This is a genomic window from Actinosynnema sp. NPDC049800, from assembly GCF_040656635.1.
In the GTDB taxonomy this organism is placed as follows: Bacteria; Actinomycetota; Actinomycetes; order Mycobacteriales; family Pseudonocardiaceae; genus Actinosynnema.
The window spans coordinates 111,607-169,277 of the sequence record NZ_JBFAMT010000008.1 but is presented as its reverse complement, the minus strand read 5'-3'; the positions used below and the strand labels follow the sequence as shown (position 1 = coordinate 169,277).

Sequence of the window (57,671 nt, the reverse complement as noted above, 5' to 3'; positions counted from 1 at the left end):
TCGTCCTGCCGGCGCAGGTAGCGCGGGTCGAGCACGGTGGTCAGCGTCTCCCGGTCGGTCGCCCGGTAGAACACGACCCGCCCCGGGTAGTGCCGCGGCGTGAACCGCTCGGCCGCCCGCGCGTCCAGGTAGGACGTCCGCTGGTGGCGCAGCGCGCCCGGGCTGATGCCCAGGTCGGCGACGGCGGCCAGCACCGCGTCGATCTGCCCCACGTCGTCCAACGAGGACAACGACTCCCACGGCAGCTCGACCGACGCGCCGTAGACCTCCTCGACGTGCCGGACGTAGCGGGCGAACCGGTGCCGCACCAGGTCGGCGGGCGAGACCTCGGGCGCGGGCAGCGGTCGGACCGTGTCGATCATCACCACCAGCCCGACCTCGGCGCCCTGGTCCCGCAGCAGGCACGCCACCTCGTGCGCCAGGCACCCGCCGAACGACCAGCCGCCCAGCACGTACGGCCCGGACGGCTGCACCGACCGCACCAGCTCCGCGTACCGCGCCGCCTTGGCCGGGATGTCCGGCACCTCGTCGATCCGCTCGTACCCGTAGCACGGCCGGTCCTCCAGCAACCCGACCAACGGCTCGTACACGCTGGTCGGCCCGCCCGCCGGGTGGAACAGGTGCAACGGCCGCCGCGACCCGCCCGCGCGCAGCACCCGCACCGGCCCGCCCGCGTCCTCGAACGCCGCGCGCAGCCGTTCGGCCATCGCCTCCACGGTCGGCGACGCGAACAGCGAGTCGTCGGCGGCGACCCGGCGGCGGACCAGCGCCAGCAGTCGTTCCCGCGAGCCGCCGAGGGCGAGGAAGTCGTCGTGGACGCCGAAGTCCCGCCGCCCCAACACCTCCGCCCACAGCCCGAACACCCACCGCTCGGTCGGGTCGCGCGGCTCGACCCGGCTCGGCGCCTCGGGTTCGAGCCCGGCGATGTGGCGTTCCACGTCACGCAGGCTCGCCCCGCGCAGCAGCAACGGCACCGGCAGCTCCACCCCCAGGTCGTGCTCGACCGCGTTGCGCAACCGCATCGCCATCAACGAGTCCAACCCCAGCGACGTCAACGGCAGCGAGGGGTCCGGCGCACCACCCATCACCCGCGCCACGATCGCGCTCAGCCGGTCCGCCGCGGGCACCTCCGACGGCGGCCGGAGGAACGACGAGAAGAAGGGCCGGTGCGCGAGCCCGGGGAACAGCTCCACCACCCGCCGCCGGTCGAACCTCACCACGCCGGTCGCCACCCGTCCGGACAGCAGCAACGCCTCCACCGCCTGCACGCCCTCGGCCGGCGAGATCGGCCGCAGCAGCGGGTTGTCGTTGTCCCGGGCCAACCCGACCCGGCTCCACGCGCCGAAGTCGATCGTGGTCGCGGGCAGCCCCGACGCCCGCCGCCACCGGGCGAACCCGTCCAACCAGGCGTTGGCCACCGCGTACGCGGCCTGACCTGGCGAGCCGAGCAGGGCCGCCGCAGAGGAGAACACCACGAACCAGTCCAGCGGGTGCCCGGCCGTCGCCTCGTGCAGCCGCAGCGCGCCGTCGACCTTGGGCCGCAGCACGCGCCGCACGTCGGCCGGGTCCAGTCGGTCGACCGGCGCGTCGGCCAGCACACCGGCCGCGTGCACCACTCCGCACAGCCGCAGCCCGCCGTCCACCGCCGCCGTCACCGCCCGCTCGGCCACGCCGGGTGCGGCGACGTCACCGGTCACCACGACGACGTCCGCGCCGAGCGCCCGCAGCTTCGCCACCTCCGCCCGCGCGTCCGGCGACGGCCCACGACGACCGCACAGCACGATCCGCGCGGCGCCCCGTTCGGCCAGCCACCGGGCCATGACCAGCCCCAACGCGCCCAACCCGCCGGTGATCAGGTACGCGCCCGAGTCGACCACCGACCCCGTCGCGGGCACGTCGACCTCCGCGCGCCGCAGCCGTGCCGCGTACCTCGCGCCACCACGCCAGGCGACCTCGTCGTCGGCCCGGTCGGCGAGGAGTTCCCGCGGCAGCACGGTGACGTCGTCGACGTCCACGATCGTGGCCCGCAGCTGCGGCCGTTCGAACGCCAACACCCGCACCGCACCGCGCAACGCGGCCTGCTCCGGCACACCCGCGTCACCGTCCACGACGCACGCCGCGTTCCGCGTGACGATCCACAACCGCCGCGCGTCGTGCGCCAACGACGACAGCCGCGCCAAGTCCTGTTCCAGGTCACCGGGGACGAACACGATCCCGTCGGCCGCGTCCGAGGGATCGGTCGTCACGCGCTGCCCGGCGTCGATCAGGACACCGGCCAGGGTCGGGGAGTCGGAGAGCAGCAGCCACGTGCGCGAGGCGTCCTCGACGGCGGGCAGGTCGTGCCGTTCCCAGGCGGTCTCCAACGCCAGCCCGGACAACGCCACCGACGCCGGCCGCACCCGCACGTCCACGACCTCCACCAGCAGGGTGCCGGCGTCGTCGTAGAGCCACACCGACCCGGTCAGCTCACCCTCGCCGCTCTCGCGGACCACGGCCTCGCACCGGTCCGCGCGGCGCGGGTCGCCGTGCAGCCGCACGGCCCCGATGCCGACCGGCAGGTACGGCCCACCGGCGGCGACGTCGAGCGCTGCGGCGGCGAGCGCGTGCAGGCACGAGTCGAGCAGCGTCGGCGGCAGCCGCAACGCGCGGTCCGGGCCGTCCGGGCGGTCGACCAGGCACCTCGCCGCACCCGCGCCGGCCAGCGCGGACCGGACGCCCCGGAACGCCGGGCCGTAGTTCATCCCGACCTCGGCCAGCCGGTCGTACAGGGCGACAGGTTCGAGTCCACCGCCGACCGGTGGCGGGGCGCCGCGCTCCTCGCCCGGCACGACGGTGGCGGTGGCGTGCCGGACCCACCCGTCGGCGGTCTTCGCGTGCACCTCGACGCGCCCGGCCCGGAACGTGGTGCTCAGCCGGACCTCGTCGGCCAGCGGCAGCAGCGCCTCGAACACCACGTCGCGCACCGCGAGCGGACCGGGCACCACCTGCGCGCCGGCGGCGAGGGCGATCTCCACGTACGCCGCGCCGGGCAGCACGGCGGTGTCCTGCACCCGGTGGTCGCCCAGCCACGGCACCGCCGCCAGGCCCACGTCGGCCTGCCACGCGTGCGTGCCGTCGGGCAGTTCGACGTGGTCGCCGAGCAGCGGGTGGCCGGCCCGGCGGGTCGGGGGAGCGGTCCAGTGCGGGCGGTGCTCCCACGGTGCGGCCGGCACGTCGGTGACGCCTCGGGCGGGCACCAGGCCGTGCAGGTGCAGTGACGCGAGGTTGTCGTGGAAGGTCCGCACGTCGTCGGTGTCGCGGCGCAGCGAGCCGACGAGCGCGAGGGACGGCGCGTGCTCGGCGATCGCGGACAGCGCCACGGGATGCGGCGAGACCTCCAGGAACGCGGTGAAGCCGTCCTCCAGCGCGGCGGTCACGGCCTGGGTGAACCGCACCGGGTGGCGCATGTGCGCGGCCCAGTAGGCGGCGGTGAACGGCGGCGCGTGCCTCGGGTCGGCCAGCACGGTCCCGTACAGCGGCACGTCGCCGCGTCGTCCAGCGACCTCGCGCAGGGCCGACGCGAGCTCGTCCAGCACCGGCTCGACGGCGGGGGAGTGGCCGCTGGTGCGCAGCGGCAGGGCGCGCGCCATCCCGCCGTCCGCCTCGACCCGGGCGACCAGGGCGGCGAGCCGGTCCGCCGGGCCGGACACCGTGCAGCGGCGCGGTGCGGCGTGCACGGCGACCGACAGCGCGGGGTCGTCCACCTCGTCGGCGGGCAGTGCGACGGCCGCCATCCCGCCGTCGCCCGCCGCGTCGACCACGTCCAGCAGCCGGGCCCGCGTGGTGATCACCAGGGCGGCGTCGGCGAGCGACAACGCGCCGCTCACCACGGCCGCGGCGACTTCGCCCGCGGACTGCCCGATCACCGCCGCCGGCCGCAGCCCGCGTGACTCCCACAGCCGCGCCAGGGCGATCTGCACGCCGAACAACGCGATCTGGCCGTCGCCCAAGGTGTCCGACGGCGTCTCCAGCAAGGACCGCACCGAGTGCGGCGCGATCAGCCGGTCCACCTCGTCCACCGCCGCCGCGAACACCGGTTCCGCGTCGAGCAGCCGACGTCCCATCCCGGCCCAGCCCGAGCCGTAGCCGGAGAACACCCACACCGCGTCGCCGTGCCGGTCCGCTGTGCCCACCGGGCGTTCCCCCGAGGCCAACGCGCGCAACTCGGCCACCACGGCGGCCCGGTCGGACCCGGCGACCACCGCGGCGTGCGGCTCACGTCCACGACGTCGGGCCAAGGTCGCGCCCACGTCGTGCAGGTCGGCGTGCGTCGTGGCCAGCCACTCCGCCAACGCCGAGGCGTGCCGCCGCACGCGTCCCTCGGACGTGCCCGAGAGCACCAGGAACGCCGGGCCGTCGGGCCGGTCGGCGGGGTCGGCCGCGGGCGGCTCCTCCAGCACGACGTGCGCGTTCGTGCCGCCGAACCCGAACGACGACACACCCGCCGTGATCCGGCCCGAGTACCGCGGCCACGGCGTCGGCCCGGTCACCACGCGCACGCCGGTGAAGTCGATGTGCGGGTTGGGCACGCGGAAGTGCGGGCTGGGCGGGATCTCGCCGTGCCGCACCGCCAGCACCGCCTTCACCAGCCCGATCACCCCGGCGGCCGACTCGGCGTGCCCGAAGTTCGCCTTCGCCGAGCCGAGCAGCAACGGCCCACCGTCGCGTGCCGCCTCGTCCCGGCCGAGCACCTCGCGCAGCGCGCCCACCTCGATCGGGTCGCCGAGCAGCGTCCCGGTGCCGTGCGCCTCCACGTAGTCCACCCGGGACGGGTCGACGCCCGCGTCCGCGTACACCCGGCGCAGCAGGTCGGCCTGGGCTTCCGGGTTCGGCGCCATCAGCCCGTTCGAGCGCCCGTCGGAGTTCACGCCGCTGCCCCGGATCACCGCGAGCACCCGGTCGCCGTCACGTCTCGCGTCCGACAGGCGCTTGAGCACGACCGCCGCACAGCCCTCGGCCCGCGCGATGCCGTCGGCGGAGGCGTCGAACGGCTTGCAGCGACCGTCCGCCGACAGCAGGCCCGCCCGGTGGAACGTGAGCGTCACGGCCGGCCCGAGCAGCAGGTTCACCCCGGCGACCACGGCGGCGTCCGTCTCACCGGCGCGCAGGCTCTGGCAGGCGTGGTGCACCGCGACCAGCGACGACGAGCACGCCGTGTCCACCGCCAGGCTCGGCCCGCGCAGGTCCAGCAGGTACGACAACCGGTTCGCGGCGATGCTCAACGCGCCGCCGGTCGCCGTCCACGGCTCCACCCGGCTCAGGTCCGCCGCGCTCGTCGTGCCGTACTCGCCGGTCGAGATGCCGACGAACACCCCGGTCCGGCTGCCGCGCAAGGCGTCCGGCGCGATGCCCGCGTGGTGCAGCGCCTCCCACGACACCTCCAGCACCAGCCGTTGCTGCGGGTCCATCAACGCGGCCTCGTGCGGCGCGATGCCGAAGAACTCGGCGTCGAAGCCCTTGATGTCGGCCAGGAAGCCGCCGAACCGGGGCGTGCCGTCGGGCAGGCCGGGCCAGCGGTCCGGCGGCGCGGGCGTGACCGCGTCACCGCCCGAGCGCAGGAAGTCCCACAGCCGGTCCGGGCCGTCGACGCCGCCGGGCAGCCGGCAGCCGACGCCGACCACCGCGATGCCCTCGTCCACGGGGCGGCCGGGCGCGGCGTCCGGCGCGGGCGCGGGCCCGGCGAGGTGGCGGGCGAGGCGGGCGATGGTGGGGTGCTGGTAGAGCAGGGTCGGGGGCAGCGGCACGTCCAGGAACTCGCCCAACGCGCCCGCGAGCACCACGGCGTCACGCGAGGACAGGCCGAGTTCGGCCAGGGGCTGGTCGAGGTCCACCTCGCCCTCCGCCAGGTCGGCGAGTTCCGCGACGCCGCGCACCAACCAAGCGCGGATCTCCGCTTCCGCGGACGTGCCGAAGCCGGTCATGGGTCACCTTTCGTACGATTCCCACAAAAACGCCGTGAAGTATTTGCGAGGCGGCGGATGACACGTCCGCGATCGGGGTGCCTGCGGCGTGCGAACGATCGTGGCCTGGTCGAACGCCTGCGAACAATAGGCCGATCGGGTCAATGACCGGTCGCGTGAAGTAGTCGTTGACAGTTCTTCTACTCGCCGGTAGCTTCTGCGCCCGGCGTGTTGGAAATCACTTCGACAAAAGTTGTGACGACCGCACAAAACCTATTTCCGAATTTTGTCATCGCGCAGAGGAGAGGGTGTTCATGACGGTCACCGCGACCACCACCGGCACGGTCGTGGACGCCGTGCGGCGCTGGGCCCGCGAACGGCCCGGCCGCACCGCCTTCACGTTCCTCGACTACGAGGCGGACGCCCGCGGCGTGCCGGTCCCGATCACCTGGGCCGAGCTGGACGCACGGGCCTGCGGCGTGGCCGCCGAGCTGCGGCGCCGGTGCGCGCCCGGCGACCGCGCGCTGCTGTTGCTGCCCCAAGGGCTGGACTACGTGGTGGCGTTCGTGGCCTGCCTGTACGCCGACGTGCTCGCCGTGCCGCTGTTCCCGATCACCGGCGACGGCCACCGGGAACGCCTCGACGGCATCCTGCGCGACTGCGCGCCGACCGTCGCGCTCACCGACGCGCCGGCCGCGCTCGACCTGGACGTGGTGGTGGTCGGCAGCGTGCCGCCGTCGGACGAACCGCCCGTGCGACGGCTCGGCGGCCCCGTCTACCTGCAGTACACGTCCGGCTCCACGCGCACGCCGGCCGGTGTGGTGGTGACCGACCGGAACTTCCAGGTCAACGTGCGCCAGGCGCTCACCGCCTACGGCCTGGCCGACGCGGTGGCGTCGCCGGTGAGCTGGCTGCCGCTGTTCCACGACATGGGGTTGGTGCTCGGCGTCGGCGTGGCGTTGACGACCGGTGCCGAGGCGGTGCTGATGGACCCGTCGGCGTTCCTCTACCGGCCGTCGCGGTGGCTGCGGGCCATGCACGGGCGGCGCGACGTCCTCAGCGCCGCGCCCGACTTCGCCTACGACCTGTGCGCGCGGCGGGTGTCGGCGGCCGATCGGTCCGGGTTGGACCTGAGCGGCGTGGTGGCGCTGATCAACGGCAGCGAACCGGTGCACGCGGCGACGCTGGCCCGGTTCCAGGAGGCGTTCGGGCCGTGCGGGCTGCGGCCGGACGCCCAGCGCCCCTCGTACGGCCTGGCCGAGGCGACGGTGTTCGTGACCGCCGCCGCCCGGCCCACGACCACCGGGTTCGACCGCGCCGCGCTCGCCCGAGGACGCGCGGTCCGCCAGGACGACCCGGAGCGGGCGAGCGTGCTGGTCGGCTGCGGCGGCGCGGTCGACCAGCACCTCGCGATCGTGGACCCGGTGACGGGGGAGCGGGTCGAGGGCGACCGGGTGGGCGAGATCTGGGTGTGCGGGGAGAACGTCTCGCCGGGCTACTGGTCTGGTGGCGAGGGCTTCGGCGCCCGGCTGCCGGGTTCGCCACCGGGGCCTTGGCTGCGCACCGGTGACCTCGGCGTGCTGCACGACGGCCAGCTGTACGTGGTCGGCCGGATCAAGGACCTGATCGTCATCGACGGCCGCAACCACTACCCGCAGGACGTGGAGGCGGTCGTGGAGGGGGCCGACGACGTGATCCGGCGCGGTCACGTGGCGGCGTTCGCGGTGCCCTCGGTCGACGGCGAGGCGCTGGTCGTGGTCGCCGAACGGTCCTCGAAGGTGCCTCGCGCGGCCGTCGACCAGGCCCGCGTCCGTGCCCGCGTGCGCGCCGCCGTGTCCCGGCACCACGACGTGCGCGTGCGGGACGTGCTGGTGGTCGAACCGGGCTCGGTGCCGAAGACGTCGAGCGGAAAGCTCTCCCGCGCCGCCTGCCGCGACCGCTACCTCGCGGGTCTGCTGCCCACCTCGTGACCGTGGACGGGTCGCGGGTTTCGCCGCCGGCGGGTCCGGCGCCCACCTCGTGATCACCGCCCCGGACGCGTCGCGGAGGTCCCCGCCCAGGGGGACCCCTGTTCTCGATTTTACCGACGGGGTCTGACAATTTCGGGAGAAGTGATGATGCGCGTGCTGCTGTCGGTCCTGTCCGCTGCCGCCCTCGCGGTCGTGCCCGCGCAGGCCACGCCCGTCCCGGCCGACGACGGGGCGGTGGTCGTCGGTGAGAGGTGGCTCGACGCCCGCACCGTCGACCTCACCGTGTCCTCGCCCGCGGTCGGCGGGCACGTGCCCGTCCGCGTGCTCACCCCACCGGGCTGGTCGCCGACCGCGTCCAGGACGTGGCCGGTCCTCTACCTGCTCCAGGGCGTCGGCGACGACTACACCTCGTGGACCAGGGAAACCGACGTCGAGGAGCTCAGCGCGTCGAGCGACGTCCTGGTCGTCATGCCCGACGCCGGACGCGCCGGCTGGTACACCGACTGGTGGAACGGCGGACGCGGCGGCACGCCCAAGTGGGAGACCTTCCACACCGGCGAGCTGCCGCAGCTCGTCGAGCGGAACTACCGGGGCGGCACGGCGCGCGCCGTCGCCGGGTTGTCGGCCGGCGGCACGGGCGCGTTCGGGTACGCGGCCAAGCACCCCGGCATGTTCCGGGCCGCCGCCTCCTACAGCGGTCTGCTGTCGACGCAGTTCGTCGGCGTCCCCCAGTTCATCTACACCACCGTGCTGCGGGAAGGCCTCGACCCGTACGGGCCGTGGGGCCGCGAAACCCTCGTGCCCGCCGTGTGGGCCGCGCACAACCCCCGGCAGCTCGCGGCGAACCTGCGCGGCATGTCCCTCTACATGTCCTACGGCAACGGCTTCAAAGGCGTGCTCGACCCGGACTGGTGGTCCTACGACGCGTTCGAGACGATCGTGGGCACCACGTCGCCGGACTTCGTGGCCCGGATGCGGTCGCTGGGCATCCCGATCACGGTCAACGCCTACGGCGGCGGCACGCACACCTGGAAGTACTGGCAACGCGAGCTGCGGGCGTCGTGGCCGATGCTGACGGCCGCGCTCGCGTGAAGCGCGTCCTGCTGGTGGCCTGCTTCGCGGCCTTCGTCACGGCGCTGGACAACAGCGTCCTGATGGTCGCCCTGCCCACCATCGGCCGCGACCTCGGCCTGTCCACGAACGACCTGCAGTGGGCCGTGGTCAGCTACATGCTGGTGTTCGCGAGCCTCATGCCGGCGGCCGGCGCGGTGGGGGACCGGTTCGGGCACCGGCGGGTGCTGCTGGTCGGGCTGGTCGGCTTCGCCGCCGCGTCACTGGGCTGCGGCACGTCCCACGGCGGCTGGGAACTGGCGCTGTGGCGGGCGGCCCAGGGCGCGGCGGCGGCGGCGATCGTGCCCACCGGGCTGGCCGTGCTGCGGACCCAACTGGACGCCGCCCGACGTCGCACGGGGATCGCGGCGTGGACGGGCGCGCTGGCCGTGGCGCTCGCGGTCGGGCCCGCGCTGGGCGGTCTGCTCAGCGAGGCGGCGCACTGGCGGTGGATCTTCCTCGGCAACGTCCCGGCGTGCGTGGCGGTGGCCGCCTTCGCCTTCCTGGCCCTGCCGTCCCGGCGGATCACCCGGCCGACACCGTTGCCGATCCGGTCGACGGCGGCGTTGACGGCCGCCGTGTTCACGGTGACCGCGACCGTGTTGAGCGTCGGCGGCGAAGGGCCGGTGGCGGCCTTGGCCGCGCTGTCCGGCGCGGCGTGCCTGATGTTCGTGGCGGTGGAGCGGTCGGCCGCGCACCCGTTGCTCCCCGCCGGCCTGGCCCGGTCGGTGTTCGTCGGCGGCACGGTCGCGCAGGCGTTGTGGGGGCTGGCGGTCAGCGGTGTGCTGTTCGTGCTGCCGCTGCACCTGCACCACGCCGAGGGCCTCACCCCGCTGGCCACCGGCCTGTTCTTCGTGCCCGCCGCGTTGGCCGTGATCGCGGGCGCGCCGGTCGTGCCCGTCCTGGTGTCCCGGCTCGGACCGTGGCGGACGGCGGCGTGCGGGCTCGGCGCGGTGACGGCCGGGCTGGTGGCGATGTCCTTCGCGCGGCCACCGGTGGTGCTCGCGTGCCTGGTGGTGATCGGCTTCGGCTCGGCGTTGACGACCCCGTTGACCACCGCGGTGCTGGACGCCGCGGACGAGCGGGTCGCCGGAGTCGCCTCGGCCGCGGTCACCTCGAGCCGTGAGCTGGCGGGCGGTCTCGGCGTGGCGGTCATCGGTCTGGCGTTCACCGCGGCCGGGCTCTTCGCGGCGCTCGTGGTCGCCGCCGGTGTGGTGGCGGTGGGGCTGGGGATCGCGATCGCCCTCGACCCGGCCGCGCGCCCGCGTTCGGCGCGTTCCCGCCACGGGGCGTAGTCGCCGGTGCGAAGATCGGCACATGGGGACCACCGCGCTGGTGCTGCCGCTCGCCGATCCCGCCGCGGACCTGGAGGCGGTCGGCGGGAAGGGCGCCTCGCTGGCCAGGCTCGCCGCCGCGGGCCTGCCCGTGCCGGACGGCTTCCACCTGACCACGCACGCCTACCGCCGGGCCACCGCGGGCCTCGACGCCGAGATCCGGGCCGGCCGGGGAGGCGAGGCCGCGATCGCCGCCGCGTTCGAGCGCCTGGACCTGCCCGACGACATCGCCGACGCCATCCGCGCCGCCCTGCCGCCGGGACCGGTCGCGGTGCGGTCGTCGGCCACCGCCGAGGACCTGCCGGACCTGTCGTTCGCCGGACAGCACGACACCTTCCTCGACGTGTCCGGCGACGAGGTGCTGAACGCGGTCAAGCGGTGCTGGGCGTCGCTGTGGACCGCACGCGCCGTCGCCTACCGCGCCCGCAACGGCATCACCGACGTGGCGATCGCCGTCGTCGTGCAGCAGATGGTGGCCGCCGACGCGGCCGGTGTCCTGTTCACCGCGAACCCCGTGACCGGCGCGCGGACCGAGACCGTGGTCAACGCCGCGCCCGGCCTGGGCGAGGCGCTGGTCGGCGGCACGGTCACCCCCGACGAGTACGTCGTGTCCGCCGACGGCGCGGTGCGCGGGTCCGGTTCGCTGCTCTCCCACGCGCAGGTGCGGGAACTGGCCGCGTTGGGCTCACGCGTCCAGGACCTGTACGGCGTGCCGATGGACGTCGAGTGGGCCGTGGCCGGCGGGCGGATCGCGGTGTTGCAGGCCAGGCCGATCACCGCGCTGGCCGAGGTCTGGAACGACACCCTGCGCGGCGACTACCTGTGGACGTGCGCGAACCTGCGCGAGGCCGTGCCGAGCGTGATGTCGCCCGCCACCTGGTCGTTCGCGAAGGTGCTCGCCCAGCCGCCGATCGCCGGCCACCCGACGTCGGGCAACATCGGCGGCCGGTTCTACCTCAACCTCAGCGCCGCGCTGGCCGTCGGTCGGGCGCTCGGCCTGAGCCGGTTCATGTGGCGGACGGTCGAGCTGTACTTCGGCCGCGTCCCGGCCGGTGTCGAGGTGCCGCCGCTGCCGCTGTCCCGCCTGGCGGTGCTGCGGGCGGCGATCGGGGCGGCGCTGCCGTTCCTGCGGCAGAACCGGGAGTTCCGGGCGAGGATCGACGGCCTGCTGGCCTCCGCGCCGGGTCGGGCCGAACGGCTGCACGCCGCCTTCCGCGCCGCCTCGACGCCCGCCGACCTGCTCGCGCTGTGGCGGTCCGACGTGCACGACGTGCTGCACGTGGACGCCAAGGTGTTCGACGCCGGCGCGCGCAACGGCTCGATGTCGTCGGCCAAGGTGCGCCGCAAGCTCGCCGCGCTCGTGGGCGAGGACGACACCACCGCGTTGCTGACCGGCGCGCACGGCGCGGCGGGGGAGTTGGAGAGCCTCGGCCCGGTGCTCGGCCTCGCGCGGCTCAAGCGCGGCGAGATCACCCGCGAGGCCTACGCCCGGCGGTACGGCCACCGGTTCGCCGACGAGTTCGAGGTGTCCGCGCCGCGCCCGGCCGAGGACCCGGAGTGGCCGCGCCCGGACGACGTCGGCGTCGAGCCCGAAGAGCTGCTGGCCAGGCAGGCGGCCGTGCGCGACGCGGCGTGGGCGCGACTGCGCGCCGCGCACCCCGGCAAGGTCGACCGGCTGCGCCGCGAGGTGGACGGGCTCGCCGCGCTGGCCCGTGAGCGGGAGCGGGCGCGGTCGGAGTTCGCGCGCACGTTCGCCGTGCTGCGGGCGTTCCTGGTGCGGGCGGGCGAGGTCACCGGACACAGCGACGCGGTGTTCTTCCTGCCGATCGAGGAGACCTTGCGCGTCCTCGAAAGCGACGAGACGCCGTTGGCGTCGGTGCCGGCCCGCCGTGCCGCCTACGACCGCTACCGCGCGCTGCCGCCCTACCCGACCGTGATCCGGGGCCGGTTCGACCCCGAGGCGTGGGCCGCCGACCCGAACCGCCGGACCGACGTGCACGACGCCGCCGCGGCGCCCCTCGGCGACGCGGTGTCCGGCTTCCCCGGCGCGGCGGGCGTGGTGGAAGGCGTCGCCAGGGTGATCCACGACGTCGCCGACGGCGCCGCCCTCCAGCCCGGCGAGGTCCTGGTGACCACGGTGACCAACATCGGCTGGACCCCGCTGTTCCCGCGCGCCGCCGCCGTGGTCACCGACGTCGGCGCGCCCCTGTCGCACGCCGCGATCGTCGCCCGCGAGCTGGGCATCCCCGCCGTCGTCGGCTGCGGCAACGCCACCACCCGCATCAGGACCGGCGACCGCGTCCGCGTGGACGGCGGGCGCGGCGCCGTGACCGTGCTGGGGTGATCACTCCCGGCGGGGCAGCTGCCCGGTCGGCCCGCTGGTCACGGTCAACCGGCCGGGACCGAACGTGACCTGCCCGGTCGGACCGGGCGACACCGTCGCGCCGCCCGCCTGGAGGTCGGCCTCGAAACCGGGCAGCTTGAGCCGGATCAGCGCGGGCAGCAGCACGGCCACGGTGAACAGCCCCACCAGCACCGGCGTGGTGGCCGTCAGCATCACCGCGGTCACCTTGCTGGAGAAGAAGAACGCCGTCCACATCGTGCCGAGCAGCAGCAACGAGATCGTCGCCACCGCGTAGCCGCCCCAGATCGCGGGCGCCACCGCCTTCAGCTCCCGTTCCAGGAGCTGGAGGTTCCGCTGCGCCTCGACGTGACCGCGACTGCGCTTGAGGCACTCCCGCAGGTGGTGCATGGCGCGCAGCCGGTAGCCGAACCGGCCGCGCGCGTCGGCGGCCAGCGACCCCATGCGGTGGTGCGCCACACCGGCCACGAAGTGCGGGTCCGCCTCCGCGTCCGGCGCGGTCTCGATCGCCGACTGCGCCTGCGCGTACGCCTCCGCGTGCAGGTCCGGGTTCTGCTGCTTGTCGCCGCGCTGCACCAGCAGCCGCGCCAGCGCCAGGTGCGTGCGCCACTTGCGCGACGCGTCCTGCCGCTGCTCGGCCTGCCGCAGCACGGACTCCGCCTCCGCCTCGTCGCCGGCCCTGGCCAGCGCCTGCGCCAACCCGATCGCCGCCGCGCCCGAGGCCGGGTCGATCGCCGCCGCCTGCCGGAACTCCCGTTCGGCGTCGGACAGCCGCTCCTCGCCCAGCTGCAGGAACAACGCGCCCAGCTCGACGTGCGCGTTCACGTCGTACCAGTCCCGCTCGACGGCCTTGCCCAGCTCGACCTCGGCTTCCTCGTACCGCCCCATCTGGACGTACAGCGCGCCGAGGTCGGCGTGGCTGCCGTGGTGCGGGTCGACCTCCAACGCCTGGCGCAGGTGGTACTCGGCGGAGGCCAGGGCGCCGCGCCGGAAGGCGAGCACGCCGAGGCACACGTGCACGGCCGCGGAGACCCGCCGGTCGAGCAGCCCGCCGGCCAGGCCCTCCGCCTCGCGCCACCGCCGCTCGCCGTCCTGCCGCGCCAGCGCCCACACCAGGGCCAGCACGTAGTCGTAGTCCTCCGGGCGGTCCACCAGTGCCGCCCGGAACTCCTTCTCGGCGGTCACGAGGTCGTCGCCGGTGAACGCCACCCAGCCCAGGGCGTGGTGCGACGCCGCGCGCTCGTAGTCGTCGCGGGCGTCGGCGAGCAGCGCGGCGAACACCCGACGTGCCTCGCCGAGCCGGCGGGCGTCGTGGTGGATCCACCCCAGCTCGAACCTCGGCCCGCGCAGGTGCGGCACCCGGGCGCAGAACTCGGCGACCAGGCGTTCGGCCTCACCGAGGCGGCGCAGGGTGCGCAACGTCGCCGACTGCGCGACCACCAGGTCCTCGTCGAAGGGGTCGACGGCGCGTGCGGCGGCGAACTGCTCCTCGGCGCGGTCGAACGCGCGGACGTGGTCGTGCACCTTGGCCAGCAGCACGTGCAGGTCCACCACGCCCGGCGCGTTCACCAACGCCTGCCGCGCGGTCTCCTCCGCCTCCTCGAACCGGTTGAGGAGGATCAACGCGGCGACCCGCGCCTCGTAGGCGGCGACGTGCCCGCGGTCGAGTTCGAGGGCGCGCCCGGTCACCACCAGCACGCGGTCGAGATCACCCATGTCGCCGTGCAGCCACGCGGCCGTGACCAGGACGTCCGGCTCGTCGCGCCGCACGTCGAGCATCCGGTCCGCGGCGACGAGCGCCTCGGGGTACCGGCGGGCCGCGCGCAGCAGGCTCACCTTGGTGCGCCACGCCCACTCGTGCTCCGGCCGCAGTTCCAGCGCGCGTTCGACCTCGGCGAACGCCGCCTCGCCGCGGCCGAGGTCCGAGTGCAGCCAGGCGATGTCGACGCGCAGGTCGGCGTCGTCGGGGAAGCGCGCCAACGCCTCGTCGGCCGCCCGCCCGGCCTCGTCGAACCGGCGGGCGAGCCGCAGCACGCGGATCCTCCGGCGGTGGGGCAGCGCGGCGGCCGGGTCGACCGCCGACGCCCGGTCCAGGTGGGTCAGCGCCTCGTCGACGAGGTGCCGGGCGGCGGCGAGCTCGGCGGCGGTCACGTGCAGGCTCGACGAGTCGGGGTGCAGCTCCGCCGCCCTGGCCGCCGTCTCCAGCGCCTCGTCCACCCGACCGGCGGTGTGCAGGAGCGCGGTCCGGCTGCGCAACGCCCACTCGTGCTCCGGGTCGAGCGCCAGCGCGGCGTCCACCGACGTCAGGGCGTCCGGCACCCGGTGGCGGTCGGCGTGCAGCCAGGCGACGGTGACGTGCAGGTCGGGGTCGTCGGTGATCCGGGCCAGCGCCTCCTCCGCCGCGCGGCCGGCCTCGTCGAACCGGCGGGCTTCGCGCAGGTGGCCGATCAGGTTCCGCACGGCGTCCCGGTCCTCGGGTTCGATCGCCAGCGCGCGTTCGGTCGCGGTCACGGCGTCGTCGTGCCGTCCGGCCTGGCTGTAGGCGTCGGCCAGGCGCAGGAGCGTGGACACGTCCTCGGGTTGCTGCTCGGCGGCGGCTTCCGCCGCGAGCAGGGCCTCCGGCACCCGGCCCAGGGCGTCGAGCGCGACGATCCGCGCGCTGTGCGCCCCGGAGTGCCGCGGTTCGAGCGCCAGGGCCCGCTCGGCCGACGCCACCGCCTCGTCCAGCCGGCCGCGGGCGATGTGCAGGCGGGCGATCGTGACGTGCAGCTCGGCGTCGTCGGGCTGCCGGCGCACGGCGTCCGCCGCCGCGGAGGCAGCCTCGTCGAACCGCTTCGCGTAGGTCAGGAACCTGACCCGGCTGCGCAGCGCCCAGGCGTGGTCGGGGGACAGGCGCAGCGCGCCGGTGACCGCCTCGACGGCCTCGTCCTCAAGGTCGAGCGCGCTCAACGCCCACGCGTGCTCCACGCCCAGGTCGGGATCGTCCGGGCGCAGCGCCACGGCGTCCCGCCCCGCCTGCGCGGCCTCCTCGCGCCGGCCGAGGTGGCCGAGGCAGTCGATCCGCGCCTGCAACGCGTTGGTGTCGCGAGGGGTGACCACCAAGGCGCGCTCGACGTGGTCGAGGGCTTCCCCGTGCCGGCCCTCGTCGGCGTGCAGGCGCGCCAGCGCGAGGTGGATCGCGGGGTCGCGGGGGTGCCACGCCAGCGCCCGCTCGCCGGTCTCCAGCGCCTCCTCGGACCGACCGGCGTCGCGGAGGACCATGATCTTGCGGCGCAACGCGGGCGCGTGCCGCGGCACACCGGCCAACGCCCGGTCGCAGCACGCGACGGCGAGGTCGGTCTCGCCGCGGCCCAGGTGCACGCCGGCCAGGGTGAACTGGAGGTCCGGGTCGTCCGGGTAGTGCGCCAGGCCCACGCCCGCCGCCGCTTCGGCCTCGTCGTACCGGTCCGCCGAGACCAGGATCGAGATCCGGCTCCGCACCACCGACTCGTGCGTCGGCGTGATCGCCGCGGCGCGGTCCAGGTGCTCCATCGCCCGGTCGTGCTCGTCGCGCGCGGCGTGCAGCCAGGCCGTGGAGACGAGGAACATCACGTCGGACGGGTGCCGGTCCGCCGCGTCGGCCGCCTGCTCCAGCGCGTCGTCGGTGCGACCGAGCGACTGGAGCAGGTCGATGCGGCTCTCCAACGCCCAGCGGTGCGCGGGGTCGAGCGCGAGCGCCCGGTCGACGACGGCCAGGGCTTCGTCGTGGCGGTGCTGGTCGCTGAGCACCCACGCGTGCTCGACGTGCAGCCGCGGCACGGAGGGCACCGCCGCCACCGCGGCTCCGGCCACCCGTTCGGCCTCGTCGTAGCGGTGCTGGAGGCGCAGCGCGGTGATCTTCCACTCGAACGCGTCCGGGTAGCGCGGGTCGAGGTCCAGTGCCGCGTCGTAGCACGCCACCGCCTCGGCGAACTCGTAGGAGGCCGAGTGGACGCGACCGAGGACGTAGTGGGCCTTCGGCGTGCCGGGGTGGCTCCGGACCGCCTCCGCGGCGGTCGCCTTCGCCTCGTCAAGGCGGGTCAGGTTGGCCAGGGCGACGGCGAGCCAGCCGGTGGTGCGCCAGTCGTCCGGCGCGAGGCGGCGGGCCTCGGTGAAGGCCGCGAGCGCCTCGCGCGGCCGCCACGCGTCCAGGTGCGCCCGGCCGAGGGCCAGGCGCAGCGGCACGCTGTCCGGGTACCGGGTGATCGCCTCGGCGGCCACGGCGAACGCCTCGTCGTCGCGATACGTGCGGGACAGGGTCGCGACGCGCCACGCGAGCAGGCGGTCGTCGTCGTCCGCGAACAGCGCCAGCGCCTCGTCGTACCGGTGCCGGGCCAGCGATAACCGGCCACGCACGATCCGCAGGTCGGTGTCGTCGGCGGAGTGGTCGTGCCCGGCCAGGGCCTCGGCCCGGTCCAGTTCACCCTGGCGGCGCAGCCGGTCGATCTCGGCGGCGGTGGGCATTGGTCCCCCTCGGTGGCCCGGTCCGTTGTGGATCACAGTGCACGGTAGTCCGCGACGCCGGACGCCTTCGCCGGAATCGCCGTTGCGGCAGCCGGAGTATTCCATCGGGGTGACGGAATCGTTACAGTCAGTTTCTGGGAACGCTCCCAGATACGACAACGAAGGGGTTGTTGTGCGAAATCTGCTGGCGGCGGTGGCCGCTGTGGTGTCGATAGCCGGGTTGGTGGTGATCGGCGGGACCAGCACGGCGGGTGCTGCTCCCGTCTGCGCCGTGGACTACAAGCTCAACCAGTGGGCCACCGGGTTCACCGCCAACGTGACCGTGACCAACCAGTCCGCTCCGGTCACCTCGTGGAAGCTCACCTGGACCTTCACCGGCAACCAAGTGGTCAGCTCCGGCTGGAGCGCCGACGTGAAGCAGTCCGGCGCCGTGGTGACGGCGTCCAACATGCCGTGGAACGGCTCGCTGGCCACGGGCGCGAGCGCCCAGTTCGGCTTCCAGGCCACCTACAGCGGCTCGAACGCGACGCCGACCGACTTCGCGTTCAACGGCGTCTCGTGCAGCGGCGACCCGACCACGACCACGACCACGACGACGTCGACCACCACGTCCACGAGCACCACGACGTCGACCACGACGACGACCACCACGACCGACGTGCCCCCGGGCGACTGCGGCACGGCGACGCTGTGCGACGGCTTCGAGCAGCAGACCGGGTCCGCGCCGAGCGGCCGGTGGACCGTCGGCGCGGCCAACTGCACCGGCCAGGGCACGGTCAGCATCGACAACTCGGTCGCGCGCAGCGGCTCGAAGTCGGTGCGGGTCAACGGCGCGTCGGGCTACTGCAACCACATCTTCTTCGGCACCCCGCTCACCGGCACGAGCGTGGTGCACGGCCGCTTCTACGTCCGCCACACCACGGCCCTGCCGATGGCGCACGTGACGTTCATGGCCATGAAGGACTCCGCCGACGGCGGCAAGGACCTGCGCATGGGCGGCCAGAACTCGGCGCTGCAGTGGAACCGCGAGTCCGACGACGCGACCCTGCCCGAGCAGAGCCCGGTCGGCGTGTCGAAGAGCAAGCCGCTGCCCACCGGCCAGTGGAACTGCGTGCAGTTCACCGTGGACCCGGCGGGCCGGATCTCCACCTCGTTGAACGGCGCGGTGGTCGAGGGCCTGGTGGCCGACGGCGTGTCCACCCCCGACGTCGACGGCCAGTGGCTGCGCAAGACCAACTGGCGTCCGGCGGTCACCGACCTGCGGCTGGGTTGGGAGAGCTACGGCGACGGCGCGAACACCCTCTGGTACGACGACGTGGCGATCGGCTCCTCGCCCATCGGCTGCTGAGGTGAGGACGTGGGGAGGGCCGGTGCGCCGGCCCTCCCCACGTTCGGCTCAGGCCGCGTTCACCGAGACGTCGTCCACCACGAACGAGGTCTGGTAGGACCAGTCCTCCACGCCGGAGAAGCTCAGCGTGACGGTCTGGCCCGCGTACGCGCCCAGGCTGAAGGTGCGCACCTCGTAGCCGGACGGGTTGAGGTTGGTGTAGGTCGCCAGGGTGGTGCCGGCCACCGCGACGGTGAAGGTGTCGAACACCTCCGGCTCGTACTCGTCGGTGCTGATCTTCAGCCACAGCGACAGCGTGGTGTTCGTGCAGCCCGCCGGGACGGTGACGGTCTGGGTCAGCGTCTCGGTGTTGCTGTAGCCGTAGCCGCTGATCCACGAGGAGCGGGTGCCGGAGCGGGGCGAGCCCTCGCCGGTCCACGCGGCGATGGTGTGGGTGGCGTTCGCCCAGCCGGTGGTGCCGCTCTCGAAGCCGCCGTTGACCGCCTTCTCACCCGGCGCGGCGCACGTGCCGCCCGTCGGGTTGACGGTCCAGGTGAACGTGGTGCTCGCGGACTTGCCCGCGCTGTCGGTCGCCGTCGCGGTCACGGTGTGGGAGCCCGCGGCGGTGGGCGTGCCGGAGATCAGGCCGGTGGACGCCGCGATCGCGAGGCCGGGCGGCAGGCCGGTGGCCGACCAGGTGTACGGCGGCGCGCCGCCGGAGGCCTTGAGCTGCAGGCTGGTGGCCGTGCCGACGCTGCCGGTCTGGTTGCCCGGCGGGGTGACCGACGGGTTGCCGGGCCCGGGGTCGCCGGTGTTGACGAACAGCAGCTGGTTCGGCGAGCCGGTGCCCGGGCTGGTGATCTTGTCCGGGGTGGCGTTGCCGATCATCGCGCTCGCGACCTGCGCGGGCGTCAACGACGGCGTGGCGCCGAGCAGGACCGCGGCGCCGCCGGCGACGTGCGGCGCGGCCATGGACGTGCCGCTGATGGTGTTGGTGGCGGTGTCGTTGGTCATCCACGCCGAGGTGATGTTCTGGCCGGGCGCGAAGATGTCCGTGCACGTGCCCCAGTTGGAGAACGAGGCGCGGGCGTCGGTGTTGGTCGACGCGTTGACCGTGATCGCCTCGGCGACGCGGGCCGGGGTGAAGTTGCACGCGTTGGCGTTGGAGTTGCCCGACGCGATCGCGTAGGTCACGCCGTCGGCGATGGAGTTGCGGACCGCGGTCTCGCCGGTCACGTCGCTGCCCTGGCCGCCCAGGCTCATGTTGGCCACGGCCGGGCCGGAGGTGTGGTGGCCGGTGACCCAGTCGATGCCCGCGGCGACACCGGCGAACGAGCCGGAGCCCGAGCAGTTGAGCACCTTGACCGCGATCAGCCGCACGCCCTTGGCGACGCCGTGGGCCGTGCCGCCGACCGTGCCCGCCACGTGCGTGCCGTGGCCGTTGCAGTCGGTGTTGTTGGTGTCGACGGTGTTGGTGCCCCAGGTGGCCCGGCCGCCGAAGTCGGAGTGCGTGGTCCGGATGCCGGTGTCGATGATGTAGGCGGTGACGCCGGTGCCGTCGTTCGGGTAGGTGTAGGACGAGTCGAGCGGCAGGTTGCGCTGGTCGATGCGGTCCAGGCCCCACGACGGCGGGTTCGGCTGGGTCGCGGTCGCCTTGACCTCGCCGTTCTGCTGGACGTAGGCCACGCCGGGCTCGGCGGCCAGGCGGCGCGCGTCCCGTTCGGACAGCGTGCCCGCGAAGCCCTTCAGCGCGTTGCGGTAGGTGTAGTCGACCTTGGCGTCGTACTTGGCGCTGAGGTCGGCGGTGAGCGCGTCGACGCTCTGGGTGGACAGCTCGTTGTACACGACGATGTAGCTGTCCGCGATGGCGGTCGGGTTGTCGGCGCCGAGGATGTCGGCTTCGGCCACGGCGGGTGTGGCGCCGGTGGCCAGTGCCGCGGTGGTCATCGCCACCGCGGCTAACGCGAGCAGGGCTCGTCTGGATCCGCGAACGTCTCCCATTGCAGGGTTCTCCCTCGTGCAGGGGTTCCGGCAGACCCATAGCGGCGCGGGTCGGCCGGGGAGTGGAGGTTCTGCGATCACGTTCGCGCGGACGTGATCGGCAACGTTAGAGGACCGCTCGGTACCGGACAATCGGCCGGCAGTGGGAACGACCTGCGGTATTCCGAACGACGACCACGATCGGGCACCCACGCCCCATTGGCCAATAATCTTAATAACTTCAGTGTCAGCTGAACCGAGCCTTCTCCCGGCGCCGGACGTGGCACCGGGAGAAGGCTCGGTGAAAAGCAGCCGGGACGGTCAGCGGCCGACGTAGGCGCCGAGGTGCCGGGCGGTCAGGGTGGAGCCGTTCTCGACCAGGTCGGCGGGGGTGCCGGTGAAGACGACCCGGCCGCCGTCGTGCCCGGCGCCGGGACCGAGGTCGATGATCCAGTCCGCGTGCGCCATGACGGCCTGGTGGTGCTCGATCACGATGACGGTGTTGCCGTCGTCCACGAGCCGGTCGAGCAGGGCGAGCAGCTGGTCGACGTCGGCGAGGTGCAGGCCGGTGGTCGGCTCGTCGAGGACGTAGGTGGACGACTTCTCGGCCATGTGGATGGCGAGCTTGAGCCGTTGCCGCTCGCCGCCGGACAGCGTGGTGAGGGGTTGGCCGAGGGAGAGGTACCCGAGGCCGACGTCGACGAGCCGGTCGAGGACGGCCTTGGCCTGCTTCTCGGTGAAGAAGTCGCGGGCCTCGGTGACGGACATGCCGAGCACCTCGCTGATGTTGCGGCCGCGCAGGGTGTGGGTGAGGACCTCGGCGGTGAACCGCTTGCCCTCGCACTCCTCGCAGACGGAGGCGACGCCGGCCATCATCGCGAGGTCGGTGTAGACGAGGCCGATGCCCTTGCACTTGGGGCAGGCGCCTTCGGAGTTGGCGCTGAAGAGGGCGGGTTTGACGCCGTTGGCCTTGGCGAAGGCGGTGCGGATGGGGTCGAGCAGCCCGGTGTAGGTGGCGGGGTTGGAGCGTCGTGAGCCGCGGATGGGCGCCTGGTCGACGGTGACGACGTCGTCGCGGTGGGCGAGGGAGCCGTGGATGAGCGAGCTCTTGCCGGAGCCGGCGACGCCGGTGACGACGGTGAGGACGCCGAGGGGGATGTCGACGTCGACGCCTTTGAGGTTGTGCAGGGTGGCGCCGGTGATGGGGAGCAGGCCGGTGGGCGTGCGGACCTGGTCGCGGAGTCGGGCGCGGTGGTCGAGGTGGCGGCCGGTGAGGGTGCCGGAGGCGCGGAGTTCGTCGACGGTGCCGGTGAACGTGATGTGGCCGCCGTTGGCGCCCGCGCCGGGGCCGAGGTCGACGACGTGGTCGGCGATGGCGATGGTCTCGGGTTTGTGCTCGACGACCAGGACGGTGTTGCCCTTGTCGCGCAGGCGGAGCAGGAGGTCGTTCATGCGCTGGATGTCGTGGGGGTGCAGGCCGACGGTCGGCTCGTCGAAGACGTAGGTGACGTCGGTGAGGGCGGAGCCGACGTGGCGGACCATCTTGACGCGTTGGGCCTCGCCGCCGGAGAGGGTGGCGGCGGGTCGGTCGAGGCTGAGGTAGCCGAGGCCGATCTCGACGAGGTTGTCGAGGAGTTCTTTGAGGGTGGTGAGCATGGGGCCGACGGAGGGGTCGGTGATCTTGGCGACCCAGTCGGCGAGGTCGCTGATCTGCATGGTGGAGCAGTCGGCGATGTTCACCCCGTCGATCTTGGCGGAGAGGGCGGCGGTGTTGAGGCGGGCGCCGCCGCAGGCGGGGCAGTCGGTGAAGGTGACGGCGCGGTCGACGAAGGCGCGGATGTGGGGTTGCATGGATTCCCGGTCCTTGCCCAGGTAGAGGCGTTGGACTTTGACCAGGAGGCCTTCGTAGGTGACGTTGGTCTTGCCGATTTTGACTTTGGTGGTTTCGCGGTTGAGGAAGGCGTCCCATTCTTCGTCGGTGAAGTCCTGGAGCTTCTTGTCGGGGTCGTAGAAGCCGGATTGGACGTAGGTCTGGACGTACCAGTTGTCGACGGTGAAGCCGGGGACGGTGATGGCGCCTTCGGTGAGGGATCTGGTGCGGTCGACGAGCTGGTCGACGTCGACGGTGGAGACGCGGCCGAGGCCTTCGCACCGCGGGCACATGCCTTCGGGGAGGTTGAAGCTGAAGGCGCCGGAGGTGCCGACGTGCGGTTGGCCGAGGCGGCTGAAGAGGATGCGGAGCATGGTGTGGGCGTCGGTGGCGGTGCCGACGGTGGAGCGCGAGTTGGCGCCCATGCGTTCCTGGTCGACGATGATGGCGGCGCTGAGGTTGCGCAGGGCGTCGACGTCGGGGCGGCCGAGGCTGGGCATGAAGGACTGGATGAACGCGGTGTAGGTCTCGTTGATGAGTCGTTGGGACTCGGCGGCGATGGTGCCGAAGACGAGGGAGGACTTGCCGGAGCCGGAGACGCCGGTGAAGACGGTGAGTCGTCGTTTGGGGATGTCGACGGAGACGTCGGCGAGGTTGTTCTCCCTGGCGCCGCGTACTTGGATGACGTCGTGGCTGTCTGCTGGTGCGGCCATCGCCTGGCTTTCCCCCTGCTTTGTTTATGCCGTAAGGTGCTCGCGGCACGGTACTTTACGCTGTAAGGGGTGGGCAAGTGGCGGTCTTCGCCGGGCAGGGTGACGCGCGTCGGTCGATGCGGCTGCTGTGGCGTGCGCCGGGTGGTGGTGCGGGGTCGGGGCTGTCGGTGGACGTGATCGTGGACGCGGCGGTCGAGGTGGCGGATCGGGACGGCATGGCGGCGTTGTCGATGCGTGCGGTGGGGGAGCGGTTGGGGCGTTCGGCGATGGCGTTGTACACGTACGTGCCGAGCAAGGCGGAGTTGTTGGACCTGATGTACGACCGGGTGTTGGGGGAGTTGCCGTCGGAGTACCCGGCGGAGGGCGGGTGGCGGGTGGCGTTGCGGGCGTGGGCGCGGGACGCGCGGGACTTCTTCCTGGCTCACCCGTGGGTGTTGCAGGTGTCGCAGGCGCGGCCGGTGTTGGGGCCGAACGAGTTCCTGATGGTGGAGGTGCTGCTGCGGATCCTGCGGCCGACGGGGTTGGACGTGTCGGTGTTGCGGGGTGTGGTGGGTGCGCTGGTGCAGTTCGTGCGCGGTGCGGCGGGGGTGATCGCGGAGGCGCGGCGGGCGGCGCGGGAGACGGGGATGACGGACGAGGAGTGGTGGTTCTCGCGCTCGGCGGTGTTCGAGGAGGTGGCCCCGGACTTCGCCGAGCGCTTCCCGCTGTCGGCGTGGCTGGGCGCCGAGGAGCCGCCGCCGGTGGAGGGGGACGACTGCGTGCCGTACCTGGAACGGGACGCGGTGGGGAACTTCGTGACGGGGTTGGAGGTGTTGTTGGACGGCGTGGAGGCCGCGGTGGCGCGTGCGCGCGCCGGCGGGGGTTGAGGTCGGTGGGCGGTGATATACGGTGTGCCGGTTGGCGCGGACGAGGGAGGTGGGACCCATTTCTGCTGGTGTGCATCGGGTCGCTCCCGGCCGCGTCGTGGCGGTGTGAGGGGCGCCCTCGGGTTTCACGAGAGGCGTTCGTTCCCATGGATGTTGATGTCGTCGCACGGTTGCGTGCGGCCGGGTGTGTGTTTGCCGAGGACGAGGCGCGGGTGTTGGTGGCGGCCGCGCGTGGGCCGGAGGAGTTGGAGTCGTTGACGGCCCGGCGGGTGGCCGGGTTGCCGTTGGAGCACGTGGTGGGGTGGGCGGAGTTCTGCGGGTTGCGGGTGGTGGTGGAGCCGGGGGTGTTCGTGCCTCGCCGTCGCACGGAGTTCCTGGTGCGGGTGGCGGTGGGGGTCGCGCGGGCGGGGGCCGTGGTGGTGGACCTGTGCTGCGGGTCGGGTGCGGTGGGTGCGGCGGTGGTCGATCGGGTGGCCGGGGTGGAGTTGCACGCGGTGGACGTGGATCCGGTGGCGGTGGCGTGTGCTCGGCGCAACGTGGGTTCGCATCGGGTGTACGCGGGTGATCTCTACGAGCCGTTGCCGGTGTCGTTGGCGGGGCGGGTCGACGTCCTGGTGGCGAACGCGCCGTACGTGCCGACCGGGGCGATCGGGTTGATGCCGCCGGAGGCGCGTGAGCACGAGCCGCGGGTGGCGTTGGACGGCGGGACGGACGGTCTGGACGTGCAGCGGCGGGTGATCGCGGGTGCGGCGCGCTGGTTGGCGCCGGGTGGGCGGTTGTTGGTGGAGACGGGCGCGCGGCAGGCGGCGGGGACGGTGGCGGCGTTCGCGGCGGGTGGGTTGCGCGCGGAGGTCGTGTCGGACGAGGAGTTGTCGGCGACCGTGGTGATCGGTTCGGTGTCGTCCTGATCCGGCATTGAGCGAGTGCTCAAAACTGGCTACCCTCCGTTTTGAGCACTCGCTCAAAACAGGGGGTGGCCGGTGGTCGGGCGAACAGTGGTCGTGGTCGGTGGCGGTATCGGTGGTCTGGCGGCGGGGGTCGCGCTGCGCCGGGCCGGGTGGCGGGTCGTGGTGTTGGAACGCGCGGCCGGGTTCGGCGAGGTCGGCGCGGGGCTCTCGCTGTGGCCGAACGCGATGCGCGCGCTCGGGGCGCTCGGGGTGGCGGAGCGGGTCCGGGCGGTCGGCGCGGTGGAGACGGCGGGCGGTGTGCGCGGCCGCTCCGGCCGGTGGCTGTCGCGGCTGGACAACGCCGAGATCACGCGGCGGCACGGCGTGCCGCTGGTCGTGGTGCGCCGGGCGGACCTGGTCCGCACGTTGGCGGAGGCGTTGCCGCCGGGGTGCCTGCGGTCGGACAGCGAGGTGTCCGCGGTGCGGTCGGACGGTGACGCGATGGTGGTCGAGCACCGGGGCGGGGTCGTGCGGGCGGACCTGGTGGTCGGCGCGGACGGTGTGCACAGCGGGGTGCGGCGGCAGTGGTGGCCGCACGCGCGGGCGCCGCGCTACGCGGGGTGCACGGCGTGGCGCATGATCACCGAGCCCGTCGCCGAGCCGCCGGGGGAGGGCGCGGTGATCTGGGGTCGCGGTGAGCGGTTCGGGTTCACCGCGCTGCCGGGTGGGCGGTTCTACTGCTTCGGGACGGCGGCGGTGCCGGCCGGCGGGGTCGCCGCCGACGGTGAATTGGCCGCCGTGCGCGACCGGTTCGGCGACTGGCCGGACCCGGTGCCCGCGCTGCTGGCGGCGGTGCCGGAGGGCGGTGTGGTCCGCCACGACGTGCACGTCCTGCCGCCGTTGACGAGCTGCGTGCGCGGCCGGGTGGTGTTGACGGGGGACGCGGCGCACGCGATGGACCCGGCCTTGGGGCAGGGCGCGGGTCAGGCCTTGGAGGACGCGGTCGTGCTGGCCGACTGCCTGGTCTCCGAGGACGCGAGCGTGGGTTCGGCGCTGGTGCGCTACGACCGGGTGCGGGGGCCGCGGACCCGGAGGGTGGTGCGGCGTTCGGCGCGGCTGGGCCGGCTGGCCCGGTGGTCGTGGCCGCCCGCGGTGGCGGCGCGTGATCTCGCCGCCAGGCTGACCCCGGCCTCCGTGACGCTGCGGGCCATGGCGCCGGTCCTCGGGTGGACGCCACCCGGCGTGCCGGCGGGCGCGGGGCGCTGAATGCCGGACTGGACCTACCACCCGCTGCGCGGGATCGCCGCCGCGCTGCTGGGGACCCCTCGCTCCCGGCGGGTCGCGTTGCGGACGTTGGCTACGGTCGGGTCGTGGCCCGGCGGCGGCAGGCTGGTGTCGTGGGGGTTCGGGCACCGTCATCCGCCGTCGCGGCTGGCCGGCGTGGTCGCCGGCGTCCCGGTGCGCGTTCGGCTGGGCGCGGTGGTGCCGCCGGGTGCGGCGCGGGACGCGGTGCGGGCGTTGCCGCTGCTGGGCGCGGGGGTGGTCGAGGTGGCGCCGGTCGGGCCCGCGGACGTCGACGTGGTGCGTGAGGCCGTCGCGGGCCGACGGGTGCCGGTGGTGGTGCGGGCGACTGGGCAGGCCGTGGTGGAGGCGCTGTCGCCGCACGTCGACGCGGTCCGGGTCGGGGCCGATCCGCACGTGGTCCACCTGGCGTCGACGTCCACGGCAGGTGCCGCCGACCTCCTCGCCGATCCGGCCAAGGCGGTCCTGGTCACGCCCGAGGTGCTGGTGCGGGCCGGTCCGGGGTTCTTCGCGCGGGTCGTGGAGGCGGCGACGCCCACCGGTCCGGCGCCGTCGGTGCGCGACGTCGGCCGTGATCCCCGGCGGTGGCCGGCGTGGTGGTGGGGTGTGCTGGTCGGGCTGGGCATGATCGTCGCGGGCTCGGGCGCCGCCGCGATCACCCTCGGTCCGGTGCTGCTGTGGTACGACCGCGGTTTCCTCGGCGCGGACGTGGCCGGGCTGCACGGGATCAACCACCACCTGGTGCACTTCCTGCAGCACGACCGGATCACCATGGCGGGCACGATGATCGCGATCGGCGTGCTCTACGTGGGCCTGGCGGGTGGCGGCATGCGGACGGGCCGGCCGTGGGCCCGTGAGGCGTTCTTCGTCTCCGGGTGGGTCGGGTTCCCGACGGTGCTCTACTTCCTCGGGGTCGGGTTCGTGGAGCCGCTGCACACCGCGGCGGCCGTGGTGCTGTTCCCGATGTTCCTGGCCGCCACCCGGCGTCGTCCGCACGACCCCCGGTGGACCGCGCGCCCGGACGGGCCCGAGCACGAGTGGCGCCGGGCGCTGGTCGGGCAGTTGCTCCTGGTGTGCACGGGGGTCGGCCTGTTCGCGGGTGGGGTGGTGGTGTCGGCGGTCGGTCTGTCGGACGTGTTCGTGACCTCCGACCTGGAGTTCCTGCGGACCGGGGCGGAGGCGTTGCGGGCGGCCAACCCCCGGCTGCCGGGGTTCGTCGCGCACGACCGGGCGGGTTTCGGCGGGGCGCTGATGTCCGCGGCCGCCGCGATCACGCTGCTCGGCGCGTGGGGCTGGCGTCGGGGCGAGGCGTGGGTGTGGTGGTCGCTCGCCCTGGCCGCCGCCGCGGGGTTCCTGCCCGCGGTCGTCGTGCACGGCGCCATCGGCTACACCGACGTGGGCCACCTGGCGCCGGTCTTCGTCGGGATCGGCCTCACCGCGACCGCCCTGGCCCTCGCCCGGCCCTACCTGTGCGCACGCCCGGCGGAGGTCCGCGCGGCCGCGCCCCTACCGTGATGACATGGCCGACACCCGACAGCGACTGATCGACGGCGCGATCGAGACCATCCGGCGGCACGGCATCACCGGGACGTCCGCGCGCACGATCGCCGCCACCGCCGGCGTCAACCAGGCCTTGGTGTTCTACCACTTCGGCAGCGTGCACGAGCTGCTGGAAGCGGCGTGCCTGGCCGCGACCGAGGCCAGGGTGGCGCCGTTCGCGGCCCGGCTGGACGAGGTCGCCGACCTGCGGCAGCTGCTGGACCTCGGCCGGCGGCTGCACGCCGAGGAACGCTCGCTGGGCAACGTCATGGTGCTCGCCCAGGTGCTCGCCGGCGCGCAGGCGGACCCGGCGCTGGCCAAGGCGACGTCCGCGGCGTTGGAGCTGTGGATCCGGCCGGTCGAACGGGCCCTGGACCGGCTGCTGGCCGACTCGCCGGTGGCCGACCTGGTGGACACCGCCGGGCTCGCCCGCGCCGTGTGCGCCGGGTTCATCGGCCTGGAGCTTTTCGAGGGCGTCGACCCCGCCGGCGCGAACGCCGCTCTGGACGCCCTGGAGCGCGTGGCGGCGCTGGTCGACGTGGTGCAGGAGCTCGGCCCGGTCGCCCGCCGCGCGCTGGCCGCCAAGCTCCGCCGGTCCGCGACGTGACGGTCAGGTCCCGACCACGCCGTCGCTGAGCTCGCGCGCGATGTCGAGGTGGCCGACGTGGCGCGCGTACTCCTGCAGCAGGTGGAACAGGATCCAGGCGAGCGTGGCGGGCGGCACCTCCGGCCGGTTCCAGCGGGCGGCGCGATCGGTGAGGGCGGCCTCGGCGGCGATGTCGCGCGACCGGGCGCACTGCTCGAGGTAGAACGCCCGGACGCGGTCGGTGGTGTCGTCGTCCTCGACGACCCACTCGGCGCGCTTGACATCCGGGTTGCCGTAGGGGTGGGCGATCTCCTCGCCGCGGAAGCACCAGCGCAGCCAGCGCAGTTCCACGTGCGCCAGGTGCTTGACCATCGCCAGCGGCGTCCAGCCGGTCGGCAGGCGGCTGGTGCGCAGCTCCTCCTCCGACATGCCGTCGATCTTGCGGAGCACGGCGTCGCGGTAGAAGTCGAGGTAGGCCACGAGCAGCTCGCCGGTGTCGGCGAGGTCGGGCGACGGCTCGGTCGGCACGGCGATGCGCGCGCAGACGCGGGCGCCGTCGACCTCCAGGGTGGCGCCTGCCTTGCGGAGCAGGGTCGTGGCGGCGACGTTGTCGGTGGTGGTGTCGGCGACGATCGTGGTGACGCCGCGTCTGGAGGCCTCCTCGACCACGCGGCGCAGCGCGGCGAGACCGATGCCGTTGCCCCGGGCGCAGCGGGCGACCCAGATGCCGGTCTCGCCCTTGGCGGTGAGCCGGACCATGCCGACGGTGCGGTCGTCCTCCACGATCTCGTAGGCGTCGTCCTGGAAACCGCGGTAGAACTCGCGGAACTCGTCGGGCCGGTCGACCGTCCAGCCCGGTGGCATCACGTCGCCCGGGTCGGTGTCGGCCACCGCGAGTCCGAGCAGCCGTTCCACCGCGCAGTCGTCCACCTTCCGCAACAGGATCATGTCGCCAACTCCTTCTCCAACGGTGTCCGGAAGCGGGGGATCACGCGCACCCCGCCGAGCCAGGACGCCAACCGGTCCGCCTCCCGGGCGATCGCTGCCTCCGCATCCGCGCCGACGTCCTCGAGGAGTTCCCACACCAGTCCGCCGTCGGCGCGTTGGGCCCACCCGCCGACGACCGCGCCGTCGCACCACACGGTGGGACCCACGTTGCCCGCCGTGTCGAACAGGCGTGGCCGGTGCCGGTCGGGGAGGTACCAGCCGCGAGCCTGCCACCCCATCGGTGTCGGATCCAGTGCCGGCAGCAGCGCGACCCACGGCGGCGGGTCCTCGACGGGGTCGAGGTCCTCGGGCAGGGCGTAGCCGGGGCCGGTGGACAGCTTCACCGCGACGGCGCCCGCCGCGGCGAGGGCCTTGCGGGTGTGCCCCAGGTTCCAGCCGGTCCACCACTTGAGGTCGGCCTCGGTGCCGGGCCCGTAGGAGGCGAGCCAGCGGCGGGCCAGTTCGGCGCGCGCGGCGTCGGGCTCGACCTCGGGCCACGGCGTGGCGGGCTCCCAGCGGAACCGGGTGCTCAGCCACGTGCCGAGGGGACGACCACGCCGCATCCGGCCCTCGGCGGCCAGGACGCGGACGATGCGGCTGGACACGTTCTGGCGGGTCTCGTAGGGCTTGCCGGCCGCGACGACGACCTGGTCGAGCAGGTCCGGCACGTCGCGGGTGAGGTCGACGGTGGTGGCCGCACCCCGCTGCCGCAGAGCCTCCAGCGTGGCGTCCTCGACCGCGGCGAGCCGGTCGGCGTCCCAGCCGACGCCCTCGGCCAGGTAGCCGAGCAGCTTCCGCCGTTCCGCCGCGGCGACGGCGGCGCCCGCGGCGGCCTGCACCACGGGGGCGGTCGCCGCGGTGACGGCGAACATCGTGCGGCGCATGCACAGCAGCCGTTCCACCGTCCCCCGCTCGTAGAGCGCGGCCTCCACCGCCTCCACCGAAGGCCGTTCCAGGCGGGCGCACGCGGACAGGAACACCGTGGCGGGATCGGTGGCGTGCAGGCCCACGACCGCGTCGACCACGTCCTCCACCTCGGCGGCACGGGTGGACAGCAGGTGGCGGACGCCGAGGCGGGCGCGCCGCCCGGCGTCGTCGATCTTGGCGAGGGTCACCGGCCCATCCTCGGCGCTCTACCCTGATCGGCGAAACCGGGATCGCGGAACCCGGACACCGCTGGACGAGGACGCGATGTCGGCAACACGGCTGCTGGTGCTCGGGGTGGTGCGCGGCTACGGGCGCGCCCACGGCTACCTGATCGGCAACGACCTCATGTCGTGGGGAGCGGGGGAGTGGGCCAACGTCAAGTGGGGCTCGATCTACCACGCGCTCAAGCAGCTCACCAAGGACGGCAGCCTGACCGACCACTCCGTGCCGCCGGGCCGCACGGACTACGAGATCACCCCCAAGGGGGAGGCCGAGTACCAGAGGCTGCTGCGCGACGCGCTGCGCCGCCCGGAGACGCGGCCCGACCTGCTGGCCGCCGGGCTGGCGTTGCTGCCGTCGCTGTCGCGGGAGGAGGCCGTCGCGCTGCTCACCGAGCGGTTGACCGCGTTGGAGGCGCGGCGGGACGCGGCACGCGGGCAGGCGGGGGAGTGGGGCGAGCCGCCGCACGTCAAGGAGCTGTTCGGGCTGTGGGAGCACACCGCGTCCAGCGGGGCGGAGTGGACGCGGGGCCTGGTCGAACGCCTCGAAGCGGGCGCCTACCCCATGGCGGGCGAGCCGGGATCGCCCGGCGCACCCGGCAGCTGGGTTATACTCAAACTTGAGTAGCGAGGGGGAACGCTGAACACAGGGTTGGAGCGGTACGCGGCCGTCTTCGAGGCAGCCGACCCGCCACGCACGTCCACCGTCGCCTTCTACCCCGCTCAAGACCACCCGGGACCGGACGGCGCACCCGGCTCCGACCGGCTCACCGTCGCCACCCCCGACGGCGCCGCGCGCACCGTGCCCGCGCTGCGGCTGCCCGTGGCCGAGGCCGTGCCGCTGCTCAGCCGCGCCCGCCGCACACCGCACGCCCACCCCGCCGCGGCGTTCTGGGGCGCGGCCGTCGTCGTGGCGTTGCAGCTCGTCGCACGAGGTCGGGTGCGGCCCGCGGTCACCGACGGCGACTTCGACGCCTGGCTGCTCGGTCCGCTCGACGCCGCCGACCACGCCCGCGTGCGGGACCTGGCCGACGCGATGCCAGCGCACGCCCGGGCCGTGCCGCTGCCGGGCCGCGAGCCGCTCGAACTGCCCGACGCCGAACCGCTGCTGCGCGCGTTCCTCGACGCCGTCGCCGACACCATGCCGCGCGGCGCGGCGGCCGTGCACGCCGCCGGCGCGTCCGCCTTCGCCGCCACCGCGCCGCAGCGGGTGCCGCACCTGCGCGACTGGGCCGACCAGGGCGTGCGCATCTCGTTGCGGATCGAGGGCTTCGGCCCGTTCCGCGCCGTCGTGCAGGTCCACAGCCTCGCCGACCCCGCCCGCGTGGTCGACGCCGCCGAGCTCTGGGCGTCGGCCAACCAGCGGTCCCGGGCCGACGCCACGGTCGCCCTGCGCCGCGCCGCCCGCGCCTGGTCGCCGCTGGAACGGCTGCTCGACCAGCCCGTGCCCGACGAGGTCGCCCTCCTCGACTCCGACGTGGAGCACCTGCTCGCCACCGGCGCGGTCCGGCTCGCCGCCGCCGGCGTGGACGTGCACTGGCCCAAGGACCTCGTGCGGGACCTGTCGGCCAAGGTCGTCATCGGCGAACGCCCCGCCGACCGGCCCGCGTTCTTCGGCCCGGACCAGCTCACGTCGGTGAACTGGCAGCTCGCCCTGGGCGACGACCCGCTCACCCCCGACGAGCTCGACCGGCTCGCCGAGTCCACCCGGCCGGTCGTGCGGCTGCGCGACCGCTGGACTTTGGTCGACCCCGAACTCGCCCGCCGCGCCCGCGAACGCAACCTCAAACCCGTCACCGCGATCGACGCGCTCGGCGCGGCCCTGACCGGCACCACCAGCGTCGACGGCGTCGAGGTCGAGGTCGCCGCCACCGGCTGGCTCGACGAGCTGAAGTCCCGCCTCGCCGACCTCGACGACGACCCCGTCGAGGCGCCGCCCGCGCTGCGCGCCACCCTGCGCGACTACCAGCTGCACGGCCTGCGCTGGCTGGACCGCATGACCTCGCTCGGCCTCGGCGCCTGCCTGGCCGACGACATGGGCCTGGGCAAGACCATCACCCTCGTCGCGCTGCACCTGCACCGCGACCGGCGCGACCCCGGACCCACCCTCGTGGTCTGCCCCGCGTCGCTGATGGGCAACTGGCAGCGCGAGATCGAGCGCTTCGCGCCCGGCGTGCCCGTCCGCCGCTTCCACGGCCCCCGCCGCGAGGTCGCGCACGAGGGCTTCGTGCTCACCACCTACGGCACCATGCGCCTGGACGCCGACCGGCTCGCCGACGTCGACTGGGGCCTGGTCGTCGCCGACGAGGCCCAGCACGTGAAGAACCCCGCCTCCGACACCGCCAAGGCCCTGCGCCGCATCCCCGCCCGCGCCCGCGTCGCCCTCACCGGCACCCCGGTGGAGAACACGCTCTCGGAGCTGTGGGCGATCCTCGACTGGACCACCCCCGGCCTGCTCGGCACCGCCGCCCAGTTCAAGGCGCGCTGGGCCGGCCCCATCGAAGCCGACCACGACCAGGAGGCCGCGCGGCGGTTCGCCCGGCTCGTGCGGCCGTTCCTGCTGCGCCGCCGCAAGACCGACCCCGGCATCGCGCCCGAACTGCCGCCCAAGACCGAGACCGACCAGCCCGTCGCCCTCACCCGCGAACAGGCCGCGCTCTACGAGGCCGTCGTGCGCGAGCTCATGGCCGAGGTCCGCGAAGCCGACGGCATCGCCCGCCGCGGCCGGATCGTCAAACTCCTCACCGGCCTCAAGCAGGTCTGCAACCACCCCGCCCAGTACCTCAAGGAGACCTCGCCGAAGCTCGCCGGCCGGTCGGGCAAGCTCGAACTGCTCGACGAACTGCTCGACACCATCCTCGCCGAGGACGGCGCGGTGCTCGTGTTCACCCAGTACGTCGCCATGGCCCGCCTCATCGAACGCCACCTCGCCGGCCGCGGCATCCCCAGCCAACTCCTGCACGGCGGCACGCCCGTCCCCGCCCGCGAGGACATGGTGCGCCGCTTCCAGGACGGCGAGTGCCCGGTGTTCCTGCTCTCCCTCAAAGCCGCGGGCACCGGCCTCAACCTCACCCGCGCCGACCACGTCGTGCACTACGACCGGTGGTGGAACCCCGCCGTGGAGGACCAGGCCACCGACCGCGCGCACCGCATCGGCCAGACCCGGCCCGTGCAGGTGCACCGGCTCATCGCCGAAGGCACCATCGAGGACCGCATCGCCGCGATGCTGCGCGCCAAGCGCGACCTCGCCGACTCCGTCCTGTCCCGCGGCGACGCCGCGTTCACCGAACTGTCCGACGACGAACTGGGCAACCTCGTCGAACTCCGGAGCGGCACATGAGCGATCGCGTCAAAGGCTTCCCCGCGTTCGGCAAGGGCGTGCGCCGCGCCGGCTCCTGGTGGGGCAAGGCGTGGCTGCAGGCCCTGGAGGACACCTCGCTGGACCAGGCGCCGCTGCGACAGGGACGCAAGTACGCCCACGCCGGGCTCGTCGGCACCATCACCGTGAGCCCCGGCCGCCTCGCCGCCACCGTCTACGACACCGAGGACACCTACCAGACCTCCGTCCACCTCACCCCGCTCACCGACGCCGAGTGGAACCGGTTCCTCGGCCAGATCGCCGCCAAGGCCGGGCACCTCGCCGCGCTGCTCGACCGCGAGATGCCCCGCGAGCTCGCCGAGGCCGCCGCCGACGCGGGCGTGCCGCTCCTGCCCGGCATCGGCGACCTCGACCCCGAGTGCACGTGCCCCGGCTGGGAACTGCCCTGCCGCCACGCCGCCGCCCTGTGCCACCAGGCGTCCTGGCTGCTCGACGCCGACCCGTGGGTCCTGCTGCTCCTGCGCGGACGGGACCAGGACGAAGTCGTCGCCGGCGCCCGACCCACCACCGGCGTCCTCGCCACCACCGCCTACGCCCGACCCGTCCCGGACCTGCCCGACGACCCGCCGCCCGGCGAACTCGGCCCCCTGCCCGAGTTCGAACCCGCGCCCGGCCTCGACGTCGACGTGCTGCGGCTGCTCGTGGCCGACGCCGCCGCCAAGGCCCGCGAGGTGCTCGCCACCGGCCGGTGGCCCGCGCCCGACGACCGCCGCGACCACATCCGGATGGCCGCCACCCACCCCGCCCTGCGCGAGCGCCTCGACGCCGACCCGCGCGCCGTCCGCGCCTGGCAACAAGGCGGCGCCGGCGCCCTGGACGTCCTCGAACAACCCTGGACACCCGGCAAGACCGACACCGCCCGCGCCCGCGCCGCCTGGGAGAGCGGCGAACTGCCCGAACCCACCGTGTGGCGCAACCGCTGGACCGTCCACGACCGACAGCTCCGCTACGGCCGCGACGGCCGCTGGTACCCCTACCGCGCCGCCGACGGCGACTGGTGGCCCACCGGCACCCCGCACCGCGACCCCACCGCCGCCCTCACCGACACCGACTGACCGGGGTTCGGCACAACGGTCGTCCCTCGGCCAGGGTTCCGAGGCGGGGGAAGACGCCACGGGGGACAGGCCTCGAACGCGGTAATCCGTCCAACGTGGACCAGCCGCGCGGCCCGCAACGGCGACTTCTGAGCGGCCCGCGACGACCGGTCACCCGCGACGAAGGCCGGACCCCGCCCGCCTCGCCACCGGGGCGCGCTACGACTCGGCGGCTGGCTCATCGAAACCCGCCGCCACCGACCTGAGCCACACCGTCCACAGCGGATGGAGTCAGGAGAAAACCACAGGTGGAGCCCGCTTCACCACACCTGTGGTACCACAGGTGTGGTGGTCGGCCGAACGGGTCCGCCGCGACCGCCGCGACGGTCGCGCCCGGGAACCCCGCGCCGGACCGGCCCTAGGTGATCACACCCGGCATCACGGCGGCCGACCGCTTGCGCCGCAGCCACACCTTGCGCGAACCGTCACCGAACAACAACGTCCGCGACAGCTCCCACCCGGCGAACTCCGCGTGGATCGTCAGCTGCGTCGTCGCCGTGCGACGGGAGACACCGGCCGGCAGCCGCAGCGGCCGGTACTCCCAGTCCCCGTCGACCACCCCATCGCCCATCATCCGATCACCTGCATCCCTGCGCCGTCCCCGGACGCGACGAACACGCGCCCGCTGCCTGGATCGACCGCCACCGAGTCCGGCTGGCGGACCGTGGCAAACCGGTGCCTCTCCACCGGCTCCGCGCCGGCCACGTCGAACGCCACGACCTCGTTGCGCTCCGTGAGCGTGATCCACACCAGGTCACGCGCCCCGTCGTAAGCCATCCCGTACGGCGCACCCGGCACGGGGTAGCGCAACCGCATGATCAACGGGTCGGTGGAGAACGCCATCAGCTCACCGCCGCGCGTGTCCACCACCAGCACCCGGCCGAACCGGTCGGCCACCGCGTTCGTCGCGCCCTCGCCCGCGCGCAACCCCGCGCCCGGCCCGTCGGCGCCCGGGTCGAGGTCGAACACCGCGCTGCGCGGCCGGTCCAGCACCACCGCTGCGCCGCCGACCGCGACGACCCGGTCCGGGCTGGAGATGCCGCGCACCACGTGCCCGTCCACCGACACCTGCCGCAGGTCGCGCTGCGCCACCAACGTCCGGTCGCCCACCCGCGCCACGTCCACCGGGGCGCCGTCCACCGCGCGCTGCGAGGTCGAGCCGTCCGGCCGGACCGTCACCACGACGCCGGCGGGCACCACCGCCTCCACCGCGTCACCGACGGTCACGAGCCGTTCCGCCGGACCGGGCAACGGCACCACCACGGGGTCACCCAGCGTGTCGGCGGAATAGAGGGCCACCGACGGCGGATCGGCCAGCGCCACCGCCACCCGACCGCCCGCGACCGCGACCGACGTCGCCCGCCCCAGCGGCACCACCCGGCCCTGCGGGACGCCCGCCTGCTCCGGTGACGCCGCGGGTCGCGCGGGCTCCAACGTGGCCGCGAGCTGCAACGGATCCGCCGGGTTCTCCTCCGTCGCACAGCCCGAGACCAACGCGACCCCGGTGAGCACTACCGCCGCCAGTCGGCGCAACGTCGGACCTCCCAGTCGACCCGTTCAGCCCTCCCAGCATCCATCACCGAACCCCCATCGTCACGCAGGGGGCGGGTGTTGTCGTTGGTCTGGGAAGGTGATAGTCGCGCCGCACCCGTACCTCCGAGCCCTTCCCGGCGACTATCCCAGGTGAACGGGGAGGCGTCGCGATGACGGTCGAGGAGCTGCGGGATCGGCACGTGCAACTGCTGCGGGACCGGCGGGTGGCCGACCACCTCGACCCGCCGGCGCACCCCGGCGACACCGCCGCGCGCTACCACACGTGGACCCAGGTGGCCGCCGAGCCGCCGCCCGCCCTGCTCGCCCGCCTGGTCGAGGTGCGGGTCAGGCCCGCCGCCTACCGACCCGCCCACCTGCGCGAACAGCAGCACACCCTCGACGCGCTGCAACCCGAGGTGCTGCACCTGGCCCGCACCGCGGGCTGGGACGTCACCATCCCGGTGCTGGCGGGCGTGTTCCCCACCGGCACCCTCGACGCGCTCAGCGTCCCCGTGCCCGGCCGCGGCGTGCTCGTGCTGGTCAACACCTCGCTGCTGGACCTGCTCGGCACCGTGCTGAAGATCATGACCGGGGCGCTGCCGAACTACGGCACCCCGCCCCTGCTGAGCACCGACCAGGCGACCTACGCCCTGGCCGAGGCCGTGAACGCCCACCTGTACGGCAACGGCGCGGTCCAGGCGCGGCGGCTGCCCGAGCTGTCCGGGCAACGCGCCGCGCTGGTCTCGCTGATGGCGCGCCGCGGCACGCAGTTCACGCTGGCGCACGAGGTCGGGCACGTGCTGGCCGGGCACCTGCGGCACGCCCGCCGCCGCACCGACCCCCACACCCCGGTCGGCGCGCTCGACGCGCAGTCCGTCGGCTGGCCGCGCGAGCACGAGGCCGACCGCGTCGCCGCCACGATCATGCTGCGCACCCTGGACGGCCTCGGGCACCGCGAGCTCGAAGCGCACGAGCCGTACGTGGTCGGCGCGGTGCTGCTGGTGCTGTTCCTGCACGAGGTCACCGACCGGCTCGCCGACCAGCTCGGCCTCACCGTCCCGTTCGCGGGCAACCACCCGCCACCCGTGCGGCGCATCCAGACCCTCGTCGAGCACCTCGCCGGCCACGTCCGCACGCCCCGCGCCCTCGACCTCGCCGCCGACGTCGCCACCTGGCTCGAAGACCGGCTCGACGGGGTCCGCGAGTGGTTCCGGCTGGTGGACGACACCCTGCTCGGCGGCTCCACGTCACACGGGTGACACCGGGCCACCCCACCTCATCGGCACCACGATCGAGCAGTACGACTTCTTCCGCTACGGGCCGGCCGGCGACTCAGCCGAGCGGTCGCTCGGGGTAGCCGAACTCCACCGCGCTCACGTCGTCCAACGCCGCCCGGATCGCCGGCGGCAACGTCAGCTCCTCCGCCGCCAACGACCCCAGCAGCTGGGCCGTGTCCCGCGCGCCCACCACCGGCGCCACCACGCCCGGCCGGTCGCGCACCCACGCCAGCGCCACGCACAACGCGCTCGTGCCCAGCCCGTCCGCCGCCGTCGCCACCGCCTGCACGATCCGCGCCGCCCGCTCCGTGCGGTGCTGCTCCACGTACCCGGCGAAGTGCGCCGACGCGCCCCGCGAGTCCGACGGCGTGCCGTTGCGGTACTTGCCGGTCAGCACGCCCCGCCCCAGCGGGGCCCACGGCAGCAGCCCGACACCGTGGTGCTGCGCCGCCGGCGCCACCTCCCGCTCCACGCCGCGCTCCAGCAGCGAGTACTCCACCTGCGTCGACACCAGCGGCGTGTGCCCCGGCAGCGCCGCCGCCGTGCCCAGCTGCCAGCCCGAGTAGTTCGACACGCCCGCGTAGCGCACCCGGCCCGACGCCACCGCCGTGTCCAGCGCCGAGAGCGTCTCCTCCAGCGGCACGTTCGGGTCCCACGCGTGCAGCTGCCACAGGTCGATGTGCTCCACGCCCAACCGGCGCAGCGACCCGTCCAACGCGTGCAGCAGGGCCCCGCGCGACGCGCCGCCGCCGAACGGGCCGTCGTTGCGCCGCGCCACCGCCTTCGTCGCGATCACCAGCTCCTCCCGCGGCACGACCTCGCCCAGCAGGCCGCCCAGGATCCGCTCGCTCTCGCCCTCCACGTACACGTCGGCGGTGTCCACCAGCGTGCCGCCCGCCTCGGTGAAGGCGAGCAGCTGGGTGGCCGCCTCGTCCGCGTCCGTGTCCCGGCCCCAGGTCATCGTGCCCAGGGCCATCCGGGAGACCCGCAGTCCGCTGCGCCCGAGGTATCGCTGTTCCACGCGGGGGAGCCTAAAGGGTGATCGACATTCCGGCGGCTCGTGGCACGCGCCGGTCAAGGCCTGATCCCGTCACGATCGGGACGCACCGGCCGGGGGTGTCACCTGGCCAACCAGGTTACCGGCCGGTAGGGTCTCGGTTCGTGCGACTGGGACTGAACCTCGGGTACTGGGGCGCGGGCAACGACGCCGCGAACCTCGAACTGGCCAGGGAAGCCGATCGGCTGGGCTACTCGGTGGTGTGGGCCGCCGAGGCCTACGGCTCCGACGCGCCCACGGTCCTGGCGTGGGTGGCCGCGCAGACACAGCGCGTCGACGTGGGCAGCGCGATCCTGCAGATCCCCGCGCGGACGCCGGCGATGACCGCGATGACCGCCGCCACCCTGGACTCCCTGTCCGGCGGCCGGTTCCGGCTCGGCCTCGGCGTGTCGGGGCCGCAGGTGTCGGAGGGCTGGCACGGCGTCCGGTTCGACAAGCCCCTGGGCCGCACCCGCGAGTACGTCGACATCGTCAACACCGCCCTGCGTCGCGAGCGGCTCTCCTACGAGGGCGAGCACTACACGCTGCCGCTGCCCGACGGCCCCGGCAAGGCCATCAAGCTGACCGTGCACCCCGTGCGCGAGCACATCCCGATCTACCTGGCCGCAGTCGGCCCGAAGAACGTCGAGCTGGCCGGCGAGATCGCCGACGGCTGGCTCGCGCTGTTCCTCTCGCCCGAGCACTCCGGTGACGCGCTGGCCTCGCTCAAGGCGGGCCGCGACAAGGCGGGCAAGACCCTCGACGGGTACGACATCGCCGCCACCGTGCCGATGGTCGTCGGCGAGGACTGGCGCGCCTGCGCCGACCGGATCCGGCCCTACGCGGCGCTCTACGTCGGCGGCATGGGCAGCCGGAAGAAGAACTTCTACAACGACAACGCCGTGCGCATGGGCTTCGCCGCCGAGGCCGCGGAGGTCCAGGACCGCTACCTCGCCCGCGACTACGACGGCGCGATGGCCGCCCTGCCGCTCGGTTTCCTCGACGGCACGTCCCTGCTCGGCACCAAGGAGCGCATCGCCGACAAGATGCGCGCCTACGCCGAAGCGGGGGTCACCACGCTGACGCTTTCGCCCATGCTGCAAGATCTCGAGCAGGGGATCGCCGCGCTCCGCACGGCGACCGAAGCTCTGGATCTGGCAGGAGTGGGTAGTTGAGCTGGTTGCAGGCCCTTGTCCTAGGACTCGTCCAAGGACTCACGGAATTCCTGCCCATTTCCTCGTCGGCGCACGTCAGGATCGTCTCCACGCTGTTCTTCGGCAACGACGCGGGCGCGTCGTTCACCGCCGTGATCCAGCTGGGCACCGAAGTCGCGGTGCTGATCTACTTCGCCAAGGACATCGGCAACTTCATCGCGGCCTGGTTCCGCGGCCTGTTCAGCAAGGCCGCGCGCAAGACCGAGGACTACCGCATGGCCTGGTACGTGATCATCGGGTCCATCCCGATCAGCGTGCTGGGCTACCTGTTCAAGGACGAGATCCGCTCGTCGCTGCGCAACCTGTGGATCACCGCCACCGTGCTGGTGGTGTTCGGCCTGCTGCTCGGCCTCGCCGACCAGTTCGCCCAGCACCTGCGCACCAAGCTCCAGCTCAAGGACGCCGTCGGCATGGGCCTGGCCCAGGCGATGGCGCTGATCCCGGGCGTGTCCCGCTCCGGCGGGACCCTCACCGCGGGCCTGTTCCTCGGCCTGGACCGCGCCTCGGCCGCGCGCTACTCGTTCCTGCTGGCCCTGCCCGCCGTGTTCGGCGCCGGGCTGTTCAGCCTCCCCGACGTGCTCGACCGCTCCGAGCCCAACGCCGCGTCGGTGCCGCAGATGATCGCCGCAACGATCGTCGCGTTCGTCGTCGGCTACGCCACGATCGCCTGGCTGCTGCGCTACGTCTCCAAGCACAGCTACTCGGCGTTCGTGTGGTACCGGCTGCTGCTCGGCATCGTCCTGATGGGGCTGCTGTCGATGGGGCTCATCAACCCGACATAGGGTGGCCACGTGGCTACCGTGATCCTGCTGCGACACGCCCGCTCCACCGCCAACGGAGCGGGCGTCCTCGCGGGCCGGCAACCCGGCGTGACGCTCTCGGACCGGGGCGTGGAGCAGGCCGCGGCCCTGGTCGACCGGCTCGCCGGCGTGCCCGTGGCCGCGGTGGTGACCTCCCCGCTGGAACGCTGCCGGCAGACCCTCGCGCCCCTGCTCGACCGGCTCGGCCTCGACCCGGTCGTCGAACCCGACCTCGCCGAGGTCGACTACGGCCAGTGGACCGGGCGCGAGATCAAGGAGCTGGTCGCCGAACCCCTGTGGTCGGTCGTGCAGCAGCACCCGTCCGCGGCGGTGTTCCCCGACGGCGAAGGGCTCGCGACCGTGCAGGCGCGCGCCGTGGCCGCGATCCGGGCGCACGACGCCCGCGTCACCGCCGAGCACGGGCCCCGCGCCGTGTGGCTCGCGTGCAGCCACGGCGACGTCATCAAAGCCGTCCTCGCCGACGCGCTCGGCGTGCACCTGGACGGGTTCCAGCGCATCGTCGTCGACCCCGCCTCGGTGTCGGTCGTGCAGTACACCGAGACCCGGCCGTTCGTGCTGCGGGTCAACGACAACGGCGGCGACCTGTCCGTGCTGGCGCCACCGCCGGAGAAGACCGAGGAGCCGCCGTCCTCCGACGCCGTCGTGGGCGGGGCGACCGGCGCCTGACGCGGGCGGTGCGAGCAGCGCGTGGCCCCCGGACAGTGCAGGGTAGTCCGGGGGCCACGGTGCGCTTGGCCGGGGCGGGCGGCCTCGTGAAGACGATCGTATTGGCGCGACGGCGCGGGTGAACGCCCTCCCGCGGGCTGGACGTCCGGCGGCGTCGGGTCGCCTGCGCAGGTCAGCACGCACACCCACGCCGATGAAGCGACCAAAACCGCAGCTCAACGCACGTGGAAACACCGCGGAAACAAACCGCGCAAGCGGGCCGACGCCCTAACCGGTTAGCCCGTCCGGTCCCGCCCGGAAGAACCGGGCGTGTTAGAAGTTAACAACCCGCGGTGCGCCCTTGATCACAGTCCGAGGCGGGTGACCGCGTTGTCCTCCAACGGGTTCGCGGTGCGGATGTAGCGGTGCACCGTGCGCGGGTTCGTCCAGCGGCCCTGCCGCATGATCTCCCGGTCGCTCGCGCCGCCCAGCGCCGCCTGCGTGGCGAACCCCGCCCGCAGCGAGTGGCCGCCGAACAGCGCCGGGTCCAGCCCGGCCCGCGCCGCGTACCGCTTCACCACGTCCGACACCGCCCGGTCCGACATCGACCGGCCGCCCAGCCGCCCGTGCCGGCTCACCGACGGGAACAACGGGCCCCGCAGCGGACCGGGCCGGTAGGAGTGGCAGCGGTGCGTCGCCGACGGATCACCCTCGTCCTCGATCAACGCCCGCGGTTCCGGCGCCGTCAGCACGTCCACCCAGTCCGCGTACGCGCACACCGGGCACGTGGGCCTGCGCGCGCCGCGGGGGAGCACCACGCGCTGCCGGTGCGCGCCGGTCTGGTCGGTCTTCGTCACGCCCAGTTCGACCAGCAGCAGCGGCTCGTGCGTGCGCGCGTCCACGTCCACCGTGACGTCCTGCAACGCCACCGCCGCCAACTCGCTGCGCCGCAACGCGCCCGCGAACCCCACGAGCAGCAGCAGCGCGTCACGCCGCCGCGTCACGCCCGTCGGCCAGCCCGGCGGCGGCAGCTCCGCCAACAACGCCTCCAACGTGCCCAGCAGCACCGGCCGCTTGCGCCGCGGCTGCGTCTGCCGGGTGCGGCGGATGCCGCGCAACGTCAACCGCACCACGTCCGACCGCGTGGGCGAGGGCAGCCCGCCGGCGGCGTGCACCGCGGCGATCGCCGCCGCCTTGCGCTCCAGTGTGGACGGACCGAACGCGGGGGAGCCGTCGGCCTTCGTCGTGTCCGCCGCGACCGCCAGGTACACCGCCACGTCCACCGGGTCCGCGGGCAGCGCCACCCGGCCCTCGGCCTCGCACCACGCCGCCCAGCCCACCCAGTCCGAGCGGTAGGCGCGCAAGGTGTTCGCCGACTGCGCGGCCCGCAGGTAGCCCGACAGCGCGTCGGCCTGCTCCTCGTCGAACCGGCGGCGGACCTGCGCCAGCGCGGCGAAGTCCACCAGCGGTGCATGCCGCACGCGGTCGAGTTCGGCGCGCACCGGCTCCGGCAAGGTCACCTTGTCACCCTAACATCGTCGATAGTCTTAATATCTTCAGTGTGGATTAATAGACCACTTGACCGTGGTCGCTACTATGCGAAACCGTGCGCGCCCTACAACACCCGGACGTGGAAGACATGCGTCTCGCGACCGTGCTCAGCGCGCTCGCGGACCCGGTGCGACTGCGGATCGTGGCCGAGCTGGCCCGATCGGGCGGGATCGTGTGCGGCCAATTCGACGTGCCGGTCAGCATGTCGACGCTGTCGCACCACCTCAAGGTGCTCCGCGAGGCCGGGGTGCTGCGCGTGACGCCCCAGGGCAGCTACCGCACCCACGAGCTGCGGCGCGCGGAGATGGAACACCGGTTCCCCGGCGTGCTGGACTCCATCACCCGGGCGATCGGGCCGCCGTGATCCCGGCTCAGGCGTCCACGTAGAGGCAGAACGGGTGGCCCGCCGGGTCGAGGTAGACGCGCACGTTCTCCTGCGGCTGGTACTCGGCGAGCGTGGCCCCGGTCGCGACCGCGTGCGCGCCGGCGGTCTCCAGGTCGTCCACCTCGATGTCCAGGTGCGCCATCATCTGCTGGTCGCCGTCGGCCGCAGGCCAGGTGGGGCGGTGGTAGCGGGATTCGGTCTGGAACGACAGCCCGGCGCCGCCGTCGGGCGGGCGCAGCGTGGCCCAGCCGGGTTCGTCGGCGCCGGGGGACCAGCCGAGCAGGTCGCGGTAGAAGCGGGCGAGGGCTTGGGCGTCTGGTGCGTCGAGCACCGTCGCGGTCAGCTTCAGCACGATCTTGATTTTCACCTCGCCGGGTGACTTCCGCATGTCCGGCCGCGATTCCTCGGACCCACCCGGCGCGGACAGGGGCCGACACGACGAGGGGCGGCCGGATCACTCCCCGACCGCCCCCACCGTCACGTGCCGTGATCAGCCGCCCGGGGGCGGGTGCGGCAGCTCGCCGCGCTTGGGTCCGAGTTCGGCCAGTTCGAGCAGCGTCTCGCCGAACCGGGGGTCGGTCGACTCGAAGCAGCCCTTGCCCAGGGTGTGCGCGTAGGCCGAGCAGCTGCCGTCGGGCTGCTTGATCAGGTGCGCGCTGGTGGCGAGGTAGCCGAGCGAGTTGTCGGTGCGCGGCATGTACCGATCGCCGGTGGAGGAGCCCGCGGAGGCGATGAGCAGGAGCAGCGCGGCGAGCACGCCGATGCCGGTCGACGGGGAGGTGATCGCGTCGCGGACGCGGGCGACGCCGTCGAAGCGGCGCACGGCGTAGTAGCCGGCGAAGCCGGTGAGCAGGAGCAGGCAGTAGAGCAGTTCGGCGGTGCTGCGCGGCCAGAGCTGCACCGCGTCGGCGGCGTACATCTGGGAGCCGAAGTAGAAGCGCAGCAGCCAGGCGCCGGTGAACACCGAGGTCAGGACGATGACGACGGTGCGGTGGCGTGCCACGGCGATGGCGGCGGCGAGGCCGACGAGGGCGAGGATGGTGAACAGGCCGACGCCGCCGAGTTCGCCGGGTGGTGGCCAGGGTCCGGTGTTGCCGGGCAGGTCGCTGCGCCACATCGCGAGGTAGGTGGGTTCGGTCCAGGTGTCCCAGTAGAAGTAGCGGTCCTTGACCGAGCCGGAGGCGGTGAGCAGGCCGAAGAGGTGGCGGAAGGAGACGGCGACGAAGACGGCGGCGGTGATCGCGATCAGGGCGAGGCCCTTGAGGGGGCCGGTGCGCCAGGGGAACAGCACGAGGGCCGAGATGAGCACGCCGGGTGCGGACCAGACGAACCAGCCGGAGTAGAGGAGGAACACCAGGCCGAGGGCGATGCCGGCGCCGATGCCGTGCAGCACGATGCCGCGCCAGGGGGTGTCGCCGGCGCGGCGGAGCCGGCGCAGCAGGACGAGCAGGAGCGGGACCATCGCGACGAGCATGAGGTTGGTGTAGGGCTTGTACGGGTCGATGAGCACCATGGCGGGGACGACGCCGATGCCGAGTGCCCACAGGGGTGAGAGCAGCAGTCGCCAGGACAGGTAGGCGACGGGTCCGAAGAGGGCGGTGCCGGCGATCTGGAGGACTTTGAGGCTGTAGCCGGGTGAGGTGTCGGTGAGCTGGGAGTACCAGGCGAGGGCGTGGACCCAGCCGGGTGGGTAGTCGGCTTGCATGGTGCCGGTGTCGATGAGGGTCTGGGCCCAGCGGGTGAGGGCGCCGGAGTCGCCGCCGTTGGCGTTGAGGCCCCAGGAGGCGCCGCGGAGGGCGACGAGGACGGCGCCGGCGACGAGTCCGCCGTAGAGGCCGGCCGCGGTGGCGGCGGCGATCCTGCGGGCGAGTGGGGCGTGGGCGACCCAGCGGACGCGTGCGGTGACGATGGCGAGGGCCAGCAGCACGACGGCGATGAGGGCGAACCGGAGTTGGAGTGCGGCGAGGCCGCTGATCTGGCCGATCCGGTCGAGGGGGTTGACCTCGATGCCGCGGGCGAGGAGCACCATCAGCGCGGCGGCGGCCACGGACACGACGGCTTCGGCGGCGAAGAGCCATCCTCGGCGGGGTTGTGCGGTGTGGGGCGGCGGCGGGGTGTGCTCGGGGCTGGGCCGCGGCGTGTGTTCTGGCGCGGTCGACAGCACCGTCGATCACTTCCTCACGGGTTTGGTGGTTCCGAATGCGTGGCGGACGAGGAGTTTGGCGCTGGCGGTCTGCCTGGAGCTGACGGCTCCGGGGAGCAGGAGCAGCGCGTGGAGGCGGGAGGAGAGGTGGAGGCGGGCGGCTTTGGCGGCGCGGTGCCAGCCGATGTCGTCCATGTGTCGGGCGACGTCGAGGAAGAAGTCGTGTTCTTCGGTGAAGCGTCCGCCGAGGGAGGCCAGGGAGGAGGAGACGCTGGCGTCGTGGCGGCGGTACTGGAAGCAGAGGTCGGGGACGACGACGAGTTGTCCGCCGCGTTCGAGGAGGTCGAGCATGAGGGCGAGGTCGAGGACGACGCTGAGGCCGGGGCGGAAGCTGAGGTCTTTGAGGGCTTCGCGGCGCCAGCACAGGGAGGGGAAGTAGGTCCAGTTGCCGCGCAGGAGGCTGACGACGAGGTCTTCGCCGCCCATGATCTTGGGGGTGGTGGTGTCGGGGGCGTAGAGGTTGCGCTTGACGCGGTCGGTGAGGGGTCGGACGACCTGGCCGGCGCTGTCGATGACTTCGACGCCTGCTTGGACGACGTCGGCGTCGGGGTAGCGCTGGGTGGTGCGGCGGACGGTGCTGACGTAGTTGGGCAGCATGGCGTCGTCGGAGCCCATGACCACGAGGAAGTCGCGCTCGGCGAGTTCGAGGCACTTCTGGAAGTTGGCGTTGATGCCGATGTTGTGGTCGTTGCGCTGGTAGCGGACGCGGTCGTCGCGCAGCGAGTCGAACCACTCGGGGAGTTCGTTGTCGGTGACGCTGTCGTCGACGACGGTGAGGCGCCAGTTGCCGTCGTCCTGGGCGATGACGCTGCGCACGGCGGTCTTCAGGTACGAGATGTCCCCGTAGTGGGGGAGCATGATGTCGATGCCGTTCATGGTCACCTCGCACGACCGACGATCAGGCTGCGGTGCGGAACGCCCATCCCCTTGCCACGACCCTTCCCCTTGCGCGCTGCCCCTCGTGGTTCCACCCGAGCACCGGGGATACCGGCTATCAGGAGGTGGCGACGAGGCAGCCTACTGTGTTGGCGGTGAGCGCAGACATCATGCCCCCGCGTCGGTTGAGCCCTGCTGTCGTCGTGGGGTTGGGCACGTTGGTTCTCGGTGCGTCCGGTTACGCGTTCGTGGCGATCGCGGGTCATTCGCTGTCGGCGGTGGACGCGGCGGCGGTGGCGGCGTTCTACCTGTTGGCGAACATCGTGGGTCCGGGGATCTTCTCGGCGTTGGAGCAGCAGGCGAGTCATGCGACGTCGCGGGCGTTGGCGAGGGGTGAACGGCCTGGTGGGGCGGTGCGTCGGGTGGGTCGTGAGGGTGTGGTGCTGACGTTGGGCGTGGTGGCGGTGCTGGTGTTGGTGTCGCCGGTGTTGGTGGATCGGTCGTTGAAAGGGTCGTGGCCGTTGTTCGTGGCGGTGGTGGTGGCGGTGGTGACTTCGGCGGCTATTTACCTGGCGCGTGGTGTGTTGGGTGGAATGCAGCGGTTCTCGGGTTATGCGGCGACTTTGGCGGGTGAGGGATTCGCTCGTTTGTTCGGTGCGGTCGTGGTGGTGGCGGTGGGTGTGGCGAGTGCGGGTGTGTTCGGGTTGACGTTCGCGTTGGGGACGGTCGTGGGTGTGGTGGCGGGGTTGGTGTGGTTGCGGTCGAGGTCGGCGCCGGTGGTGGGTGGGGTGGTGGCCGGGGAGGGGCCGCGGGAGGGTGTGGAGGGTTTGGCGTTGTTGGTGTTGGCGGGGTTGTTGGTGCAGGCGGTGGCGAACGTGGCGCCGATCGTGGTGACGGCGCGGTTGCCGCAGGACGCGGCGTTGGCGTTGGCGTTCTCGTCGGCGTTCATCCTGGTGAGGGTGCCGTTGTTCGTGTTCTCGCCGGTGCAGGCGTTGTTGTTGCCGGGGTTGACGGAGGCGGCGACGCGGGGTGATCTGGGTGCGGTGCGGGCGGTGTTGCGGCGGATCACGGTGTGGGTGTTGGTGGTGGGTGTGGTGGGTGCGGTGGGGTCGGCGGTGTTGGGTCCGTGGGCGGTGCGGGTGTTCTTCGGGGCGGAGGCGGAGTTGTCGTGGGTGTTGATGGGTGCGTTGGGGGTGGGGACGATCTTGTTGATGGTGGCTCAGGTGTTGCAGCCGGCGTTGATCGCGTTGGGTGCGCGGTCGGCGATCACCGTGTCGTGGGTGGTGGGCACGGTGGTGTTGTTGGTGGTGTTGGTGTTGCCGGGGTCGCCGGTGGTGGTGGCGACGGTGGCGCAGTTGGCGGGTCCGTTGCTGGTGGCGGCGGGGATGGGGGTGGCGTTGGCGCGTCGGTTGGCGCGGGTGGGCGCGGTCCGGGAGGCGTGAGACTTCACCCGCCTGGGATCACCTGATCGTGAATGTTTCACCTGGTCGTGCGACGGGGGCGTGGGCGCGTTCGGCGGCGTGGACGGTGCCGATGGTGTGGCCGACGTGGGTGAGCAGGAGGCGTCGGGCGCGGCGGCCCGCGGCGGCGGCGTCCTCGGGGGAGCAGTGGTGGGGTCCGGCGCCGTCGGCTTCGCAGAGGAACAGGTCGGCGCCGTCGGCGAGGTCGTCGAGGGCCTGGCAGGGGCCGGTGTCGCCGGAGTAGGCGAAGACGGCGTCGCCGCGGGTGGCGCGCAGGCCGAAGGCGGGCAGGCCGTGCTCGACGGCGCGGCTCGTGAGGGTGAGGTCGCCGATCTCGGCGCGGTGCCCGTCGTGCAGTTCGTGCACGGTGAACGCGGCGGAGGCCGGGTTGGGCGACGCGCCGGCGAGGAAGGTCTCCAGGCGGTCGGCGAGTCCGGGTGGGCCGTAGAGCGGGATGGGCGCGTGCGGTTGTCGGTCGGCGAACAGCAGCGCGTAGTAGTAGGGCAGCAGGTCGGCGGCGTGGTCGGCGTGGGTGTGGGAGATCCAGACCGCGTCGAGGAGGTCGGGGCGGTGGTGGCGTTGCAGCTCGGCGAGGGTGCCGGGGCCGGCGTCGACCCACACGGCGGTGTGCTCGGTGCGCAGCAGGTAGCCGGAGCAGGGGTTGCCGGGGCGGGGGTAGGGCGTGGCGGTGCCCAGGACGGTGAGGCGGAAGGTCACGCGACAGTGTGACCCAGGGTGTGGTGGGAGGTCACGGGAGCGTGTGGCGCAGCACGTGCACGCCGGCGGCGGTTTTCAGGTAGGCCCAGGTGGTGGCGCCGGTGGTGGCGAGGCCGACGTGGGAGGCGGAGGCGCGGGCGAGGTCCTCGGGCAGTGCCACGGCGGTCCAGCCGGCGCCGGTCCAGCGGTGGAAGGCGGGTCGGGTCTCGAAGGAGCCGCGGGTGGCGCGCACGCCCCAGGTCCAGCCGGCGGCGACGCCGTGCACGCTGAGCCGGCCGGTGTCGCGGGGTGGGGGGACGCTGGTCCACTGGGCGCCGTCCCAGCGGTGCACGCGCAGGCCTTCGGTGTCGCGGGCGTGGCCGAGCCACACGTCGTCGGGGGCGGTGGCGGCGAGGCGGGCGACGTGGCCGCGTTCGACGCGGGGTCCGGCGACCTCGGTCCAGCCGGTGCCGTCCCAGCGGACGAGCACGGGGTACTCGTAGGTGGCGGGTCCGGCGCCGGCGAGGCCGCCGCCGCCCGCCCACACGTGGTGGGGTCCGGCGGCGGCGATGGTGTGGAGGCTTTCGCGGGCGGAGGACACCGCGGCGCGCAGTCGCCAGGTCGTGCCGTCGTAGTGCAGGGCGTCGCGGCCGGTGCCGACCACGTGGACGTCGTCGGGGCCGACGGCGGTGACGGCTTTGGCCCAGGTGATGCGGGGTGTGGCGACGACCTGCCAGGTGGTGCCGTCGTAGTGCAGCACGAGGGGGCGGCCGGCGCTGTTGCCGACCGCCCAGACGTCGTCGGGCGCGGCGGCGGACACGCCGGACAGGCTGGCCGCGGCGGGCAGGTGGGGCAGGGGCTCCTCGCGCCAGGTCTCGCCGGTCCAGCTCAGCACGAGCGGCGCGGACGCGCGGCTGGTGAACACGCCGGTGGTGCCCGCCAGCCAGGCGTGGTGCTCGCCCGCGGTCGCCAGCTCGGCCAGTGCGGTGCTGGGCGGCAGCACGGGCACCGGCACGGGTAGGAACAAACCAACTCCCCCTCGATGGGTCGTCCCCCGACTCATCGCGTGATCCAGCTCATCGGCCGGGGTGCCGGCGCGCCAGCCGCCGAACGGCGGGTTGTGGTTGGCGCATCGGCACGCCGGCTACCCGGGTCGGGCCCGTTCTTCGAGGTAGCGGCGTTCGGGCAGGCTCAGCGTGGCGCGGGCGGCGCGGGCGTAGTGGTCGCGGGCGGTGTCGTGGTCGCCCGCCAGGTCCAGCAGGTGCGCGCGCACGGCGTCGAGCCGGTGGTGCCCGGCCAGCGCCGGGTCCGCCTCGGCGTCGGCCAGCCGGGCCAGGCCGACGGCGGGTCCGTGGACCATGGCGGCGGCGACGATCCGGTTGAGCGCCACCATCGGGCCGGGGGTGATGGAGTGCAGCAGGTCGTACAGGCCGAGGATCTGCTTCCAGTCGGTGTCGGCGGCGTCGCGGGCCTCGGCGTGCAGGGCGGCGATCGCGGCCTGCAGCTGGTAGGGGCCGATCGCGGTGGTGGTCAGCGCGTCGCGGACCAGCCGTGTGCCCTCGGCGATCAGGTCGGCGTCCCAGAGGGCGCGGTCCTGCTCGGCCAGCGGCACGAGCGCGCCGTCGGGTCGGGTGCGGGCGGGCCGGCGGGCGTCGGTGAGCAGCATCAGCGCGAGCAGTCCGGTGGTCTCGCCGTCGCCGGGCAGCCGGGCGGCCAGGTCGCGGGCCAGGCGGATCGCCTCGCCGGAGAGGTCGACCCGGTGCAGGTCGGCGCCGGAGCTGGCGGTGTGGCCCTCGGTGAACACCAGGTACAGCACGTGCCGCACGGCGTCGAGCCGGTCGTCGCGCTCGTCCTCGGGTGGCAGGTCGAAGCGGGCGCCGGCGGCTTTGATGCGCTGCTTGGCGCGGCTGATGCGCTGCGCCACCGTGGCCTCGGGCACCAGGAACGCCCGGGCGATCTCGGCGGTGGTCAGCCCGCCCACGGCGCGCAGCGTCAGCGCCACCCGCGAGGGCGGCGTCAACGACGGGTGGCAGCACAGCAGGAGCAGCGTCAGCGTGTCGTCCACCCCGGGCGCGGGCTCCGGGTCGGGCGGTGTCAGGGCGAACACCGCCTCCTCGCGGCGCCGCCGGGCGGTGTCGGCGCGCCACAGCTCGATCCGCCGCCGCGAGGCGACCGTGATCAGCCACCCGGCGGGGTTGTCGGGCACGCCGTCGACGGGCCAGCGGGTGGCGGCGGCCAGCAGCGCCTCCTGCACGGCGTCCTCGCACGCGTCGAAGCCGCCGTGGTGGCGCACCACCGCGCCGAGCACGCGCGGCGCGAGCTCCCGCAGCAGCGGGCCGATCGCGGTCACCGGAGGAAGTCCTCCAGCGACGGCCGCACCGGCCGCACCTGCACCAGGCCCAGGGCCGCCTCGGGGACGCGGGCCGCGATCTGCACCGCCCGCTCCGGCGTCTCGACGTCCACCAGGTAGATCCCGGCCAGCAGCTCCTTGGCCTCGGCGAACGGCCCGTCGGTGGTCAGCGCCTGCCCGTCGCGCACGGTCACCCGCGTCGTCCGGGCCGGGTCGGCCAGCGCCTCGGAGACGATCAGCTCGCCGGAGGCGGCCAGCTCCTCGTCCAACGCCGCGTAGGCGTCCAGGCCGGCGGCCCGGTCCTCCTCGGCCATCCGGTCCCAGATCGCGCGCGAGTCGGGGTTGCTGTAGATCAGGACGAGGTACTTCACCAGAACCTCCGGGAAAACCGGTCCGGGGATGTCGAGAACGGACGTCCAGCTTCTACGTCCCCCGTGACGGGCGCCCGAGCGGGGTGCCCCACCGGAGAGGAACCACCATGACCGAGCACACCGACATCGCCGACCTGTTCGACCGGCGGGCCGCCGCGATGTGCGCCGGCGACGCGGACCGCCTGGTCGCCGACTACCTGCCCGACGCCGTCACCTTCACCCTGGCGCCGCCGCTGGCGCACACCGCGCCCGAAGTGGTCGACCCGGAGGCGATGCGCGCCTGGTTCGCCACGTTCGACTCCGCCGTGGACTACGAGATCCGCGACCTCCACGTCACGGCCGAGGGCGATCTCGCGTTCTGCCGCAGCCTCAACCGCATGTCCGCCGTGCCGCGCGGCCACCACGAGGCGTTCGACCTGTGGTTCCGCTCCACGGTGTGCCTGCGGCGGGTGGACGGCGCGTGGCGCATCGCCCACGAGCACACCTCGACCCCGTTCTACATGGACGGCAGCTTCGGCGCGGCCCTGGACCTCACGCCGTAAGGGCGCGGGCCAACGCGTCCAGCGCGGCGCGGTAGGCGTGCTCGGCGGGGGTCGCGTACCCCACGACCACGCCCTGCCGCGTCGCGCGGTCCGGGTCGTGCCAGTGGTCGCGCAACCCCGACAGCGCCAGCCCGTGCCCGGCGGCGCGGGCCAGCACGGCCGCCTCGTCCGGGTGCTCCACCAGCACGTGCAGCCCCGCGGACACGCCGTGCGCCGGCACGCCGAGGTCGTCCAGCCGCCGCACCAGCAGGTCGCGGCGACGCCGGTAGCGCAGGCGGCAGCCCCGGATGTGCCGGTCGTAGGCGTGGGTGCCGATCAGGTCGGCCAGCGCCAGCTGGCCCACGACCTCGGTGTGGTGGTCGGCGTGCAGCTTCGCGTCCACCACCGGGTCCACCCAGCGCGGCGGCAGCACCAGCCACCCCAACCGCACGCCCGGGCCCACCGTCTTCGACGCGCTGCCCGCGTACACCACGTGATCGGGCGCCGTGCCCTGCACCGCGCCCAACGGCTGCCGGTCGTAGCGGAACTCGCCGTCGTAGTCGTCCTCCACCAGCACCCCGCCGGACTCGCGCGCCCACGCGGTCAACGCGTGGCGCCGCGACGGGTGCAGCGGCACGCCGGTGGGGTACTGGTGGGCGGGCGTCACCACCGCCGCGGCCACGTCGTCGGCCGGTGTCGTCGCGCCCCGCTCGTCCACCGGCAAGGGCACCACGCGGCGCCCGGTCCGCGCCACGACGTCGCGGTGGAACGGCAGCCCGGGGTCCTCCATCGCCACCGGCCCGTCCAGCACCGACGCCAGCAGCGCCAACGCCTGCACGTACCCGGAGGTCACCACGATCCGCTCCGGCGAGGCCCGCACACCGCGCGTGCGGCCCAGGTACTCGGCCAACGCCGTGCGCAGCTCCACCCGGCCGCGCGGATCGCCGTACCCGTGCGCGCTCGCCGGCGCCGCGGCCAACGCCCGACGCGTCGCCCGCAACCAGGCCGCGGTCGGGAACGCCGACACGTCCGGGCTGCCCGGCGTCAGGTCGTGCCGCGGCCTCGGCGCGACCGGCGCGGGGGCCGCGGCGGGCGGATCGGCCCGGGGCAGCGGCGCGACCAGCGTGCCGGCACCCCGCCGCGCGGTCAGGTAGCCCTCCGCGACCAGCTGGTCGTAGGCGGCGGCCACCGTGTTGCGGGCCAACCCGAGCTCCGCGGCCAGCCTCCGGGTCGCGGGCAACCGGGCGCCCGGCGCCAACCGCCCCGCCCGGATCGCCTCCCGCAACGCGCGCTCCAGCCCGCCGCGCCGCGACGACGCCGGATCGAGCTCCAGGTGCAGGTCCACCCCCGCGACGGCCCACTCGTTCGACACGGACCGGACCCTAACCACGAGCCGGCCCCGCCACCGGACCCCGAGCGCGCACGGCCGCCGCGCCACCCGCCGAGCCAGGGCGGACAAACCTCGCGAGACCCCCGAAAACCGACGTCACGGGGCCTTCGCGGGCAGCCGGGCGCGGTGTTCGGGGTGCGCGGGGAACTGGCAGTATCGGCACGGGTGATCACGGTGATCACCGCTGCAACGGGGTCGGGGTCGCCGGGCGGCCGCGGCCCGAGTCGTGAACGGGAGTCGATGTGACCAGGACCGATGTGACCGAGGCGGCCAAGGCGCTGCGCGCGCTGCACGTGCCGGGCAAGCCGCTGGTGGTGCCCAACGCGTGGGACGTCTCCTCCGCGCGGGTCTTCGCCGAGGCGGGCCACCCGGCGGTGGCGACCACCAGCGTCGCCGTGGCCGCCGCCTTAGGCTTCGCCGACGGGCACGACATGCCCGCCGACGTGGCGTTCGACGCCGTGCGCCGCATCGCCGCCGCCGTCGGGGTGCCGGTGACCGCCGACATCGAACGCGGCTACGACCTGCCGCCCGCCGAGATCGCCGGGCGCCTCGCCGAGGCGGGCGCGGCCGGCTGCAACCTGGAGGACTCCGACCCCCGCACCAAGGCGATGGTCGACGTCGCCGAGCAGGCCGACTTCCTGGCCGCCGTGCGCGCCGCCGACGCCGACGTGGTGCTCAACGCCCGGATCGACGAGTTCCTCCACGGCGGGAAGTCGTTCGACGACGCGGTGCGCCGCGCGCAGGCCTACTTCGAGGCGGGCGCGGACTGCGTCTACCCGATGCGGCTGCCCGGCGACCAGGTGGCCGCGTTCGTCGAGGCGGTCGGCGGACGTCCGGTGAACATCGCGCACGGGCCCGGCTCGCCCACCCCGAACGACCTGGCCCCGCTGGGCGTGGCGCGGGTCAGCTTCGGCCCCGGCCTGCACAACGTGCTGATGATGAAGCAGCTCAAGAAGACGGCCACCGACATGCTCGACGGCGGCAGCCCGTACCGCGGCTGACCTACCCGCCGGTAACGCCCACTAGGGTGAATCCCATGCACGAGTGGGACACCGACACGCGGGTGGACGCGACGGGGGACGGGCGGTTCACCACCCACCTCACCGACCGCTGGGCGAGCGCCGGCGGACGACCCAACGGCGGCTACCTCGTCGCGTTCTGCCTGCGGGCGCTCGGCGAGGTGCTGCCGCACCCCGACCCGCTCGTCGTCGGCGCCCACTACCTGCGCCCCGGCGTCGTCGGACCGGCCCGCGTCGACACCGACGTCGTGCGCGCCGGCCGACGGCTGTCCACCGGCGAAGCGCGCCTGACCTGCGGCGAGCGTGAAGTGCTCCGCGTCGTGGCCACCTACGCCGACCTCGGCGGCCCCACCGGCCGCACCCACGTCCTCGACCGGGCGCCCGACCTGCCGCCGCCCGACGAGTGCGTCGACGTCTACGGCGGCCTGCGCCTGCCCGGCGTCACCGTCGCCGACCGCGTCGACCTGCGCGCGCCCGAACCCCACGGCTGGGCCCGGGGCCGGCCCACCGGCACGCCGCGCGCCGAGTTCTGGCTCCGCTTCGCCGACGGCCGCCCCGCCGACACCGCCTGCCTGCCCACCCTGGTCGACAGCGCCGCGCCTGCCGTCCTCGAACTCGGCGTCACCGACTCCGCCACGGTCGAGCTCACCGTCCACGTGCGCGCCCGGCCCGCGTCGGACTGGCTCGCCGCCCGCGTCACCACCCGGCACCTCGCCGGCGGCTACCACGAGGAGGACGTCGACCTGTGGGACACGACCGGGCAGCTGGTCGCCCAGTCACGCCAACTCGCCGTGGCCGCCGGCCGATAATCGGCAGCCCCGCCGGCCCACCCTCGATATCCTTGACCCAAATGAACCAGATGTCGCACGCTGACCTGCGCAAACGCCTGTCCGAACTGATGTCGCGGGACCAGCGGAGGCTGGCACGCAGGCTCGAGGGCGCGCGCAAGGTCCGCGACGAGGGCGCCCGCGCCGCCGTCCTCGCCGAGATCGAGGCCGAGCTGGAGGCCGCCGAGCTGCGCGTCGCCCTGCGCCGCGACACCGTGCCGAAGATCACCTACCCGGCCGAGCTGCCCGTCAGCAACCGCAAGGACGACATCGCCGCGCTCATCCGCGAGCACCAGGTCGTGATCGTCGCCGGCGAGACCGGCTCCGGCAAGACCACCCAGCTGCCCAAGATCTGCCTGGAGCTCGGCCGCGGCGTGCTCGGCCAGATCGGGCACACCCAGCCCCGCCGCCTCGCCGCGCGCACCGTCGCCGAACGCGTCGCCCAGGAACTGGGCACCCCGCTGGGCAGCGCCATCGGCTACAAGGTCCGCTTCACCGACCAGTCCGGCGAGGACACCCTGGTCAAGCTCATGACCGACGGCATCCTGCTCGCCGAGATCCAGACCGACCGGATGCTGTCGCGCTACGACACGATCATCATCGACGAGGCCCACGAACGCAGCCTCAACGTCGACTTCCTGCTCGGCTACCTCAAGCAGCTGCTGCCCAAGCGCCCCGACCTCAAGGTCGTCATCACCTCCGCGACCATCGACCCCCAGCGGTTCTCCCGGCACTTCGGCGACGCGCCCGTCATCGAGGTCTCCGGCCGCACCTACCCCGTCGAGGTCCGCTACCGCCCGATCGTCGACCCCGACGACCCCGACGCCGACCCGGACCGCGACCAGACCCAGGCCGTCTGCGACGCCGTGCGCGAACTGCAGGCCGAAGGACCCGGCGACGTGCTGGTGTTCCTCTCCGGCGAACGCGAGATCCGCGACACCGCCGACGCCCTCGCCGCCCTGGAGCTGCGCAACACCGAGATCCTGCCGCTGTACGCGCGGCTGTCGTTCGGCGAGCAGCACCGCGTCTTCCAGCCGCACACCGCCCGCCGCGTCGTGCTCGCCACCAACGTCGCCGAGACGTCGCTGACCGTGCCCGGCATCAAGTACGTCGTCGACCCCGGCACCGCCCGCATCTCCCGCTACAGCCACCGCCTCAAGGTGCAGCGGCTGCCCATCGAACCCGTCTCGCAGGCGTCGGCCAACCAGCGCAAGGGCCGCTGCGGCCGCGTGTCCGAAGGCATCTGCGTGCGCCTGTACAGCGAGGACGACTTCGACGCGCGCCCGGAGTTCACCGACCCGGAGATCCTGCGCACCAACCTCGCCTCGGTCATCCTGCAGATGACCTCCATCGGCCTGGGCGACATCGCCGCGTTCCCGTTCATCGACCCGCCCGAGGCCCGCAACATCACCGACGGCGTGCAGCTGCTGCAGGAGCTCGGCGCGATCCTGCCCGCCGAGCAGAAGCTCACCCCGCTGGGCCGCAAGCTCGCCCAGCTGCCCGTCGACCCCCGCCTGGCCCGCATGGTCATCGAGGCCGACCGCAACGGCTGCGTCCGCGAGGTCATGGTCATCGCCTCCGCGCTGTCCATCCAGGACCCCCGCGAACGCCCCTCGGACAAGCAGCAGGCCGCCGACGAGTTCCACGCCCGCTTCAAAGACCCCGACTCCGACTTCACCGCGTTCCTCAACCTGTGGCAGTACCTGCGCGAGAAGCAGAAGGAGCTGTCCAGCAACCAGTTCCGCAGGCTGTGCCGCGCCGAGTTCCTCAACTACCTGCGCGTGCGCGAGTGGCAGGACATCTACCAGCAGCTGCGGCAGGTCGCGAAGACCCTCGGCGTGCACGTCAACGACCAGCCCGCCGACCCGCGCGCCGTCCACGTCTCGCTGCTGTCCGGGCTGCTGTCCCACATCGGCGTCAAGGACGTCCCGAAGCGCGACCCGGGCAAGCGCGCGGCCACCGAGTACCTCGGCGCCCGCAACGCGAAGTTCGCGATCTTCCCCGGCTCGTCCCTGTTCCGCAAACCGCCCCAGTGGGTGATGGCCGCCGAACTGGTCGAGACGTCCCGGCTGTGGGGCCGGACCGTGGCCAAGATCGAACCCGAGTGGGCCGAGAAGCTCGCCGAGCACCTGGTCAAGCGCACCTACAGCGAACCCCACTGGGAAGCCAAGCGCGGCTCCGTCGTCGCACTCGAGAAGGTCACCCTCTACGGCGTGCCGATCGTCGCCTCGCGCAAGGTCAACTACGGGCGCATCGACCCCGAGCTGTCCCGCGAGCTGTTCATCCGCCACGCCCTCGTGCAGGGGGAGTGGAGCACCCACCACAAGTTCTTCCACCACAACCGCGACCTGCTCGCCGAGGTCGAGGAACTGGAGAACCGGGCCCGCCGCCGCGACATCGTCGTGGACGAGGAGACCGTCTACGACTTCTACGACCGGCGCGTGCCCGCCGACGTCGTGTCCGTCCGGCACTTCGACACCTGGTGGAAGAAGACCCGCCACACCCAGCCCGACCTGCTCACCTTCGACAAGGCCATGCTGGTCAACGACCGCGCCGCGGTCACCCCCGACGCCTACCCCGACGAACTGCGCCGCGGCGGCCTCACCCTGCCGCTGACCTACCGG

At 73.8% G+C, this 57,671-nt stretch carries 41 protein-coding genes (2 of these 41 only partly in view); 23 read left to right on the top strand and 18 right to left on the bottom strand.

Annotation, left to right across the window (positions count from 1 at the left end; genetic code table 11):
* Positions 1 to 5,960, bottom strand: partial view of a type I polyketide synthase gene (locus AB0I91_RS12940; RefSeq protein ID WP_499636838.1) — the 5' portion only. It extends 133 nt beyond the left edge of the window; only the first 5,960 of its 6,093 coding nucleotides appear in the window; the start codon lies at positions 5,958 to 5,960; its stop codon lies beyond the left edge, outside the window.
* 293 nt (positions 5,961 to 6,253) lie between these two features.
* Here AB0I91_RS12940 and AB0I91_RS12935 point away from each other — a divergent pair, with 293 nt between their 5' ends.
* The 4 genes from AB0I91_RS12935 to AB0I91_RS12920 all read left to right on the top strand — a co-directional run bounded on the left by AB0I91_RS12935 (position 6,254) and on the right by AB0I91_RS12920 (position 12,697).
* A complete protein-coding gene (locus AB0I91_RS12935) occupies positions 6,254 to 7,909 on the top strand; it encodes a fatty acyl-AMP ligase (RefSeq protein WP_499636837.1) in 1,656 nt (551 codons plus the stop codon).
* Between the two features lie 144 nt (positions 7,910 to 8,053).
* Positions 8,054 to 9,001, top strand: a complete 948-nt coding sequence (locus AB0I91_RS12930) for an alpha/beta hydrolase (protein ID WP_499636835.1) — start codon at positions 8,054 to 8,056, stop codon at positions 8,999 to 9,001.
* Entirely contained in the window at positions 8,971 to 10,314 is a 1,344-nt protein-coding gene (locus tag AB0I91_RS12925) for an MFS transporter (RefSeq protein ID WP_499636833.1), read from the top strand. Before AB0I91_RS12930 ends, AB0I91_RS12925 begins: the two co-directional genes overlap by 31 nt.
* Before the next feature lie 22 nt (positions 10,315 to 10,336).
* A complete protein-coding gene (locus AB0I91_RS12920) occupies positions 10,337 to 12,697 on the top strand; it encodes a PEP/pyruvate-binding domain-containing protein (RefSeq protein WP_499636831.1) in 2,361 nt (786 codons plus the stop codon).
* On the opposite strand, the gene AB0I91_RS12915 is transcribed toward AB0I91_RS12920, so the two are convergent.
* Entirely contained in the window at positions 12,698 to 17,197 is a 4,500-nt protein-coding gene (locus AB0I91_RS12915) for a tetratricopeptide repeat protein (protein WP_499636829.1), read from the bottom strand. It abuts the gene before it with no gap.
* A 172-nt stretch (positions 17,198 to 17,369) separates the two neighbouring features.
* Here AB0I91_RS12915 and AB0I91_RS12910 point away from each other — a divergent pair, with 172 nt between their 5' ends.
* Positions 17,370 to 18,545 carry a cellulose-binding domain-containing protein gene (locus tag AB0I91_RS12910; protein ID WP_498778714.1) on the top strand — a complete coding sequence of 392 codons (1,176 nt, stop codon included), beginning with the start codon at positions 17,370 to 17,372 and terminating at the stop codon, positions 18,543 to 18,545.
* 48 nt (positions 18,546 to 18,593) lie between these two features.
* Here the strand turns inward: AB0I91_RS12910 and AB0I91_RS12905 are convergent, their stop codons facing one another.
* Both AB0I91_RS12905 and AB0I91_RS12900 read right to left on the bottom strand, forming a co-directional pair.
* Positions 18,594 to 20,471: a S8 family peptidase gene (locus tag AB0I91_RS12905; RefSeq protein WP_498778713.1), complete on the bottom strand. Its 1,878-nt coding sequence runs from the start codon at positions 20,469 to 20,471 to the stop codon at positions 18,594 to 18,596.
* 354 nt (positions 20,472 to 20,825) lie between these two features.
* Positions 20,826 to 23,087, bottom strand: coding sequence for an ATP-binding cassette domain-containing protein (locus AB0I91_RS12900; RefSeq protein WP_499636827.1), 2,262 nt, complete (start codon positions 23,085 to 23,087; stop codon positions 20,826 to 20,828).
* A gap of 77 nt (positions 23,088 to 23,164) precedes the next feature.
* On the opposite strand from AB0I91_RS12900, the gene AB0I91_RS12895 reads away from it, so the two are divergent.
* The 5 genes from AB0I91_RS12895 (at position 23,165) to AB0I91_RS12875 (ending at position 28,288) form a co-directional block, all read left to right on the top strand.
* Entirely contained in the window at positions 23,165 to 23,953 is a 789-nt protein-coding gene (locus AB0I91_RS12895) for a TetR/AcrR family transcriptional regulator (RefSeq protein ID WP_498778711.1), read from the top strand.
* A gap of 146 nt (positions 23,954 to 24,099) precedes the next feature.
* Positions 24,100 to 24,861: a putative protein N(5)-glutamine methyltransferase gene (locus tag AB0I91_RS12890; protein WP_498778710.1), complete on the top strand. Its 762-nt coding sequence runs from the start codon at positions 24,100 to 24,102 to the stop codon at positions 24,859 to 24,861.
* Positions 24,862 to 24,933: 72 nt separating this feature from the next.
* The gene (locus tag AB0I91_RS12885) at positions 24,934 to 26,106 is read left to right on the top strand and encodes an FAD-dependent monooxygenase (protein WP_499636825.1); all 1,173 of its coding nucleotides are present in this window, start codon (positions 24,934 to 24,936) and stop codon (positions 26,104 to 26,106) included.
* Complete coding sequence (locus AB0I91_RS12880) at positions 26,107 to 27,657, top strand: hypothetical protein (protein WP_499636823.1); 1,551 nt, start codon at positions 26,107 to 26,109, stop codon at positions 27,655 to 27,657.
* Positions 27,658 to 27,661: 4 nt separating this feature from the next.
* Positions 27,662 to 28,288, top strand: a complete 627-nt coding sequence (locus AB0I91_RS12875) for a TetR/AcrR family transcriptional regulator (protein ID WP_499636821.1) — start codon at positions 27,662 to 27,664, stop codon at positions 28,286 to 28,288.
* Positions 28,289 to 28,291: 3 nt separating this feature from the next.
* Here the strand turns inward: AB0I91_RS12875 and AB0I91_RS12870 are convergent, their stop codons facing one another.
* Both AB0I91_RS12870 and AB0I91_RS12865 read right to left on the bottom strand, forming a co-directional pair.
* Positions 28,292 to 29,215, bottom strand: a complete 924-nt coding sequence (locus AB0I91_RS12870; protein WP_499610362.1) for a GNAT family N-acetyltransferase — start codon at positions 29,213 to 29,215, stop codon at positions 28,292 to 28,294.
* Entirely contained in the window at positions 29,212 to 30,369 is a 1,158-nt protein-coding gene (locus tag AB0I91_RS12865; protein WP_499636819.1) for a winged helix DNA-binding domain-containing protein, read from the bottom strand. The genes AB0I91_RS12870 and AB0I91_RS12865 overlap by 4 nt, the downstream gene beginning before the upstream one ends.
* 76 nt (positions 30,370 to 30,445) lie before the next feature.
* On the opposite strand from AB0I91_RS12865, the gene AB0I91_RS12860 reads away from it, so the two are divergent.
* Genes AB0I91_RS12860 through AB0I91_RS12850 form a run of 3 tightly spaced genes read left to right on the top strand, consistent with a single transcriptional unit; the run spans position 30,446 to position 34,833 of the window.
* A complete protein-coding gene (locus AB0I91_RS12860; protein WP_498778704.1) occupies positions 30,446 to 31,027 on the top strand; it encodes a PadR family transcriptional regulator in 582 nt (193 codons plus the stop codon).
* Positions 31,028 to 31,051: 24 nt separating this feature from the next.
* The gene (locus AB0I91_RS12855) at positions 31,052 to 33,739 is read left to right on the top strand and encodes an SCO1167/SCO6262 family helicase (RefSeq protein WP_499636817.1); all 2,688 of its coding nucleotides are present in this window, start codon (positions 31,052 to 31,054) and stop codon (positions 33,737 to 33,739) included.
* On the top strand, positions 33,736 to 34,833 hold the full coding sequence (locus AB0I91_RS12850; RefSeq protein ID WP_499636815.1) for an SWIM zinc finger family protein: 1,098 nt from the start codon (positions 33,736 to 33,738) through the stop codon (positions 34,831 to 34,833). The genes AB0I91_RS12855 and AB0I91_RS12850 overlap by 4 nt, the downstream gene beginning before the upstream one ends.
* A 397-nt stretch (positions 34,834 to 35,230) precedes the next feature.
* Here the strand turns inward: AB0I91_RS12850 and AB0I91_RS12845 are convergent, their stop codons facing one another.
* Together AB0I91_RS12845 and AB0I91_RS12840 are read right to left on the bottom strand one after the other, a co-directional pair.
* A complete protein-coding gene (locus AB0I91_RS12845; protein ID WP_498778726.1) occupies positions 35,231 to 35,443 on the bottom strand; it encodes a DUF5703 family protein in 213 nt (70 codons plus the stop codon).
* Positions 35,443 to 36,405 carry a YncE family protein gene (locus AB0I91_RS12840; RefSeq protein WP_499636813.1) on the bottom strand — a complete coding sequence of 321 codons (963 nt, stop codon included), beginning with the start codon at positions 36,403 to 36,405 and terminating at the stop codon, positions 35,443 to 35,445. Before AB0I91_RS12840 ends, AB0I91_RS12845 begins: the two co-directional genes overlap by 1 nt.
* A 170-nt stretch (positions 36,406 to 36,575) precedes the next feature.
* Here AB0I91_RS12840 and AB0I91_RS12835 point away from each other — a divergent pair, with 170 nt between their 5' ends.
* On the top strand, positions 36,576 to 37,664 hold the full coding sequence (locus AB0I91_RS12835) for a M48 family metalloprotease (RefSeq protein ID WP_498778700.1): 1,089 nt from the start codon (positions 36,576 to 36,578) through the stop codon (positions 37,662 to 37,664).
* Between the two features lie 73 nt (positions 37,665 to 37,737).
* On the opposite strand, the gene AB0I91_RS12830 is transcribed toward AB0I91_RS12835, so the two are convergent.
* On the bottom strand, positions 37,738 to 38,703 hold the full coding sequence (locus AB0I91_RS12830; RefSeq protein ID WP_498778699.1) for an aldo/keto reductase: 966 nt from the start codon (positions 38,701 to 38,703) through the stop codon (positions 37,738 to 37,740).
* A gap of 140 nt (positions 38,704 to 38,843) precedes the next feature.
* Here AB0I91_RS12830 and AB0I91_RS12825 point away from each other — a divergent pair, with 140 nt between their 5' ends.
* Genes AB0I91_RS12825 through AB0I91_RS12815 form a run of 3 tightly spaced genes read left to right on the top strand, consistent with a single transcriptional unit; the run spans position 38,844 to position 41,419 of the window.
* Positions 38,844 to 39,893 (top strand): LLM class F420-dependent oxidoreductase, encoded by a 1,050-nt coding sequence (locus tag AB0I91_RS12825; protein ID WP_498778698.1) that lies wholly within the window; start codon positions 38,844 to 38,846, stop codon positions 39,891 to 39,893.
* The gene (locus AB0I91_RS12820; RefSeq protein WP_498778697.1) at positions 39,890 to 40,714 is read left to right on the top strand and encodes an undecaprenyl-diphosphate phosphatase; all 825 of its coding nucleotides are present in this window, start codon (positions 39,890 to 39,892) and stop codon (positions 40,712 to 40,714) included. The genes AB0I91_RS12825 and AB0I91_RS12820 overlap by 4 nt, the downstream gene beginning before the upstream one ends.
* Before the next feature lie 9 nt (positions 40,715 to 40,723).
* Positions 40,724 to 41,419 carry a histidine phosphatase family protein gene (locus AB0I91_RS12815; RefSeq protein ID WP_498778696.1) on the top strand — a complete coding sequence of 232 codons (696 nt, stop codon included), beginning with the start codon at positions 40,724 to 40,726 and terminating at the stop codon, positions 41,417 to 41,419.
* A gap of 344 nt (positions 41,420 to 41,763) precedes the next feature.
* Here the strand turns inward: AB0I91_RS12815 and AB0I91_RS12810 are convergent, their stop codons facing one another.
* Positions 41,764 to 42,918 carry a site-specific integrase gene (locus tag AB0I91_RS12810; RefSeq protein WP_498778695.1) on the bottom strand — a complete coding sequence of 385 codons (1,155 nt, stop codon included), beginning with the start codon at positions 42,916 to 42,918 and terminating at the stop codon, positions 41,764 to 41,766.
* Between the two features lie 119 nt (positions 42,919 to 43,037).
* On the opposite strand from AB0I91_RS12810, the gene AB0I91_RS12805 reads away from it, so the two are divergent.
* Positions 43,038 to 43,313, top strand: coding sequence for an ArsR/SmtB family transcription factor (locus tag AB0I91_RS12805; RefSeq protein ID WP_230568548.1), 276 nt, complete (start codon positions 43,038 to 43,040; stop codon positions 43,311 to 43,313).
* A gap of 7 nt (positions 43,314 to 43,320) precedes the next feature.
* On the opposite strand, the gene AB0I91_RS12800 is transcribed toward AB0I91_RS12805, so the two are convergent.
* The 3 genes from AB0I91_RS12800 to AB0I91_RS12790 form a co-directional block, all read right to left on the bottom strand.
* Complete coding sequence (locus AB0I91_RS12800; protein ID WP_498778725.1) at positions 43,321 to 43,683, bottom strand: VOC family protein; 363 nt, start codon at positions 43,681 to 43,683, stop codon at positions 43,321 to 43,323.
* 141 nt (positions 43,684 to 43,824) lie between these two features.
* Positions 43,825 to 45,387: a hypothetical protein gene (locus tag AB0I91_RS12795; RefSeq protein WP_499636810.1), complete on the bottom strand. Its 1,563-nt coding sequence runs from the start codon at positions 45,385 to 45,387 to the stop codon at positions 43,825 to 43,827.
* A gap of 117 nt (positions 45,388 to 45,504) precedes the next feature.
* The gene (locus tag AB0I91_RS12790) at positions 45,505 to 46,413 is read right to left on the bottom strand and encodes a glycosyltransferase family 2 protein (protein WP_498778693.1); all 909 of its coding nucleotides are present in this window, start codon (positions 46,411 to 46,413) and stop codon (positions 45,505 to 45,507) included.
* Between the two features lie 155 nt (positions 46,414 to 46,568).
* Between AB0I91_RS12790 and AB0I91_RS12785 the strand changes: the two genes are divergently transcribed.
* Complete coding sequence (locus AB0I91_RS12785; RefSeq protein ID WP_498778692.1) at positions 46,569 to 47,855, top strand: hypothetical protein; 1,287 nt, start codon at positions 46,569 to 46,571, stop codon at positions 47,853 to 47,855.
* Between the two features lie 18 nt (positions 47,856 to 47,873).
* Here the strand turns inward: AB0I91_RS12785 and AB0I91_RS12780 are convergent, their stop codons facing one another.
* The 4 genes from AB0I91_RS12780 to AB0I91_RS12765 all read right to left on the bottom strand — a co-directional run bounded on the left by AB0I91_RS12780 (position 47,874) and on the right by AB0I91_RS12765 (position 51,290).
* Positions 47,874 to 48,590, bottom strand: coding sequence for an MBL fold metallo-hydrolase (locus AB0I91_RS12780; protein WP_499636808.1), 717 nt, complete (start codon positions 48,588 to 48,590; stop codon positions 47,874 to 47,876).
* Between the two features lie 31 nt (positions 48,591 to 48,621).
* Positions 48,622 to 49,596 carry a hypothetical protein gene (locus AB0I91_RS12775; RefSeq protein ID WP_499636806.1) on the bottom strand — a complete coding sequence of 325 codons (975 nt, stop codon included), beginning with the start codon at positions 49,594 to 49,596 and terminating at the stop codon, positions 48,622 to 48,624.
* Positions 49,597 to 49,713: 117 nt separating this feature from the next.
* On the bottom strand, positions 49,714 to 50,919 hold the full coding sequence (locus AB0I91_RS12770) for an RNA polymerase sigma factor (protein WP_498778689.1): 1,206 nt from the start codon (positions 50,917 to 50,919) through the stop codon (positions 49,714 to 49,716).
* A complete protein-coding gene (locus tag AB0I91_RS12765; protein ID WP_498778688.1) occupies positions 50,916 to 51,290 on the bottom strand; it encodes a YciI family protein in 375 nt (124 codons plus the stop codon). The genes AB0I91_RS12770 and AB0I91_RS12765 overlap by 4 nt, the downstream gene beginning before the upstream one ends.
* Positions 51,291 to 51,397: 107 nt before the next feature.
* Between AB0I91_RS12765 and AB0I91_RS12760 the strand changes: the two genes are divergently transcribed.
* Positions 51,398 to 51,832, top strand: a complete 435-nt coding sequence (locus AB0I91_RS12760; RefSeq protein ID WP_499636804.1) for a YybH family protein — start codon at positions 51,398 to 51,400, stop codon at positions 51,830 to 51,832.
* Here AB0I91_RS12760 and pdxR read toward each other — a convergent pair.
* Positions 51,822 to 53,183, bottom strand: coding sequence for a MocR-like pyridoxine biosynthesis transcription factor PdxR (gene pdxR, locus AB0I91_RS12755; RefSeq protein ID WP_499636802.1), 1,362 nt, complete (start codon positions 53,181 to 53,183; stop codon positions 51,822 to 51,824). The two genes, AB0I91_RS12760 and pdxR, sit on opposite strands and share 11 nt — an antisense overlap.
* 260 nt (positions 53,184 to 53,443) lie before the next feature.
* Between pdxR and AB0I91_RS12750 the strand changes: the two genes are divergently transcribed.
* The 3 genes in view from AB0I91_RS12750 to hrpA are tightly spaced (at most 41 nt apart) and all read left to right on the top strand, a layout consistent with a single transcriptional unit that may run on beyond the window.
* Positions 53,444 to 54,202, top strand: coding sequence for an isocitrate lyase/PEP mutase family protein (locus AB0I91_RS12750; protein WP_498778685.1), 759 nt, complete (start codon positions 53,444 to 53,446; stop codon positions 54,200 to 54,202).
* Positions 54,203 to 54,237: 35 nt separating this feature from the next.
* A complete protein-coding gene (locus tag AB0I91_RS12745; RefSeq protein ID WP_499636800.1) occupies positions 54,238 to 55,029 on the top strand; it encodes a thioesterase family protein in 792 nt (263 codons plus the stop codon).
* 41 nt (positions 55,030 to 55,070) lie between these two features.
* Positions 55,071 to 57,671, top strand: the 5' portion of a protein-coding gene (gene hrpA / locus AB0I91_RS12740; protein ID WP_499636798.1) for an ATP-dependent RNA helicase HrpA. 1,302 nt of this gene lie beyond the right edge of the window; the window shows 2,601 of its 3,903 coding nt (coding positions 1–2,601); its start codon is at positions 55,071 to 55,073; its stop codon lies off the right edge, out of view.

Coding starts and splice junctions, on each gene's coding strand:
- AB0I91_RS12935 (WP_499636837.1), top strand. CDS start 6,254: ATGACGGTCACCGCGACCACCACCGGCACGGTCGTGGACGCCGTGCGG.
- AB0I91_RS12930 (WP_499636835.1), top strand. CDS start 8,054: ATGATGCGCGTGCTGCTGTCGGTCCTGTCCGCTGCCGCCCTCGCGGTC.
- AB0I91_RS12920 (WP_499636831.1), top strand. CDS start 10,337: ATGGGGACCACCGCGCTGGTGCTGCCGCTCGCCGATCCCGCCGCGGAC.
- AB0I91_RS12915 (WP_499636829.1), bottom strand. CDS start 17,197: ATGCCCACCGCCGCCGAGATCGACCGGCTGCGCCGCCAGGGTGAACTG.
- AB0I91_RS12905 (WP_498778713.1), bottom strand. CDS start 20,471: ATGACCACCGCGGCACTGGCCACCGGCGCCACACCCGCCGTGGCCGAA.
- AB0I91_RS12900 (WP_499636827.1), bottom strand. CDS start 23,087: ATGGCCGCACCAGCAGACAGCCACGACGTCATCCAAGTACGCGGCGCC.
- AB0I91_RS12890 (WP_498778710.1), top strand. CDS start 24,100: ATGGATGTTGATGTCGTCGCACGGTTGCGTGCGGCCGGGTGTGTGTTT.
- AB0I91_RS12880 (WP_499636823.1), top strand. CDS start 26,107: ATGCCGGACTGGACCTACCACCCGCTGCGCGGGATCGCCGCCGCGCTG.
- AB0I91_RS12875 (WP_499636821.1), top strand. CDS start 27,662: ATGGCCGACACCCGACAGCGACTGATCGACGGCGCGATCGAGACCATC.
- AB0I91_RS12870 (WP_499610362.1), bottom strand. CDS start 29,215: ATGATCCTGTTGCGGAAGGTGGACGACTGCGCGGTGGAACGGCTGCTC.
- AB0I91_RS12860 (WP_498778704.1), top strand. CDS start 30,446: ATGTCGGCAACACGGCTGCTGGTGCTCGGGGTGGTGCGCGGCTACGGG.
- AB0I91_RS12850 (WP_499636815.1), top strand. CDS start 33,736: ATGAGCGATCGCGTCAAAGGCTTCCCCGCGTTCGGCAAGGGCGTGCGC.
- AB0I91_RS12845 (WP_498778726.1), bottom strand. CDS start 35,443: ATGGGCGATGGGGTGGTCGACGGGGACTGGGAGTACCGGCCGCTGCGG.
- AB0I91_RS12835 (WP_498778700.1), top strand. CDS start 36,576: ATGACGGTCGAGGAGCTGCGGGATCGGCACGTGCAACTGCTGCGGGAC.
- AB0I91_RS12805 (WP_230568548.1), top strand. CDS start 43,038: ATGCGTCTCGCGACCGTGCTCAGCGCGCTCGCGGACCCGGTGCGACTG.
- AB0I91_RS12790 (WP_498778693.1), bottom strand. CDS start 46,413: ATGAACGGCATCGACATCATGCTCCCCCACTACGGGGACATCTCGTAC.
- AB0I91_RS12760 (WP_499636804.1), top strand. CDS start 51,398: ATGACCGAGCACACCGACATCGCCGACCTGTTCGACCGGCGGGCCGCC.
- AB0I91_RS12745 (WP_499636800.1), top strand. CDS start 54,238: ATGCACGAGTGGGACACCGACACGCGGGTGGACGCGACGGGGGACGGG.